This is a genomic window from Vreelandella glaciei, assembly GCF_013415125.1.
Taxonomy (GTDB): Bacteria; Pseudomonadota; Gammaproteobacteria; order Pseudomonadales; family Halomonadaceae; genus Vreelandella; species Vreelandella glaciei.
This window is the reverse complement of sequence record NZ_JACCDE010000016.1, coordinates 1-57,671: the sequence shown is the minus strand read 5'-3', so window position 1 is coordinate 57,671 and position 57,671 is coordinate 1. Positions and strand designations below refer to the sequence as shown.

At 49.0% G+C, this 57,671-nt stretch carries 42 protein-coding genes (1 of these 42 running past the window's edge); 36 read left to right on the top strand and 6 right to left on the bottom strand.

The window, feature by feature from the left end; genetic code table 11:
- The 32 genes from HZS80_RS12090 to HZS80_RS11935 all read left to right on the top strand — a co-directional run.
- Positions 1–1,095, top strand: the 3' portion of a protein-coding gene (locus HZS80_RS12090) for an MBL fold metallo-hydrolase (RefSeq protein ID WP_179916228.1). Its footprint begins 297 nt before the window's first position; 1,095 of the gene's 1,392 nt are visible here — the last part of the coding sequence; its start codon lies beyond the left edge, outside the window; its stop codon occupies positions 1,093–1,095.
- 67 nt (positions 1,096–1,162) lie between these two features.
- Positions 1,163–2,329: a nucleotide sugar dehydrogenase gene (locus HZS80_RS12085; protein ID WP_035566819.1), complete on the top strand. Its 1,167-nt coding sequence runs from the start codon at positions 1,163–1,165 to the stop codon at positions 2,327–2,329.
- 34 nt (positions 2,330–2,363) lie between these two features.
- Positions 2,364–3,497: an ABC transporter ATP-binding protein gene (locus HZS80_RS23535; protein ID WP_246361977.1), complete on the top strand. Its 1,134-nt coding sequence runs from the start codon at positions 2,364–2,366 to the stop codon at positions 3,495–3,497.
- On the top strand, positions 3,494–4,561 hold the full coding sequence (rfbB, locus tag HZS80_RS12075) for a dTDP-glucose 4,6-dehydratase (protein ID WP_179916227.1): 1,068 nt from the start codon (positions 3,494–3,496) through the stop codon (positions 4,559–4,561). The genes HZS80_RS23535 and rfbB overlap by 4 nt, the downstream gene beginning before the upstream one ends.
- Before the next feature lie 100 nt (positions 4,562–4,661).
- The gene (rfbD, locus tag HZS80_RS12070; RefSeq protein ID WP_179916226.1) at positions 4,662–5,552 is read left to right on the top strand and encodes a dTDP-4-dehydrorhamnose reductase; all 891 of its coding nucleotides are present in this window, start codon (positions 4,662–4,664) and stop codon (positions 5,550–5,552) included.
- 374 nt (positions 5,553–5,926) lie between these two features.
- On the top strand, positions 5,927–6,817 hold the full coding sequence (gene rfbA / locus HZS80_RS12065) for a glucose-1-phosphate thymidylyltransferase RfbA (RefSeq protein WP_179916225.1): 891 nt from the start codon (positions 5,927–5,929) through the stop codon (positions 6,815–6,817).
- A gap of 190 nt (positions 6,818–7,007) precedes the next feature.
- A complete protein-coding gene (rfbC, locus tag HZS80_RS12060) occupies positions 7,008–7,556 on the top strand; it encodes a dTDP-4-dehydrorhamnose 3,5-epimerase (RefSeq protein ID WP_035566812.1) in 549 nt (182 codons plus the stop codon).
- 34 nt (positions 7,557–7,590) lie between these two features.
- Positions 7,591–8,463 (top strand): NAD-dependent epimerase/dehydratase family protein, encoded by an 873-nt coding sequence (locus tag HZS80_RS12055; protein WP_179916224.1) that lies wholly within the window; start codon positions 7,591–7,593, stop codon positions 8,461–8,463.
- Positions 8,464–8,466: 3 nt separating this feature from the next.
- Complete coding sequence (locus HZS80_RS12050; RefSeq protein WP_179916223.1) at positions 8,467–11,445, top strand: rhamnan synthesis F family protein; 2,979 nt, start codon at positions 8,467–8,469, stop codon at positions 11,443–11,445.
- 5 nt (positions 11,446–11,450) lie between these two features.
- Positions 11,451–12,464 carry a hypothetical protein gene (locus tag HZS80_RS12045; RefSeq protein WP_179916222.1) on the top strand — a complete coding sequence of 338 codons (1,014 nt, stop codon included), beginning with the start codon at positions 11,451–11,453 and terminating at the stop codon, positions 12,462–12,464.
- 2 nt (positions 12,465–12,466) lie between these two features.
- Positions 12,467–13,702 (top strand): hypothetical protein, encoded by a 1,236-nt coding sequence (locus HZS80_RS12040; protein ID WP_179916221.1) that lies wholly within the window; start codon positions 12,467–12,469, stop codon positions 13,700–13,702.
- Positions 13,703–13,762: 60 nt separating this feature from the next.
- Entirely contained in the window at positions 13,763–15,028 is a 1,266-nt protein-coding gene (locus HZS80_RS12035) for a hypothetical protein (protein WP_179916220.1), read from the top strand.
- Positions 15,029–15,111: 83 nt separating this feature from the next.
- Positions 15,112–16,347, top strand: coding sequence for a hypothetical protein (locus HZS80_RS12030; RefSeq protein ID WP_179916219.1), 1,236 nt, complete (start codon positions 15,112–15,114; stop codon positions 16,345–16,347).
- 331 nt (positions 16,348–16,678) lie between these two features.
- A complete protein-coding gene (locus HZS80_RS12025; protein ID WP_179916218.1) occupies positions 16,679–18,280 on the top strand; it encodes a hypothetical protein in 1,602 nt (533 codons plus the stop codon).
- A gap of 25 nt (positions 18,281–18,305) precedes the next feature.
- Positions 18,306–19,925, top strand: a complete 1,620-nt coding sequence (locus HZS80_RS12020) for an aldolase catalytic domain-containing protein (RefSeq protein ID WP_179916217.1) — start codon at positions 18,306–18,308, stop codon at positions 19,923–19,925.
- Entirely contained in the window at positions 19,922–20,614 is a 693-nt protein-coding gene (locus HZS80_RS12015; RefSeq protein ID WP_179916216.1) for an acylneuraminate cytidylyltransferase family protein, read from the top strand. Before HZS80_RS12020 ends, HZS80_RS12015 begins: the two co-directional genes overlap by 4 nt.
- Positions 20,611–21,273, top strand: a complete 663-nt coding sequence (locus HZS80_RS12010) for an HAD family hydrolase (RefSeq protein WP_179916215.1) — start codon at positions 20,611–20,613, stop codon at positions 21,271–21,273. The genes HZS80_RS12015 and HZS80_RS12010 overlap by 4 nt, the downstream gene beginning before the upstream one ends.
- A gap of 260 nt (positions 21,274–21,533) precedes the next feature.
- A complete protein-coding gene (locus tag HZS80_RS12005) occupies positions 21,534–21,905 on the top strand; it encodes a hypothetical protein (RefSeq protein ID WP_179916214.1) in 372 nt (123 codons plus the stop codon).
- Positions 21,906–21,910: 5 nt separating this feature from the next.
- Positions 21,911–22,291 (top strand): hypothetical protein, encoded by a 381-nt coding sequence (locus tag HZS80_RS12000; protein ID WP_179916213.1) that lies wholly within the window; start codon positions 21,911–21,913, stop codon positions 22,289–22,291.
- 287 nt (positions 22,292–22,578) lie between these two features.
- Complete coding sequence (locus HZS80_RS11995) at positions 22,579–23,523, top strand: sulfotransferase family protein (RefSeq protein WP_179916212.1); 945 nt, start codon at positions 22,579–22,581, stop codon at positions 23,521–23,523.
- 252 nt (positions 23,524–23,775) lie between these two features.
- Positions 23,776–25,869, top strand: coding sequence for a glycosyltransferase family 2 protein (locus tag HZS80_RS11990; RefSeq protein ID WP_179916211.1), 2,094 nt, complete (start codon positions 23,776–23,778; stop codon positions 25,867–25,869).
- 108 nt (positions 25,870–25,977) lie between these two features.
- A complete protein-coding gene (locus HZS80_RS11985) occupies positions 25,978–27,081 on the top strand; it encodes a glycosyltransferase family protein (RefSeq protein ID WP_246361974.1) in 1,104 nt (367 codons plus the stop codon).
- Between the two features lie 213 nt (positions 27,082–27,294).
- Positions 27,295–28,254, top strand: a complete 960-nt coding sequence (locus HZS80_RS11980; protein ID WP_052703773.1) for a glycosyltransferase — start codon at positions 27,295–27,297, stop codon at positions 28,252–28,254.
- Positions 28,247–29,047, top strand: coding sequence for a beta-1,6-N-acetylglucosaminyltransferase (locus tag HZS80_RS11975; protein WP_179916210.1), 801 nt, complete (start codon positions 28,247–28,249; stop codon positions 29,045–29,047). The genes HZS80_RS11980 and HZS80_RS11975 overlap by 8 nt, the downstream gene beginning before the upstream one ends.
- A gap of 37 nt (positions 29,048–29,084) precedes the next feature.
- On the top strand, positions 29,085–30,089 hold the full coding sequence (locus HZS80_RS11970) for a hypothetical protein (RefSeq protein WP_179916209.1): 1,005 nt from the start codon (positions 29,085–29,087) through the stop codon (positions 30,087–30,089).
- A gap of 67 nt (positions 30,090–30,156) precedes the next feature.
- Complete coding sequence (locus HZS80_RS11965; protein ID WP_179916208.1) at positions 30,157–31,278, top strand: polysaccharide pyruvyl transferase family protein; 1,122 nt, start codon at positions 30,157–30,159, stop codon at positions 31,276–31,278.
- Between the two features lie 24 nt (positions 31,279–31,302).
- A complete protein-coding gene (locus HZS80_RS11960) occupies positions 31,303–32,310 on the top strand; it encodes a glycosyltransferase family 2 protein (RefSeq protein WP_179916207.1) in 1,008 nt (335 codons plus the stop codon).
- Positions 32,311–32,312: 2 nt separating this feature from the next.
- On the top strand, positions 32,313–34,454 hold the full coding sequence (locus HZS80_RS11955; RefSeq protein ID WP_179916206.1) for a beta-1,6-N-acetylglucosaminyltransferase: 2,142 nt from the start codon (positions 32,313–32,315) through the stop codon (positions 34,452–34,454).
- Between the two features lie 47 nt (positions 34,455–34,501).
- Positions 34,502–35,497, top strand: coding sequence for a UDP-glucose 4-epimerase GalE (gene galE, locus HZS80_RS11950; protein WP_179916205.1), 996 nt, complete (start codon positions 34,502–34,504; stop codon positions 35,495–35,497).
- A gap of 47 nt (positions 35,498–35,544) precedes the next feature.
- Positions 35,545–37,125 (top strand): phosphoglucomutase (alpha-D-glucose-1,6-bisphosphate-dependent), encoded by a 1,581-nt coding sequence (gene pgm / locus HZS80_RS11945; RefSeq protein WP_179916204.1) that lies wholly within the window; start codon positions 35,545–35,547, stop codon positions 37,123–37,125.
- Between the two features lie 172 nt (positions 37,126–37,297).
- The gene (gene pgi, locus HZS80_RS11940) at positions 37,298–38,974 is read left to right on the top strand and encodes a glucose-6-phosphate isomerase (RefSeq protein ID WP_179916203.1); all 1,677 of its coding nucleotides are present in this window, start codon (positions 37,298–37,300) and stop codon (positions 38,972–38,974) included.
- A 31-nt stretch (positions 38,975–39,005) separates the two neighbouring features.
- Positions 39,006–39,860 carry a sugar phosphate nucleotidyltransferase gene (locus HZS80_RS11935; protein WP_179916262.1) on the top strand — a complete coding sequence of 285 codons (855 nt, stop codon included), beginning with the start codon at positions 39,006–39,008 and terminating at the stop codon, positions 39,858–39,860.
- 12 nt (positions 39,861–39,872) lie between these two features.
- On the opposite strand, the gene HZS80_RS11930 is transcribed toward HZS80_RS11935, so the two are convergent.
- A complete protein-coding gene (locus HZS80_RS11930) occupies positions 39,873–41,600 on the bottom strand; it encodes an SLC13 family permease (protein ID WP_035566768.1) in 1,728 nt (575 codons plus the stop codon).
- A 140-nt stretch (positions 41,601–41,740) separates the two neighbouring features.
- Between HZS80_RS11930 and HZS80_RS11925 the strand changes: the two genes are divergently transcribed.
- From HZS80_RS11925 to cysQ, 4 genes are all read left to right on the top strand, one after another.
- A complete protein-coding gene (locus HZS80_RS11925; protein ID WP_179916202.1) occupies positions 41,741–42,511 on the top strand; it encodes a helix-turn-helix domain-containing protein in 771 nt (256 codons plus the stop codon).
- An 86-nt stretch (positions 42,512–42,597) separates the two neighbouring features.
- Positions 42,598–43,500 (top strand): sulfate adenylyltransferase subunit CysD, encoded by a 903-nt coding sequence (gene cysD / locus HZS80_RS11920; protein WP_179916201.1) that lies wholly within the window; start codon positions 42,598–42,600, stop codon positions 43,498–43,500.
- Positions 43,500–45,404 (top strand): sulfate adenylyltransferase subunit CysN, encoded by a 1,905-nt coding sequence (gene cysN / locus HZS80_RS11915; RefSeq protein WP_035566760.1) that lies wholly within the window; start codon positions 43,500–43,502, stop codon positions 45,402–45,404. Before cysD ends, cysN begins: the two co-directional genes overlap by 1 nt.
- Positions 45,405–45,495: 91 nt before the next feature.
- A complete protein-coding gene (cysQ, locus tag HZS80_RS11910) occupies positions 45,496–46,263 on the top strand; it encodes a 3'(2'),5'-bisphosphate nucleotidase CysQ (RefSeq protein ID WP_179916200.1) in 768 nt (255 codons plus the stop codon).
- A 36-nt stretch (positions 46,264–46,299) separates the two neighbouring features.
- Here the strand turns inward: cysQ and rfaH are convergent, their stop codons facing one another.
- From rfaH to HZS80_RS11885, 5 genes are all read right to left on the bottom strand, one after another.
- Entirely contained in the window at positions 46,300–46,818 is a 519-nt protein-coding gene (gene rfaH, locus HZS80_RS11905; protein ID WP_179916199.1) for a transcription/translation regulatory transformer protein RfaH, read from the bottom strand.
- 42 nt (positions 46,819–46,860) lie between these two features.
- Complete coding sequence (locus tag HZS80_RS11900; protein ID WP_035566752.1) at positions 46,861–48,186, bottom strand: aminotransferase class I/II-fold pyridoxal phosphate-dependent enzyme; 1,326 nt, start codon at positions 48,184–48,186, stop codon at positions 46,861–46,863.
- Positions 48,183–55,595 carry a type I polyketide synthase gene (locus HZS80_RS11895; RefSeq protein WP_179916198.1) on the bottom strand — a complete coding sequence of 2,471 codons (7,413 nt, stop codon included), beginning with the start codon at positions 55,593–55,595 and terminating at the stop codon, positions 48,183–48,185. The genes HZS80_RS11900 and HZS80_RS11895 overlap by 4 nt, the downstream gene beginning before the upstream one ends.
- The gene (locus HZS80_RS11890; protein ID WP_035566749.1) at positions 55,592–57,226 is read right to left on the bottom strand and encodes an LTA synthase family protein; all 1,635 of its coding nucleotides are present in this window, start codon (positions 57,224–57,226) and stop codon (positions 55,592–55,594) included. Before HZS80_RS11890 ends, HZS80_RS11895 begins: the two co-directional genes overlap by 4 nt.
- Positions 57,219–57,671, bottom strand: a 453-nt coding sequence (locus HZS80_RS11885) for an SDR family NAD(P)-dependent oxidoreductase (protein WP_179916197.1), incomplete at its 5' end; no start/stop codon positions are given. The genes HZS80_RS11890 and HZS80_RS11885, both read right to left, overlap by 8 nt.

Here is a 57,671-nt window from a genome sequence, read left to right as displayed (position 1 = left end):
GATGATGCGTTGAAGATTGGGTTTACCCGTAACGCAGAGCTAATTAACCGCTTCCAAGAGCAATTAAAGCATCAGCTCATCAGTGTTCCCTACGGAAAATGGCGAAGTGTCGTACCTAACTCAGAGGCGGGCACCACCCGTATAAAACTCCAGCGGGCAGGACACATTCTGGGTTCCAGTTACGTAGAAGTTGACCATCAATTTCCTACTGGCGAGAAAGAAAGAGTCGTATTCTCTGGCGATTTGGGCGCGCCTTATGCCCCGCTATTGCCAGCGCCAAAATCGCCCTATGGTTGCGACCAATTAGTACTTGAAAGCACTTACGGTGACCGCCATCACCCTAAACGCCGAAACCGCCGCGCCACCTTGAAAGCTGCCGTTGAGCAAGCACTCACAAACGGTGGAACCGTCATGGTACCCGCCTTTAGTATTGGGCGTACTCAAGAACTGCTTTACGAATTAGAAACCATCATTCATCAAGCACACTCATCAATGTGGGAGGAACTTGAAATTATAGTTGACTCCCCCCTGGCCGCACGCTTTACCAGTGTATATAGGGAACTAAAACCCTACTGGGATAAAGAAGCCCAGCGTCGCTTAGACAGTGGACGCCACCCGCTTAACTTTGCCAATCTCTACACTATTGAGCGTCATGAAGAGCACTTAAGGGCAGTGACCTATTTGGCTAAAACAGGCCGTCCGGCGGTGGTGATTGCCGCTAGCGGCATGTGTACAGGTGGCCGTATTATTAATTACCTCAAAGCCATGTTAGGGGACGAACGTCATCAAGTGCTATTTGTCGGCTACCAAGGTGCTGGTACGCCTGGTCGTGATATACAGCAATATGGCCCACGTGGCGGCTGGGTTGAGCTTGAGGGGAAGCGGATTGATATTAAAGCAGGCATTACCACGCTGAGTGGTTACTCCGCTCACGCGGATCAAAAGGATTTACTTAACTACGTAAGGCGGATGCATCGCTGGCCAGCTATCATACGCCTGGTGCATGGTGAGCACGACGCCAGAATGGCACTCAAGCAAAAGCTAGCAGAGTTGTATCAGCAGGCGGGAAAATCATTAACGGTAGTGAGTGCATAATGAACTGTGTAACGTATATAGCCGCGATACGCTATTCCCTTTGTATTATTTCAATAGCAGGTATGTCATGAAAATTGCGGTTGCGGGCACCGGTTATGTCGGGCTCTCCAATGCAGTACTTCTCGCTCAGCACAATGATGTCGTAGCGGTTGATATCGTCAAAGAAAAAATTGACCTACTTAATAGCCGTCACTCGCCGATAGAAGACAAAGGAATTTCAGAATACTTAAGCAATACAGCGCTTAATTTTGACGCCACTCTGGACGCTGAACACGCATATTCGCAGGCAGACATTGTCATTATCGCGACGCCTACCGACTATGACCCCATCACTAATACATTTAATACTCAAAGCGTTGAGGCAGTCATCGAGCTGGTAATGAAGGTTAACTCATCAGCCTTGATGGTGATTAAATCCACGGTGCCAGTAGGTTATACAAAACAGGCGAGCGAGCGCTTTGGTACGCAAAATTTAATATTCTCTCCTGAGTTCTTACGGGAGGGCAAAGCGCTACACGACAATCTTTACCCCTCACGGATTATTGTTGGCGAGCGCTCGGAACGCGGTGAAATGTTTGCTGCGCTCCTTGAGCAGGGCGCGATCAAAAAAGAAGTCCCTATTTTACTCACGAACAGCACAGAAGCAGAGGCGATTAAACTTTTCGCCAACACCTACCTGGCCATGCGTGTCGCTTATTTTAATGAGCTGGATATGTACGCCGAAAATCACGATTTGGATTCTCGGCAAATAATTGAAGGCGTTAGTCTAGACCCCCGTATTGGTAATCACTATAACAACCCCAGCTTCGGCTATGGCGGGTACTGCCTACCTAAAGACACAAAACAGCTGTTGGCAAACTATGATCAAGTGCCCAATAACATCATAAAAGCCATTGTCGATGCTAATCGCACGCGTAAGGATTTTATTGCTGAATCGGTTCTTAAGCGTAACCCACGTGTGGTAGGCGTGTACCGGCTGATCATGAAATCAGGCTCTGACAATTTCCGCGCCAGCGCTATGCAAGGGGTAATGAAGCGACTCAAAGGCAAGGGGGTAGAAGTCATTGTCTACGAACCTACTTTGCAGGAGGAGCACTTTTTTAACTCTCGTGTGATTAGCGACCTAGCAGCCTTTAAACAAGAGGCCGATGTAATATTGACTAATCGCATGGCCCCCGAGCTCACGGATGTCTCAGCAAAGGTATACACACGCGACCTGTTTGGGAGCGATTAAACAGATCTTTTAAAGGCTTACAGCGTGCTTATTCATGATTGAAATTCGTAATCTCTACAAGCGCTACCACAATCATCATGGTAGTGACTGGGTATTGAAAGATATCAACCTCACCATACCGCGGGGCGTCAGTGTGGGCCTAATCGGTGCTAACGGGGCTGGTAAGTCGACCCTGTTACGCTTGATTGCCGGTATGGATACGCCAGAGCGTGGCGAAGTCGTGCGCAGCAGCCGGGTTTCCTGGCCGGTGGGCGTGACGGGCGGCATGCAAAATAACATGACAGGACGGCAAAACGTCAAATTTGTCGCTCGCGTGCAAGGCTCAAAGTCGCAAGAAGTCCAGCGAGTGATTGAGTTTGTTGAAGACTTTGCCGAAATTGGTGAAGCCTTCGACGAGCCCGTCAAGACGTACTCCTCCGGTATGCGCTCACGCGTATCGTTTGGGCTTTCGCTAGCATTTGATTTTGATGTGTATATTTCAGATGAGGCCACTGCCGTTGGTGACCGGGCGTTTAAAGAAAAGGCCAAGGCCCTGTTTCGGTCCAAGGTAGGTAAATCGTCGCTTATCATGGTGTCGCACTCAGAAGGCATTTTAAAAGACCTATGCCAGGCTGGGGTATATATAAAAGAGGGCGAGGCCTTCTGGTTCGATGACATTAACGCTGCTATTAAAACCTACCACCGTGATAGCGATGCCAAAAAAGCAGCAAGAGCTAGCAAGCTCGCAAAAGCCCCCGCGACTGCTAACCGTGTAGCGAATGAAAGTATTGCTAATAACAGTAATGCTGATAGTAAAGTCGCTAATGACAAAGCCTCGGCAAGTACCTCTGCCGCTGGCGGCCAGGCTGCTAAAAAGGCTGCACCTACAAAGGCGGTACCAGGAAATACGGCAACGGCTGAAGCTGATGAGCCATTACCCAGCGATATCCCCAGCGCAAAACGGCATCTTCAGCAGTGTCGCCAGAAACTCAAAAAAGCCAAAGAGGCTCAGGCAACGGCCGAAGAACAGCAATTTCTGCCTTATATCCAACAGTTTATAAAAAAAGATGTAGCCAATCGGCACCGCAAAACAGTTAAAGCTCGCAAGCATTTAGAAGCACTGGAACAAGCTCAGCAGCATGTTTCTGATGAAGTCAATAACTCGCACATAGAGGAAGGGAACCGATGAATCAAAAAACATTTCTTGTTACCGGAGGAGCAGGCTTCATCGGCTCGGCGGTAGTCCGTGAATTAATTAACAATACCTCACACCATGTTATCAACGTTGATAAGCTGACTTACGCTGGCAATTTAGAATCGCTAACGAGTGTAGACAATAATGAACGCTACACCTTTATCCAGGCGGATATTTGTGACGCGCGTGCCATGCAGCAGCTATTTGAAGACGTTAAGCCTGATGTGGTCATGCATCTTGCAGCAGAAAGTCACGTTGACCGTTCTATAGATGGCCCCGCTGAGTTCATACACACCAATGTAGTAGGCACGGCAGTGCTGCTGGAAGCTGCTCGCGGGTACTGGAAACAATTGCAGCAGCAAAGCGCCAATAAAGCGCAACAATTTCGCTTCCACCACATCTCCACTGACGAGGTATATGGCGATTTAGAAGGTGTTGATGATCTTTTTACGGAACAAACGCCTTATGCCCCTAGCTCACCATATTCAGCCAGCAAGGCGAGCTCGGATCATCTAGTGAGGGCATGGCAGCGTACCTATGGCCTACCCACACTGGTGACCAACTGCTCAAATAATTACGGGCCGTATCACTTCCCTGAAAAGCTCATCCCGCTAATGATCCTCAACGCGTTATCGGGGAGAGCCTTACCCGTATACGGCGATGGCCAGCAGATTCGTGATTGGCTGTATGTCGAAGACCACGCACGGGCGCTAATTAAAGTAGCAAGCGAAGGGCAGGTGGGTGAAACCTACAACATTGGTGGGCATAACGAAAAAGCCAACCTCACCGTAGTAGAAACACTGTGCGACCTCCTCCAGGAGCTAGTACCCAAAGAAGCATCCTACCGCGAACTCATCACCTTCGTCACCGACCGTCCTGGTCATGACGTACGCTACGCCATTGATGCTAGCAAAATTGAACGCGAGCTGGGCTGGACTCCCCAAGAAACCTTCGAGACCGGCCTGCGCAAAACCGTCGAATGGTATCTTGCCAACGAAACATGGTGGAAACGCGTTCAAGACGGCAGCTATAAAGGCGAGCGGTTAGGCGTAAGTTAACGTTGATTTTAATTGGTCACGAAAAGCACTGACAAAAAAGTTGTGTACTTTTGATACTGTCTGTATTTTAGTGTGAGTTCGTGGCGGGAAAGGTTACTTTATGAAAATTCTGATTACCGGTAGTAACGGACAAGTTGGCTTTGAGCTTCAACGTCAATTTTCTCTCTTCGGTGATATCCTGACACCGACTCGGCAAGAGCTTGATCTTCGCGATGAGCAAGCGGTTGAGGCCTACCTCAGCCAGCATAACCCTGGGTTGATCCTCAATGCCGCAGCGTATACCGCAGTTGATAAAGCCGAAAGCGAACCAGACCTGGCTAAGCGGCTGAATGCGGGCTTACCTGCACAGCTAGCCCAATACGCTGCTCGCCAAAAAATTACCCTAGTGCATTATTCAAGTGATTATGTTTACCCAGGCGATGGCGAAATTCCGTGGCAGGAAGATAGCCTTACAGGGCCGTTAAGCGTTTATGGGCAAACGAAGCTCGAAGGTGACTTAGCAGTGGCCGAAAGTGGTGCAAGCTATCTGATTTTTCGCACCAGTTGGGTATATGCCGCGCGTGGTAGCAACTTTATGAAAACCATGCTGCGTCTTGGCCAAGAGAAAGAAGCGTTAAATATTGTTAACGACCAAATTGGTGCGCCTACTCCTGCTCGTTTGATCGCCCAGGTCACGGCGCTCGCCTTTACACCCTACGGCTCATCGCTTGAATCACGTGTTTCATCAGGCATTTACCACTTGGCACCTGCTGGAGCTACCAGCTGGTATGGTTTTGCAAGCGAAATTTTTCAGCAGGCAACCCAAGCGGGTGTGCCTCTTGTCATAAAACCTGAAAACACCCAGGGTATACTCACTTCGGCATACCCAACGCCTGCAAAACGGCCATTGAATTCACGCATGTCACTCGCTAAGATAGAGGCTGAATTAAATTTAACAATGCCTACTTGGCAAAGTCAGTTGGCACTAACTTTGCACGAATATTTGGACTGAAAAAAATTGGCTGACAGGGATTGCAATGGTTGTGTATTTATATTGACAAACCGTTTAATTCTTAATTATTAGCCTGCTAGTAAGGTGATTAAACGGTAGCAAAGTATATAGGAACTATATTAGGCTTTAAGCGTCAATTCAGTTCTGGTCTATGAGAAAATTAGCAGGCTAAAGGGCAATAAAAAGTACTGCGCAGATAGTACGGCAGAAAAGTACGACAGAAAAGCAAGAAGGAAAAAGCACAGGAGAGATAGTACGTAAAGCTTTTGAACGACGACTGTAATATCAAAATGGGAAAATCGATTTTTCTTATAATGGCGTAGTTCAGTAGTTTTCCTATCAAGCTTATTGAAAAACTTATTAAGGGGGTAAATGTGAGTAATATACCTAAACGGAAGGGCATTATTCTCGCGGGCGGTTCAGGTACACGTCTTCATCCCATCACCCGAGGAGTTTCTAAACAACTACTCCCCGTTTACGACAAGCCTATGATTTATTACCCGGTTTCAGTACTTATGCTGGCCGGTATTCGCGAAATACTGATCATTTCAACCCCGGAAGACCTTCCACAATACCAGCAATTGCTTGGCGACGGCGCATCCTTTGGTATTAGGTTTGAATACGCAGAGCAACCCAGCCCCGACGGCCTCGCACAAGCCTTTGTTATTGGCGAAGAATTTATTGGCGATAGCCCCGTTTGTCTTGTATTAGGCGATAATATTTTCCATGGTCAGCACTTTTCAGAACAGCTAAAGCGGGCGGATACCCAGCCAAGTGGCGCCACTGTGTTCGGCTACCTGGTGAAAGACCCAGAACGGTTTGGGGTCGTTGAATTCAGTGAAGATGGCAAAGCAATTTCCATTGAAGAAAAGCCCAAAGTGCCTAAATCAGCGCATGCCGTCACCGGCCTCTATTTCTACGATAATGATGTAGTGGAGATCGCTAAAAACGTTCAACCCTCAGAGCGGGGCGAGCTGGAAATTACCAGTGTTAATAACACTTACCTTGAGCGTGGCGACCTGCGCGTTGAGCGCTTAGGCCGTGGGTTTGCCTGGCTAGATACCGGCACCCACGACAGTCTTCTTGAAGCCAGCCAATACGTGCAAACGATTGAGCACCGTCAAGGCTTAAAGGTGGCCTGTCTTGAAGAAGTTGCATGGCAGCAAGGTTGGATCAGCGATGAGCAACTCTCTGAACTCGCCAAACCACTTGCAAAAACGCAGTATGGCCAATACCTACAACGCTTAATCAAACAAGCGACTTAATCAAACAAGTGTATTAAATAAGTAGGTGACTTAAATAAAAAGTGTTAGGCACAGGTTCTCAGTGAACGATGCTTTTAGACTTTTTTAAAGGCTGCTTCAGTGAGTGCCTAGTGTAGTAAGCATAACGCTAGCCACTGGCCCTATCACTGGCACTTTTCCATAGATGCCGATGGCAATAAAGGAACTATCCATGCATTACGAAAAGCTTGCTATTCCTGATGTAGTACTGCTTACCCCCAAGGTCTTTGGCGACGAGCGCGGTTTCTTCATGGAAACATTCCGCCAGAACGAATTTGAGCAGCACTGCGGTGATTATCAGTTTGTACAAGACAACCACAGTAGGTCTTCCCAAGGAACACTCCGCGGCTTGCATTATCAGTTGCAAACCCCGCAGGGCAAATTGGTGCGGGTTAGCCGTGGTGAGGTTTTTGATGTTGCGGTAGACCTTCGCCAATCAAGCCCCACCTTTGGTCAGTGGGTGGGTGCGATATTGACCGAAGACAATAAGCGCCTGCTCTGGGTGCCGCCAGGGTTTGCTCACGGTTTTTACGTTATGAGTGAAGACGCCGAATTTCAGTACAAATGCACCGACTACTATGCTCCAGGTGATGAACACTGCATTCGTTGGGATGACAGTTCGTTAGCGATTGACTGGGGAATTATTGACAGCGTTGAGCTGAAGGTTTCTGAAAAGGATGCTCAAGGCATACCCTTTGATGCCGCACCTAAGTTCAATTAATATTGTCGGGAGGATTGGGGGAGGTGATAAAATTATGGCCAGTGTGCTACTGCTTGGGTCAACAGGGTTTATAGGATCAAGTATTGGGAACGAGCTTGATAAGCAAGGTATTGAATGGGTTGGGGTTGCACGAAATATCCGCGGCGGCGACAAGCCAACCATTGCATTAACTGATGCACCATCAGTGACAAAGGTATTGCGTTCAAAGCCTATTATTATTAATGCGTTAGGGGGGCTGAAGCCCAGAAACTTCAATGAAAATTTCACGGCAGCCATGAACGAATTCTGGGCTAGCCTCGAACGTTTTATACGCTATCTTCAGAACCATCCGCCTGCAGGGCTGTTGCATATTTCTTCAGCGGGGACGGTGTACGGTGAAGCAGCCGAGCGGCCCAGCTGTGAGACTGACCCCGTTCGGCCCCGTTCGTGGTATGGCCGTATGAAGGTGATGGAAGAGTCGATGTATCGCAGCTATGCACAGGATTACAACGTGCCTTTCGCCTGCGCCAGGGTATCTAACCCTTATGGTAACCATACCGCTTCGAACCATGGGCTGATAGATGTACTACTAACACAGCTGAGTAAGAATGAGCCTTTTGTGGCTGCGTTTCCTCAAGAGGCGATGCGTGACTTTATCTATGCGCCCTGTATGGCCAAAATATTGGTGCGTATGGCGCTGGAAGGCCATACCGGTATTTACAATGTAGGTAATGGAACGCCAACGTCCCTGCAATGGATTATTGATTATGCTCAAGAACTAAAACCCTCCGCGGTGATTGTAGAGCGAACGGCGAGCCCCTCCGATATCGTCAATAGCTCTATTTCTACTGAAAAGCTTGAGGCCGCACTGGGCAAGCCCGAATGGGCCATGACCATAGAGCGCTATATGAAAAAGAGGCTTGGCTAATACATGAAATCGCTTTTTAGAAAGGCCTTGCGACCCCAACAACGTACGGAGCCAAAGTTCAAACCCCTATTGGAGAGATCCAAGGTAGATTGGCAGCGCTATGCCACTACATTGCCCCCCGGTATTGAAGACCCGATCGCCTTTTTTCTTGAACACTTTTACGACTACCCGGTAGTGGAGCCGGAATGGTTTGATTCCGCTTACTACCTGGAAACAAACCCCGATGTAGAGATGGATGGCGCCAACCCGTTGGTGCACTTCCTGCTATACGGCAAAAAAGAAGGACGGCCCGCTTGGCCAAGCCCCACGTTGGAACCGGTAGCGCCTGCCAAAGCTGAGCAATCCCCAAAACCAGAAGCAGCGGTGCCCCCCAAACCGGTGGCTAAACCAGCTCAGGTACAACCTGCCAAACCTGCCCAGGCCCAGCAAGAACAACCTCAGCAGGAACCACGCAAACCAGAGCCAGAACCACCCAAACCCGCTGAGCCACCAGCGGAGCCAGCACCAGCACCACCGCCTGTGGATGCCGCAAGCGGCTTTAACAGCGTGTTAAAAAACCGCCTACGGGAACTGCTGACCAGCGAAAAGGTACCCGCTGCAGCGGCCAAAGGAGAGAGGCTAGGGCCGTGGCTGGATGAGTTAATCCAGATATCCGAACACGGCAATGCGAAAATTGAAGGTTTTTTTGATCAAAAGTTCTACGAATCAATTTACCCCGACATTCGTAACGCGCCCATTAATGCGTTCCATCACTTTATAATGCACGGCTTTAAAGAGGGCCGAGCAGGCTGTTTGGATATCCAGGAACTGTTGACACAGGGTGGAGTAGCAAAACAGGAAGGATTAGAAACGCTTCTGGTCGTAAGCCATGAAGCATCCGCCACCGGGGCGCCTATCGTAGCGCTAGAAGTGGCCCGTAGGTTTGCAGGGCGTTTCAATGTTATTACGGCAGTGCTGCGGGGGGGGGAGTTAAGGGAGCGGTTTATAGAAGTGGGAACGCTCCATCTGGATGCCCCCGCGCACAATGGTATTGCCGCGTTAGAGCTTTCGCTCAAGTACTTGATGGATCACCATGACCTTAAAACGGTACTACTGAACTCAGTCGAGTCAATCAACATGGCCGATGCGGCGGCCAATTTAGGCTTACCTACGCTGAGTTTGCTGCATGAGTTTGCGGAGTATACCCGCCCCGTAGGTAAAATTGGCCGCATGCTGCTGACCTCTGATGTGATTATTTACCCGGCAGAAAGTCTAGCCCGCTCTGGAATACATGAGCTTAAAACCAAAGCCGGTATCAAGCATGAGCTGAACAATATCCGCATTCAGCCGCAAGGGTACCTTGGCTTTCAAGCCCACGTGGATAAAGATTGGTCATTAAGAAAATTACTTGGTTTGGATGAAAAGGCCATCGTTATTGCCGGAGCGGGGCATGTACAACCCCGCAAAGGCGTCGATTGGTTCCTGGAGACCTGCTACCACCTCTATTGCACGCTGCAAATGAAAGGAGACAGCCGGGCCGAGCATCTTCAATTTGTATGGCTGGGTAATGGCTATAGTGAAGATGATGTGTTGGTCAGCGTATGGTTGGATGCCTTTATACAAAGGGTAGGCATCAGTGAGCGTGTCCACTTTCCCGGCGCGGTACATGATGTGGCCGCAGCGTTAAGAGATGTCGATATTTACTTGCTCACGTCTCGGCTTGACCCATTCCCCAACGTAGCGATTGATGCGCTGAATGCGGATTGTGGGCTAGGCGTGTTTGAAGAAGGCAGTGGTGTTGCGGACTTTGTAAAGGAACACGCTGCCCGGGCGGTTATTGGTAAGTACGGCAACCCGCATCATCTTGCGCAACTGTTGTCTGAAAACCTAGGTACACTGATGACCCGCGATGGTAAAAACATTGAGCTCTGCCATCAGCAGCTCGATTTTGACCGCTATATTGACGCATTGCAGGATGCCTTAGTAGAAGCCAATCAGCGCAGCAGCGAAGTGCACAAGGTGGCCGAAACAGAACGCTTTAAACTGAAATTTGACCCCACCTTTTACGGTTTAAACTTCTCAACCGATGGGGACAAGGCGACGCATTTCCTGAGCCTGCTGCGCAAAGGGGTCGCACTGTCAAAGCCGTTCCCCGGCTGTGATATACAGCGTGCGTTAGATGCCTACCATCAGCAGCCTACTCGCTTTGAAGCGCTGGTAGAAAGCGTAATGGGTAGCGAAGACCCAGCGATGCCCGTTCACCGGGTAACAGGTGCCGGTACTGACGATGCCCCGGATACGATTGCCTTACAGTTTCATGTCTACTTCGCCGATCTAATACCAGATTATTGCGCGTATTTTAAAAACCTGGCAGACCAAAATGTAGATTTGTTTGTGAGCCATATACCCGATCTGACACCTGAGCAGCTTGAGCTATTACAGAGTTCTATTACAGGTACGGTGTATACCCAAAAAGTAGCTAACTGCGGTCGAGATGTTTATCCCTTCCACCGCCTGTTTGTGGAAAAAATTTACGGGCATTACGAGGTGGTTGGCCACTTTCATACCAAAAAATCGACTGACAATGCGGACGGTGTAGGGGATAGATGGCGGCGCTACCTGCTGACCAATTTAATGGGATCGCGTTCGGCCGCGAACGAGGTAATGGGGCAGTTTGCAGATAAGCGCGTGGGATTGGTATTTGCAGAAGATAGCCACATGGTCGATGAAGCCGATAACGGCAAGTGGATAGAAGAGCTGTTGGAGCCCTTGGGCTATTCGCGCTGGCCCGCTTACCGGTGCTTTCCTTTGGGCACTATGTTTTGGGCGCGGGCAGAAGCCCTAAGAGACCTAACACGCTGGGATCCAGAGACCTTTAAACTGCCAGAGCCCGTACCTTACGATGGCTCAGTACTCCACGCCTTTGAACGAGTGATACCGCAGTTGGTTCAGGAAACAGGGTATCGCGCTCAACGTGTTTACACATCTAATACGCATTGGTGATATTTATGAAACGTACATTAATTATACACGTAGGTATGGGCAAAACAGGCAGCTCATCTATTCAGAAAACGCTAAGAATGGCACGTCAATCCTTGGAAAAAAGTGGCATTAAATATCTGGGATTGATGTTGGAGCATGTAGAGCTGCCCAATAAATACAAATGGCAAAAAGCGGGTGGCTGGCGGGATTATACAGCGCTGGATAGCATGCAAGCCAATAACGAATTGGCTCACGTGCTTAAGTTTGCGGACGAGCAGCTACCTGCAAGTATCACAACATTGGTGTGGTCTAATGAGTCACTTTTTGACCGCCTGGAAGATGTAAAAGCAGCAATTGACACCTTGCATGACCGCTATGATATAAGAATAGTCGGCTACATTCGTAGGCCCGATAGCTGGATAACGTCAGCTTATTTACAGTGGGGTATCAAACATAAGACGTATAGTGGGCCACTTAAGCCATTTAGGGCCTGGGTGTCAGATAAACCCTACGTTGTGTCCGTAAAAGCAGAAAGTTGGTATGCAATATCTGAAAATGCCTGCTTCTACAATTTTGATAATATAGAAGATGTCAGTAAACAGTTTGTTGAGGAAGAGTTGCACCTAGCACCTGAAAGCATTCCGTATCTACGTGAAAATGATACGCCCGGGCCACCAGCCATGGCGCTATTTGCTTATCATAACTCTCTTGCAAAGGGTCAGGTGCTGCCAGATGAGCTTGAACCACTGCTTCGGCAAGCAGGAATTACGCAAAAGTTTCAGAGATCACCTGCCTACAATAACTTATTACCCAATGAAGTAGATGTTTCACGTTATTTGGAAAAGCAGAGTGATGAAATTAACCGTGTGAATCAGTTGTTAGAGAAAGGTGGGCAGCCGATTTTTGATCTTTCCGAGCTAAAGGTTAAAGATTATTCTACTACTATTTTAGATACTAATAGAGCGCTACTTCAGCTAATTTTACACCTTTCTCATGAAGTAAATCAGCTTAAAGCAAGGCTTGATGAGGGAGAGAGATAATAATGATTGAGGAAGCCATTGTGCATGTTGGAATGCATAAAACTGGTTCGTCTTCTATTCAAGATACGTTTAGCAAAATTGAAATGGAAGAGGTTGAATATCTTTCGCTAGGTTCAGCTAATCACTCTGGATTTTTAGCAACTGTGCTTTCTGAAAATCCGCAAAATTATCATAATCACATTCGTAATGGTCGTAGTTTAGCCCAGGTACAAGCGCTTAAAGAAGCTTATACAAAAAGGCTGCATGAGGAGCTTGAAAGCGTAGATAAACCACGAATACTAATCTCTGCGGAGTACCTGTCCCGCCCTGATGGAGGCAGCGGCGAGCTTGAATATTTGCACAGCATACTCTCACAGTACTGTCGGCGGATAAGGGTTATCGGCTATGTACGACCGCCTATTGGCTATATGCAGTCAGCTTTCCAGCAGACATTGAAGGGAGGTGCAAACCTCAGCTTTAATCTTAATTCAGTATATCCTAATTATTATAAACGCTTTGCAAAAATGGATGTGGTATTTGGGAAAGAGAATGTGGAGCTTGTGGCGTTTGGAAAAGATGCACTGCATAAGGGGGATGCTGTGCAAGACTTTGCCTTACGTATTGGGGCCGCTGTACAACCCAAGCAAATAATTCGTGCTAATGAATCCCTTTCATTAGAAGCCACTGCTCTACTCTATACTTTTAGGCGTTTTGGTAGTAAACCTATCGGCTATGAAGGTTTTAGTCGGGATAATAATTTGTTAATCGAAATATTAGCTGGTATAGGCAATCAAAAACTTGTATTTGGTGAAGCTGTAGTAATGCCAGTGCTTGAAAATTACCGAAAAGATCTTGATTGGATGTCTGAAAGACTTGGCAGATCTATTATTGATCAGCTTGGCGAATCTCCTCATACGATTAGTAGCGAGGAGAACCTAATTAATGTTGCATATAATAACCGTATGTCTATATGGCACCTGCTGGACAAAAATGAGTCGCCTACTCATAATGCTATAGGCATCGCCCGATTAGTAAATTGGCTGCATATTTTAAATACTCATGACATTGCTAACTACAAAGAACCCCATAATACTCTTTTTAGTAAGACGCAATTAGAAGAAATTGTTAGTGTAAAAGGTGACGGTCAAGTACTACTATCATTATTGGCTGATGCGCTTAAGAAAAAGGCTCAGAACCAGGCTGCAAAATCAGTACGCAAGGCAGCGAAAAAAGCATCTTTTCTACTTAGAGAGAGCTAAACTATATTTTATAAAACGGCGTAATATCGCAGGAAACAAAGCCCAGAGGGAAGAGTGAAAATGTCAAAGCTAGTTTTACATGTTGGTATGCCTCAAACGGATGCGTCATCAATACAGGCAACCCTCTTTACGTGTGGTGTAGTTGGCGAATTTCGTTATGCTGACTTAGGAGTGCCTAATCATGGAGGTATAATTACCTCTTTATTTATAGAAGACCCCAGTAATTGGAGTGGACATCGATTAGCAGGACGTAGTCCCAAGGAAGTGGAGAGCTATAAGCAGCAGGCGCTTCAGGGACTTGAGGCGGTGCGCAATACTCAAGAGTATCAAGTTATCTCCGGTGAAGGTATCTGTCATTTGCCAGAGAACTCACTTATTAAATTACGCGATTTTTTTGCTAGTCATTTCGAATGTATTGAGGTGATTGGCTATGTCAGGCCACCAGCCTCTTTTATGGCTTCAGTCTTTCAGCAATTGGTAAAAAATCATGGTCTTGCTCGGCTAAGGGGGGAAGCTTACTATCCGCATTACCGGGAGAAGTTTGAGAAGTTTGACCGAGTATTTGGGCGTGAAAATGTAACGCTGCGTCTATTTAAACCTGAGCATCTTGTGGGAGGGGATGCGGTAGTTGATTTTTGTCATTTGCTGGGCGAGTCTATATTACAAGAGCAGATTCAGCGTGCTAATAAATCTCTCTCTTTAGAAGCTATTTCTGTACTATTTGCCTATCGTCGCGAGGGGCCTCAATATGCCAACTACAAAGGGAAGGCGAGAGATAATAATGCCTTGGTTGCCAGCTTAGAAGGTTTTGGGTCTCGCAAATTACACTTTGCCAGCATTTTAATAGACCCGATACTAGAAAACCATCGTGAAGATATTGAGTGGATGGAGCAGCGTCTTGATCAATCCATTATAGACACAGGGGCTGTGGATGACGAAGCGATTATTAGCGAAAATCAATTGTTGAACATAGCTATTGAACAGTTTGATGCTCTTGAATCTCATGTGAATAAACAGATAGCTCAGGTCGAGCCAACTCCAGAGCAGTTGGCGCACTGGATAGAGAAGCTTCGTACTGCTATCACAGGGCGCAATTCCAATGGGTTGACACCAGCCTATGGAAGTCAGAGTTTTTTTACAGATGAACAATTGGCTTTGCTAGAGAATGATAAGCTTTCTCCTGTGATTGCTCTACGCGAAATGGCGTTGGCGTTTGAACGCCATGGATGCTTAGATGAGGCCCGAAGCGTAATTGAAGCGGCGCTAACCTTGCGACCTGATGCAAAGGGTTTGCATAAATTACAAAAGCGGATGACGGCACGCTGATAAACAAAGGCCCGTAATTAAATCTTTGTGTTGCGAAGCCAGTGCTAGGTATTTTAATTCTGTTTTGTTTGGAACCTATACAAATGATTAACGAAATTATCGTACATGTGGGAATGCACAAAACAGGATCATCCTCAATTCAGGAAACCTTAAGTAAAACTCCGATGGAAGATGTGGAGTATTTATCGTTAGGGTCTTCAAATCATTCGGGTTTTTTTTCTACTCTGCTCTCTAAGCACCCAGAGAATTACCATGCCCACCGTAAGAATGGACTAAACAAATCTCAGGCACGAGAGTTACAAAAGTCTTACGTGGAAAAGTTGCATGCAGTGCTCCAAGGTGTGACAAAAAACAAGGTGTTAATTTCAGCGGAAGACTTGTCTAGTTCCGGTAATGAATACTGTGAACTTGAGTATTTAAAGGAAATGCTTTTACCTCACTGTAGTCGAATTCGACTAATTGGATATGTGCGTCCACCTGCTGGCTATATGCAGTCAGCTTTCCAACAGCGAATGAAGGGTGGAGGTCAAAACTTTTTTGATTTAGAAAAAGTTTATCCTTATTATAAACAATCTTTCGCGAAAATGGATGCTATTTTTGGTAAAGAAAATGTAGAGTTAATAGCATTTAAGCGTGATTCTTTACATAATGGAGATGTAGTGCAAGATTTTGCACGCCGCATAGGTGTTGCTGTAGAGCCAAGCCAAATTGTGCGTACTAATGAATCTCTATCGCTAGAAGCAACCGCGTTACTTTTTGCTTTTAGACGTTTTGGCAGAAAATTGACTGGGTATAAAGGTTACAATCGTGATAATAATCGTTTGATTGCAGCACTTAGCGGGCTAGGCAATCAAAAATTGGTGTTTTCTGAATCGGTACTTTCATCCGTTTTTGAGACTAACCGAAGTGATATTGAGTGGATGTCTCAGCGGTTAGGTACTTCCATAGTTGAAGAGCCAAGCACCTCATCACAGACGATTGGCAGCGAGGAAGACCTTCTTGACGTTGCCTGTGCAAACCGTCTAGCTATATGGTCTCTTCTGGAGCAGGAAGAAACATTGAGTCGAGGTGGTAAAGATCTAGCCAAGCTAGTTGATCGACTATATATGTTGCATGCTAGAGAGATTTCACCATTACTGCATTCTGAAAATTCGCTATTTAGTTCTGTGCAGCTAGAATTAATTGCAAATTCTAACATTCAGCCTGAATTATTATTAAAGACTTTGGCTGATGCACTGACAAGAAATGGTCAACAGCTAGCGGCGAAGAAGGTGCAAAGAGCAAGCCAGCGTGCTGCTCATTTGCTCAATAAGGTCTAAATATTAGTGCTTTATAGTAGTGCGGTTTAGTTTTTATTTATGGTTTTTCTATATTTTATTGTGCTTAGTAGAAGCTGCTTTATTGACATAAAACATGAGATAAATAAAAATATTAGCGCGGTGGTTGGATATTTTTTACAATGAATAAAGTATGTTGTTTTGTATACAATTATCATGTTGCGAATAAAGCACTACATTAATAAAAGTTGTCGGTTATGATTGCAGAGGATCGATAGCTAAAAAATACTTAATTTTTTGCTTAATATGTAGCATTCATACGCGGCCTGAAACCCATGATTCAATATCCGACGTTTTTTTAAGGGAGCATATAATGGCTAATGCTATAACGTTAAATCCTGTAAGTGAGTTTCTAGAATCCTTGAGGTATTGGAAGGAAAATATTGTTGAATTGGAAAAATATAAAGATTTTGAGAGTATTGAGTTAAAAAAAATCTGTGATTTTCAATTTCGGCGTGATGTGGATGGGATTTTGGATATTTGGAAAGAAAAACTGAATAACGAGCATTTTGAACTATGCCACCCGGAATATCCAGAGGTTATTACTAGAGCTGTTTATAATATTCGGCATCGAATGGCAAATTTTGTCTTTATGATTGATGTTGATAATAAACACCCATGGATTTTTGCTCAATGTGAGGGCTTTATAGACTACGTAATAACTCAGCGTGTTAGATGTGTTGCTTCTCCGTGTACCATTAAGCCGATAACCGATCATATAGATAAGTTATGGGAGTTGGTTAAAGGTAGTATTGCATATAAGGATATTGCTTATGGTTTTGACTTAACACAAACGCGTCCTTACCATTATTTTTATGACCACCTTAAATATTTTCTATCGTTTATAGAGATGCAGGGAGCTAATGAATTTAAGAGGGTTGCCCTTGATGATGGCTCATTCTATAAAATTAAGTGCTCAAAAATAACTGATTCAAGTAGCGTTCTATTGTTTTCATCTGCTATTTCAGCCAATTCTACGAAGGAGAGATATGCCAATAATACATCTAGAAATTTGAGTGAAAAGATGGAGAAATTCATTTATCAAGATGCGATGGAAAACTTTCGTCATTCATCGGTTGAGAGCGATGTGTTCAAAATTTGGTATGGGATTACTGGCCAGAAAAGGAGTTGGTTGCAACAGGTAGAAGCTGCTGGTCAGATTACAAAAAATCTTTCCCAACATTTTCCTAAAATTGAGCTTCTTGTCGATGGTATGACAGCACGGGACGGAGAAGTCATAAGTAACGAAGGGGACGAAGCTGTATTTCGCAGAATACAGGAGGCTGTTGGAGCAGTTTGTGAGGTGAAGTCGCTTATAGGAATGGATTATAGAAGCAAGATTCAAGCTTGTAGCTCTGTGGATGTATTTGTTGCTAACGCCGGTTCAGGCTCCCTTGTACCTTTACGATTTTGTGACAAACCTGGAGTGCTGCATTCAAATTCAAAGCTTTTCAACTTTCGAGAAAGATGCCCGCATTCAGTTAAAATTTTTGATAAGACATACGAAATTGATGAACCGGACGATTTGAGCTCTAGAAGTGATTTCTGCAGCTATCATATACCTTGGCAGCATATTTATAATCTGTTGGGTGATGTTATCTTTGAAGCAAAAGGGATCTTCATAGATCCTCTCTCCATTCCTCCTGTTGAAGAAGTAAGGAACGAGTATTGGGGTGCGGGAAATACTCCATCGGATCTAAAGGAGTTCCAAAGGTTAAATAAGTTTGTTGTAGATGAGAAAAAAATACCTCTCGCCCTCCGAGCGCTAGCTATTGCGTTTGACAAAACAGGTGATTTAGTTACCGCCGAAAAGATAATGGAAAAAGCCCATCTTTTGCGACCAAACGGTGCAGTTATTAAAAAGGATCTCGACGATTATCGTAAGCGTATGATTAGCCAAGAAAACGACGTTTAATATTTAACTTCGCGTGGAGGTTTCTATGTGTGAATCGATCATAACCACTCTTGATTGTACGCTTAGAGATGGTGGTTACTATAATTCCTGGGACTTCTCCGAGGATCTTATTCACAAATACCTGGAAGCCATGCAGGCCGCGGGGGTCGATATTGTTGAGCTTGGCCTCCGCTCGTTAAAAAACACAGGTTTTCAAGGGCCCTGCGCGTTTACCACCGACGAGTTTATTCGTGGCTTGACCATTCCCAAGGGGCTTACCGTGGGTGTTATGGTCAATGGCAGCGAGCTGGTGGGCGAGGTGCCCCAGCTTGAAGCGCTGGAACGCCTGTTCCCCAATGATTCGGTTAACTCTCCGGTTGAACTGGTGCGTATAGCCTGCCATGTGCACGAGTTTACCGCAGCGCTTCCGGCCGTCACCTGGTTAAAAGAGCGGGGCTTTAAAGTTGGCTTTAACCTAATGCAGGTGGCTGACCGTACTGAAGAGGAAATAAAGGCGCTTGCCCGCGAAGCAAAAGCTTATCCGCTAGATGCCCTCTACTTTGCGGATAGCATGGGCAGTATGAACCCCGATCAGGCCGCGCAAATCATTCAGTGGATGCGTACCGAGTGGGATGGGCCAATGGGGATTCATACCCATGATAATTTGGGGCTGGCACTCTCCAATACACTGCGCGCTATTGATGAAGGCGTGACGTGGGTAGATTCCACTGTGACAGGAATGGGGCGTGGCCCCGGCAATGCCCGTACCGAAGAACTTGCGATCGAAATGGCCGAGCGGCGTGACAAGCCGGTAAGTATGGTGCCGTTAATGGCTTTGCTGCGTCAGCATTTTAAACCGATGCAAAAGCACTATGGCTGGGGCACTAACCCGTATTATTACTTGGCAGGTAAATACGGCATTCACCCCACGTATATTCAAGAAATGCTTAGCGATTCCCGTTATGACGAGGAAGATCTGCTGGCAGTCATTGAGCACTTGCGAGTTGAAGGTGGGAAAAAATTCAGCGTTGACACTCTGGATGCTGCCCGTCTCTTTTTTGGCACTGACGCTGTTGGCAGCTGGTCTCCTCGAGAGTATTTTGAAGGACGTAAAGTGCTTCTTTTAGGGACTGGTCCAGGTGTAGCTAACCATAGAAAGGCCCTGGAACGTTTTATTCGTGAGCACCAGCCTTTAGTATTGGCCCTTAACACTCAGAGCGCTATTGATGCAGAATTGATTGACTTAAGAGTTGCCTGTCATCCCGTACGCCTTTTGGCTGATTGCGAAATGCACACACGTTTGCCGCAGCCGCTCATTACACCCTATTCAATGCTACCAAACGATGTACGCAATTCCTTAGCTGGTAAGCAAGTGTTCGATTTTGGTCTTAACGTTTCCCGTGATGAGTTTGTGTTTGGTGCCGTACACTGCACGCTACCGACTTCCCTTGTAATGGCGTATGCCTTCGCTATTGCGACTAGTGGACAAGCTACAGAATTGCTACTTGCAGGATTCGATGGTTATCCTGGGGAAGATCCACGTAATGAAGAAATGAACTTGATTGTGAAGCAGTTCAAAGCTTCTAACGCTCAGTTGCCGCTTATTGCGGTTACTCCATCACGCTATGATATTACAAAGAAAAGTATCTATGGGATGTTGCAATGACAAACAAAGTGACGTGTTTTCTGCCCTGTAGAGCAGGTAGCCAAAGGGTTTTAAGAAAGAATATTAAGCCCTTTTCTGGTTTTGAATTTGGATTGATACAGATCAAAATAAAGCAGCTACTTACTTCAAAACTGATTGATGAAATCGTCCTGACGACTAATGATGACGATATTCTTGCTTATGCTAAATCTGTGAACGAGCCTCGGCTTCGTTTGCATAAAAGAGACGAAAATTTAGCGTCAAGCGCCACAAGCACTGATCAGCTTGTAGCCCATGCGCTTGAGTTAATTCCTAAAGGACACATTCTTTGGACCCATGTGACATCACCATTTATAACGCAAAAGCACTATGATCAAATTATCCGAGTGTATCATGATCAATTAAAAAACGGGTATGATTCACTTATGACAACTACTGCCATTCATGGCTTTCTTTGGCAACATGAGCGGCCCATGAATTACGATAGAAAAGTAGAAAAGTGGCCACGAACACAGACGTTAGAGGCTGTACAGGAAGTAAATAGCGGCGCTTTCTTAGCATCGACTGAGATTTACCTTGAGCTCGATGACCGTATTGGCGAACGGCCTTATCTTTATGAGCTTGATAAGTTTACTAGCTATGATATCGACTGGCCTGAAGACTTTATGATAGCTGAATGTATGGCTGAAAAGGGGTTAGCTGAGATATGAAACGCCAGCAGTTTTCATCATACGCAACTCATATTTTTGATTGTGATGGTGTAGTTCTTAACTCCAATAAATTAAAAACTGATGCATTTTTTCAAGCAGCTTTGCCATATGGTGAGGCTGCTGCGCAAGCTATGGTAAATTATCATGTCGCCAATGGCGGGATATCACGTTACAAGAAGTTTGCCTACTTTCTTGAAGACATTATCGCACCTACTCAAGCTGGCCCAGACTTAGAAGCTTTGCTGAATACCTACGCTAGCCATGTACGTGAAGGCTTGCTCAATTGTCCTATTGCTCCTGGCCTTGAAGCCCTGCGTCAGAAAGTGCCTGACGCTCGCTGGTTAATTGTCTCTGGTGGTGATCAAGCCGAGCTGAGAGAGGTGTTTGCCCAGAGAAACCTAGCAGAATTCTTCAATGCCAGTATTTTCGGTAGCCCGGATACCAAGGATGAAATTCTTGAACGGGAGCTGGCCAACGGCAACATCACGCAACCGGCACTGTTTCTTGGGGACAGCAAGTATGACTATCAAGCTGCCAGTTCTGCTGGGCTCGATTTTTTGTTTGTTAGCGGTTGGAGTGAGGTCGAAGATTGGCATGCGTGGACCACTGCAGAAAACATAAATGGTTGTCGCAATATCCACGATTTGTTGCAACAGTAGATTCTAAGTTTATTAGCCGTACTCCGTCATGTATGTCCTTGTGATGATGCACTTATTGCTGATTTTCGTTGCTGATTCTGCACAGGGCGTTAAGCGAATGCGGTCGCTTAGTGAGGTGAGTCAATATAGTTAATGAGCAACGTAAGCGTCGCTCTGATCAGTTCAATTCTGAGATCATTGGGTAATTGTCAGGTATCAATTGACATCCTCAAATTTGGGCAATATATTGTCCAAGAGGCTTCATTAGATAGGCTGTTTAAATGCATTTTCGAATCCGTCGACATGTTGTGCAATTAGTACGTATGACCTATGACTCTGCCATCAAGCGCGGTAGGGCTGAAGTGGTGGGTAGCGTCAAGCTAGCTAATCCAGTTTTACCTGATACGCTACGTGCAAAATTGACCAATGTCGAGCTAGTTGAGTTTGAATCTTGGCTAACGACACACCATCGTACTGACCAGCTTAAACAGGAGCTGGCGGCATTAACGCTTGCTGAGCAAATGGCGCAAGCGCAGCGTTGGTTTGAGAGGCAGGAAGAAAACCAGGAGGAGGCACAGCTTGTGGCGGATGAGTTGCTGGTTAACTGGCAACTTTTACGTAAAGTGCTTAAACGGCACGGACTACTGGAGTAACTCGGATGTTTAATTTCTTAAAAGGGGATAAAAGCATGGTAACTGCAACTAAAATTGGTGCTAGCGATACTGCAACTAAAATTGGTACTAGCGATACTGCAACGGCCAATGATATTGTAAAGGTGAGTCCTGAGGAGCTTGTTAAACGCATGGTGGCTTCTAATCCGAATGTGATGGGTAAGATGCCGGAAAGGCGCTTGAAGTCCATTGTGCGCGGTACTTTGGTGGCATTGGCGCAGGAAGTGAATGAGTGCCAAGAGGGGCGATTGCAAGTTCCGGGTTTAGGGCGGATTACTATTCGTCAGACTGAGGTAGAGAAGGATGGCTCTCCCGCTACTGTGAAGCGAGTTATGCTGAATCCTGCTAAGCCTAAACCTAAAGTGTAATAATGCTGACCTTTGTTAAATTAGTAGTTAGATAAAGCGATTTTTTCGCGGTAAATAAGCGGAGTTTCTCAAAAAAATGTGGTGATGTTTAACTCCGCTTTTTTGTTTTATTTTTTGCTTAATTTTTTTATTAAACAGTCTGGTAAATAATATTACTACAATATAAGCTTAAGCCTTCAGGAAGGGAAGGTGTATTTCATATTGCAAGAAATTATTGCTTAGCTAATTACGCAATAATTTCTGAGAGTGATAATTAATAGGCTGGTGATAACCAGGACGTTTCATTTATGCCCCCGATTTTTTTTGTTCATATCCCCAAAACAGCTGGCACCAGTTTTCGAAAGGCGGCTGAAGAGTTCTATAGTGCATCAAAAGTCATTTATGATTATTCCCCTGGCTCTGAAGAAACGTCGCCGTTAATTCTTGAGTGGGTCTACGAAAAGGGTGATTGGCTGGGCTGCTACCATGCGTTAGAACAGTCGGATATCGCCTTTTTAAGCGGCCATGTGCACGGCAGAAAATACATTCACCTGTTTGGAATTGACCAAACGGTGACCTTTCTGCGTGAGCCGGTGCAGCGCCTTGTGTCTGAATACAATCACTTTGTACGCCACCATGGCTACCAGGGCGATTTAGCTTCGTTTTACCGTAAGCCGCAATTTATTAACCGCCAAACCAAAATGCTTCAAAAGGTGCCTTTGGAGGGCATCGGTTTTTTGGGGTTGACGGAAGAGTACGAGGCCAGTTTGGCTATTCTTAATCAGGTTTACGAGGTGGACATACCCTCGGTTGCTATGAATATGGGCCGTGAAGACACACAGAAGGGCTATGAATTGCCTGACGCTCAGCTTGAAGAGATACGCGCACTCAATCAAGATGATATCAACCTTTACAGTAAGGCAGTGAAGCTCTTTATTCAGCGGCAAAAGCTATTTGAAGCTGGCAAGCCTTACGTACATGGTAAAATGCAGCCGCTTTCCGGTAAGGTGTTGAACGGTTGGGCTTGGTATGCTGGCAATGACGACGCTGTGAAGGTGAATATTCTTGTGGATGGCCAGCGAGTCGATACGGTCGAGGCAAAAGATCTACGCCCAGCGCAGTTGAGCCTAGCGCCGCCACGGCATGGCTACGTGGGTTTCCAATACAGTTTTGCTAAGCCTCCGGCTAAGGGGGCTAAAATTCAAGCCGTCGCGGCGGAAACAGGGCAGGTGCTTGGGCAAAAACGCGTATAATTGTTTATGAAATTTCGTTCCGAATGTAAGTAAATTTAATGCTTTTTGTAAGTCAATGGTACGCAATGTATGGAAGCTTATGCGCCAGTTTAATATGACGAGTACTCTGTGAATTTTTTTGTCTGTACACCCCGTTACAAGCCCAGCAGCCAATTACGGCGGCTAAGCAAGGATGTTAAATATGAGTGGCTATCGACCGGGGTTGATCCGCAATTCAAATTATTAAATAAACCGCTGTTACCGGGTTGGCACATGCTTGAAATAGCCATGGTGCACGACCAACCCAGTGCTGCCGTAAAACTGTATGTGGACCGTGGTGACGGCTTTCATGAAGAGAACTGTGTTTACCTGCCGCTAAAAACCGGAGTGGTCACCAAGCGCCTGTTTTGGATGTCTAGCAAAGTGCGCGGCCTGCGACTAGACCCCCTTGAAAGTGAAGGCCGCTTTGCTATTAAGCACCTGCGTTTTTCTTGGCTAACACCGTGGTTTGCCCACGACCGTTTAGCCCAGCGGTTAGTCAATATGCACTTTAAGTGGCGCGATATGCCGCCCAAAAAGGTGATTGGGGAGCTTAAGCGCAAAGCCGCTGCTTCCCATCGTCACTGGCGTCATGTTGCCCTTGAGACCTACGAAGCGACTTTTGAGCGTTTTTCTGCGCAACGCAGTTATGCCGATTGGCTAGATCAGCAACCCGCGCTAACCTCGGATGCAGTAAGTGAACGGTTGGCGCAACTGTCGTTCACGCCCTTAGTGTCCATCCTGGTACCGGTTTATAACCCTTCACTTGAGCACTTAAAAAGCTGCTTGGATTCGGTGCTAGCGCAGCACTACCCGCATTGGCAGCTGTGTATTGCGGATGATGCATCGACAAACCCTGGTGTGGCCGCTTTATTAGCGGAGTATGTTGAGAAAGATCGACGCGTTAACGTCGTTAGCCGTAAAACCAACGGGCACATTTGTGCGGCCAGCAACAGCGCCCTGGCGCTGGCAAACGGGGAGTATGTGGCGTTATTGGATCATGACGACTGCCTGACCCAAGACGCGTTACTGGCCATGGTGACGGCCATCAATGAGCATCCCCGCGCGCGCTTTTTATATAGTGATGAGGATAAAATCGATGAGGATGGCTATCGTTTTGATCCTCATTTCAAACCAGGCTGGAACCCTGATTTATTATTGGCTCAAAACTATATCTCTCACTTGGGGGTATATGAAACGGCGCTTGTGCGCGAGGTGGGTGGTTTCCGGGAAGGGTTTGAGGGCAGTCAGGACCACGACCTTGTGTTACGCATTAGCGCCGGCTTGCAAGCTGATCAGATCCTCCATGTTCCCCAGGTGCTTTATCACTGGCGTTCGGTGGTGGGCTCTACCGCCAAAGAGAGTTCAGCTAAAAGCTATACCACTGAGGCGGGGCTTAAGGCGGTATCGGACTATGTGGCGGCGCATCATAGCGGCGCCGAGGTAATCCCAGGCAATTATGCCAATACCTATCGGGTTCGCTGGCCGCTTCCTTCGCCACTGCCATTGGTTAGTTTGATGATCCCTACGCGTGACCGGGTTGAGATCCTCAAGCCGTGCGTTGAGGCTATTCTGTCGCGAAGTGATTACCACCATTTTGAGCTGCTGATTCTGGATAACCGCAGCACCTGCCCCAATACTCTTGCTTACATGCAAGAAGTGCAGGCACGAGACCCCCGTGTGCGCGTACTGCGTTGGGAGCACGCGTTTAACTATTCGGCGATTAATAACTTTGGCGCGCAGCACGCCAATGGTGAGATTATCGGCTTGGTCAATAATGATATTGAGCCGATTAATGAGAGCTGGCTTACCGAAATGGTGCGCCAAGTGTCCCGGCCTGAGATCGGTTGTGTGGGGGCCAAACTCTATTACCCGAACGACACTATTCAGCATGCCGGGGTCATCCTGGGGATTGGAGGTGTCGCTGGGCACGCCCATAAGTATTTTACGCGCAGTGCTCACGGTTATTTCACCCGGTTGCATGTTGCTCATAATCTTTCGGCGGTGACGGGGGCCTGTTTGCTGGTTCGCCGCGCTGTGTTTGATGAGGTTGGTGGGTTTAATGCTACGCATCTTAGCGTGGCGTTTAATGATGTGGATTTTTGTCTTAAGGTTAGAGAAGCTGGTTACCGTAATTTATGGACACCTTATGCGGAGCTTTATCATCATGAATCGATATCACGCGGGGCTGATGACAATGCTAAAAAACGTGCTCGCGCGGCCGCCGAGGTGGCCTTTATGCGCAAAACCTGGGGAGAAAAGTTAGATAACGACCCTGCATATAACCCTAATTTAACGCTTATACATGAAGATTTTTCACTGCGTTAAACGTTTTTTGTGTCACGGTAGTGATATCGACATTATTGAGCGTTTTTATAGGGAATAGGGATGCTCATACTGCTTGAGTGTAAAAAGGATAAATAAAGGGCCAATGTATTGATTGAATATGATCAAGAACAGCAGGGAACGCAGCAGGGCCGATGGATTATGCTGGTGGACCGTGTTCGTCCAACAGAGGATATTTATTTTTTAGTCTCGGTAGCGCCGGTACTGAGAAATCAGGGGATGTATGTCAAAGAAATTGATACGCGGCGAAACTGGTGCCCTTGGTGGCGCTCAGCTGAGTTGCCCAGCTTGTTTGAAGGCGCCAACGTGCTTATATGCCGTTCTCTGCCCCGCGCTTGGTTACACTGGTTGTTTCAGCATAAGGCTATCATCGGGCGGATTATTTATTTAATCGACGATAATATAGAAGCGGCTAGTAATGATACCACCTTGCCGATCGCTTATCGTCGGCGCATGAGGCGTGTGGCCAAGCTACAGCCTTCGATGATCGCACTCGCCGATGAGGTTGTGACGCCCAGTCAGCAGTTAGCGGAAACGTTAAGACTCAAGCATGCTCATGTCTCTGTTTTGCCCCCGCCGTTGCTTGCCCCTCTGCCACCTTTGCTCCATTTTAAGGAGCCGCCTAACGAAACCAGACCCTGGCAAGTGGGCTTTCATGGTACTCGCTCACACGTGGCTGATTTAGCGCAAATTGCTCCCGCTATTATCCAACTGCATGACCAGCGAGAGGATGTCATGTTCGAGGTGATGTTGGGTGAGCACACGCCCGAAGCGCTCAAACTATTGCACCGCTGTGTTACGCCAGCCCCACTGCCGTGGAAAGCCTTTCATGAATATCAGCGTCAGCGGCGAATACATATAGGCTTGGCACCGCTGCTACCCACTGCGTTTAACCGCGGGAAATCTTATATTAAGTTTTTGGATATTGCGGCGATGGGAGGGGTGGGCATTTTTAGCAATCGTTACCCTTACGATGAAATCATAGAGCACGGCGTAGATGGCCTATTAGCGGATGACGATCCCGCCGACTGGCTACACTGTATGCAGGTGTTGCTTGATGACCCAGAGGCGACCTTAGCCATGGCAAGGGCGGCGGCTAAAAAAGCCGCTGCCATCGGTCACCATCAGCATGCACTCTCCTTCTGGCTAGCACGTAGTACCGCCATTTCTCACTCACCGAGTACGGGTTCCTAAGTATAACCACGTTTCTCTAGAGCTTATCCTCGAAGTTGCCTACAATGATGTGCGCGATCTGCGCACAATTTCGAGGCATTCTTAGTCTTTGTTGCGTTTATTAGGGTGCTGGCTGAACAATCTGGGTAACATGTGTTCTCAGTGGTGGTAACGATGCTGTGAATACTGGTTTACAGGTGTGCAATTTGAATACAGTTAGGCCCAGAGGGTTTTATGGTTGAGTTGCAACGTAACAGCTGTTTCGATGCAGCAATTATTATACCGCTGCGCGCTAAAGCGGTTCGGCAGCCTGAAATGGTGCGTTTAATTCAGCTAGTGGAAACGCTGCCTGAGGGCTATGAGGTGATCATCGTCGATGATGGCAGCCCTCAGGCTGTTAAGCAGTGGCTCACCCATTTGGTCGAGGAGTGGCAGCACCATTCGGGTGGCCATACTCGCCGCTTTAAGCTTGTTTCCCTTGCTACCCGCTTTCGCCGCTTTTCGCTAGCCCGCGCACGCAATGCGGGGGCACGGGCAGCGGCAGCGCCCGTCGTGTTGTTTCATGATGTGGATTTTCTGGCGGCACCTTCTGTCTATCAACGTCTTCTGCGGCATATTAAAACGCAGCAGTTGGCCGCTAAGCCTGAAAACTTTTTTTGTGTACCCGTGGCCTTTCTTACGGAAGCTGCAACGGTACATTTTATGCAGGCATTTAAACGCCATCAGGAAGCGTGGTGTTTCCGTGATCGGCGTCAGTTACCTTTGGAAAGTTTGCAGTTCCTGGTTCAGGGCAGTTCATGCATTGTCATGAACCGCAAAGACTTGCTGAGTATCGGTGGCCACGATGAGGGGTTCAAAGGCCACGGCGCAGAAGATTTCGAGCTACTTCACCGGCTAGCATGCCGCTTTCCCATCGCCGAAAAGCCACCAGAATATGAGCGCAATATGGGCAGCGGCACTGTCACAGAGTACCGTGGTTTTCGTGCCTACTTCGCGTTATATGGCGAGCAGTGCCGCCAAGCAGGATGTACGCTAGTACACCTATGGCACCCCAAGCGTAAAGGGTTTGGTTACTATCGTCATAAGCAAAACTTTAAACGCTTACAGCAGGTGATGACCAATCAATTACCTGTTGAACGCCGGCCTCCTACTATTTCGCCCGCCGTTCTGTTGGATGAAGCGACTCATGGTTGATGTTTCGCTTACCTATTTAGTCCTAGCACACAACAGCACCGAACGGGTGGCGCGCTTGGTTGATCAGCTGTTGGCGCAGGATCTTAGTGGGCGGGTGATTATTCACTTTGATAAAAAATCGGGTGAGGCGCCCTATCGGTGGCTATGTGAACGGTACCATTCTCAAGCGCGCTGCTATATTTTACCGCAGCGGGCGTACTGTGGTTGGGGGCAATGGAGCCTGGTAGATGCCACGTTGCGAATGCTCCGCCATGCCCAGTCAACCTGTAAAACCGATTATTATTACCTGATGAGTGAGTACTGTTACCCCACGCAGTCGCTCAGCGCCCTGAAAAGCTATTTGGTAGCAAATAAGGGTACGAATTTTATTGAATGCGAAGATAGCCGCTGGATAAAAGGGGGGATCCGAGAAGACCGCTACTTGTATCGTCACTTTCTCAATAAGCGGAATTACCCACGCCTACATCGTTGGACATATAAAGTGCAAAAATGGCTGGGGCTGAAGCGAAAAGTGCCTCAAGACCTAACTATCCGTTTTGGCAGCCAGTGGTGGTGCCTAACACAGGAAGCTGTAGCGTATGTACTGGAGCAAGAGCCCATCTATCGCTCTTTCTTTAAATGGGTATGGATACCTGATGAATGTTTTTTACAAACATTTATTTATAAAAAAGAATTTAAGAATTTAAGTAAGCCATTAACGTATTATACTTTTTCAAGTACAGGTGAGGCTGCTACCTTCTCGACGGTTTCAGGTTCCTATCCTGGTTTCTTCTTTTTAAGAAAATTAAAGTAAGAGTCAAATGATTTTATTTAGCAAACGAAAAATTGAAATGGCTAACTTTGATAGATGTGAGGACAAGGTTTTCTTGTTTGGAGACATTTATGTAAAAATTTATATTTATGATATCAGTAAGGCATTAGTTTTTGCTTTTGCAGGTGCTGGGCATAGTGTGACAAGAGAAGACGTGATGAATGAAGTATCTCCGTGGGGGTATGATTATTTAAAAAAGAAAGGCTTGAATGTGATTGGGTTTACCAATATTAAAGGAAGTTATAATTATTATAGGGATGCTGTTTTTTTTAAATGTCTTAAAGAACTTGCGAAAAAACTGCCTGATTTTAAAGAAAGGCTAGCGTATGGCGGCAGTATGGGAGGATATGCTGCTTCAGCATTTTCCAATGTACTTGGTGTCGATCGGTTGCTGTTGCTAAATCCAATCTCGACGCGAAACAAAGAAATAGCATCATGGGATTATGAAGCGAAAAGGGCACTCAGCTCTTTTCACTTTGATTGGAAGGGAGAGTTCGCTGATGGAGCAGACACGAATGCTTGTGGGTATGTAGTTTATGACCCGCTCTACGAGCTCGATAAAAAACATGCTATAAGATATTCGACCCTTGAAAAACTAAAGGTACCTGGCCTTGGCCACTCGATAGCAACGTATCTTCATGAGATGAAGATGCTTAATTGGCTTGTTGATTCATTTATTGAAAATTCAATTGATATAGAGAAGTTTCATGAGCTTGCGCGTAGCAAAAGAAAAATTAAGCGTTACTATGATTGGATGCTGAGTGACGAGAATAAGTATTTAACGGATAGAAGAGCCAAGGTTTTTTTGCGCCATTGCAACTCTCTCTTTTCAAAAGGAAAAACGTCTGAAAGATTGTCTGATGCGGATGTGGAAATGGCAATGTCTATTGCAGATATTTTGTCCAAGACTGACTTGGTTGACTCTATCAAATTCTTAAAGATAATACACGGCAATCGACCCGACATAAAGGCTGTTAGATTAAAAATACTAGAGTATAGAAGTCTGATTAAAGTGCTAGAATGAAGTAAAGCAGTCTCTTTTGGGATGCGGCTTTTAAAAGTATTTTGGATTTCATGTTGGGAGTTAAGTTTTGAATATTGTTCTTATCGGTGGTGCCGGTGCGCCCAATTACGGTGATGAGTTGATTGTTAAAGGTTGGATAGACTTTTTCAAAGAGCATCTACCTGGGTCAACGGTTACGTTATATGAAAATATAGCGGATAAAGAAAAGAAACTACACGGTGAAACAAGAAATATTAAATTTAAAGATGACTTGGTTAAAGTGGCCAAAAGCTTCTCTGAAATAGGTTTTTGGGAACAGGTGCTTCGGGGCTACCATTTTATCGATAATGGTGGCGTCGAGAAGTATCACCAATATGATCTTAAACCGTTTTTTGAAGCTGACATAGTTCACCTTCACGGTGGGGGGTATTTGAATAATTATGATCCTGAGAAGGGCTTTTACATCGGCTTTCTTGCTTCTTTAAAAGAAAAATACGGAAAAAAAATAGTCGCTACAGGGATCGGTTTTGGCCCTGCACCAGAGCCAAAGAAAGAACAGCTAGAGCTGCTAAATAACATCTTTGCACATTATCATGCTTTCGAACTACGCGATGTTGACAATTTTAGATGGCTTAAGAGTAAATTTACTAACGGTCATTTTGTTAATGGTTTGGATGATTGCTATTTGTATGCCATTACCGATATTGTCAAAAAGGATAATTCAAAAAAGAGGCTCTATCTTTCTTTTCTTGCGTATAATTTGAATAAAGTTACTTCAGAGTATTGGGATAATTTGCAGGCATTTTCTGCTACGTTTGATGAGGTTTTGTTTTTCGAAAGCTACCCTTGGCAGGATAATGAGGTTTTTGACATTGTTAAAAAGAAAATTCCAGCCGCCCAAAAGCTAGTAATTAAAGATTCGCTCTATAAAAAAATTAACGTCGGTCCTAATGATTTCGCTATATGTGCTCGCTTCCATGTGCACTTTATACTGGCTAGAGCGGGTGTAAATGGTATCTACTCAAAAGATAGCAAGTATTATAACGTGAAGCATCAGTCGATTGTTGACCGTGGATCTGACATGAAGTTTACTGATTTCACTCAGTTTTCGCCCCCTGTTGTGACTGAAAAAGAAGCATATATTGCTCAGCAAGACGTATGCTTGCATGAGCAGAAATTAGGTTTCTGCCAATCACTTTATTTGCCATAAATTTTAGTAACTGCCGGGGCGATCATGTTTAAGATTTTTAAAAAGCAATGGAGTTGGTTAAGTGAAATTTACCCCTATGCTCGTGCAGCCTATTCCAGCGGAAAAAGTCTGACACGAGTTAAAAAAGGGAGTGCGAGTTATTCGACAAATAGTATTCTTCTATTCTCAACAATGAAAAATGAAGGGCACCGGCTTGCCTTCTTTTTAGATTATTACCGTCGTCTTGGCGTTGATCATTTTTTTATTGCCGATAATGGTTCTACTGATAATACCACTGCGCTATTGGCTGAACAGCCGGATGTTACCCACTATTATACGAAGGGTAGCTATAAAGACTCTAATTTTGGAATGCACTGGCTTAATAATTTGCTTTTCCGTTATGGCCGTGGGCACTGGTGTTTTACTTGTGATCCTGATGAATTTTTTGTTTATCCGCATATGGAAACGCGCGATCTGCGAGATCTTACTCAGTATTTGGAAGCTATAAAACAGGACTCATTTTTTACTATCATGCTTGATATGTACAGCGATAAAGCTGTTGCTGATACTTTCTATGAAGAAGGGACAGACCCACTAAACGCCTGCCCTTATTTCGATGGTTATGGTTATTCAAAACAGTACAATGGAAATTATCGAAATTTGTATGTGCAGGGTGGCGTTAGGCGTCGAGTGTTTTCTAAACAACAACCAGCTAGTTCACCAGCATTGAATAAAGTACCTCTTGTTAAATGGAAATGGAACTATGTCTATATTTCCTCTATGCACATGATGTTGCCACGTCGCTTAAATCGCTGCATAGATGAACGTATGGTAACGGGGGCGCTGCTGCATTTTAAATTCATTAGTCAGTTAAATGATAAAGTAAAGCAGGAAATGATTGCTAAGCAGCATTATAACGATTCTGCTGAATATAAGCAGTATGGCGCTGTGATTGATCAGAAAGATATACTCTATGATCAGCATGTATCGGTACCTTTTAAAGGATGGAAAGATCTGGCTAAACGCGGGCTAATAAATTTAGGAGGTTGGTAATAGTGAAAGTGTCATTCGTTTTGCTCGCACACGAGAAGCCAGAACAGCTTAAAGATTTATTAGGGTCGCTACTGAGCGCTGGTAGTAACGTGTTTGTGCACCATGATGCCTCTAGTGGGGGCGATTTATCTGCTGCTGTGGCAGATTGGGGCTACGATCAACTGCCCGGCAATATTTATTTTGCTGAGCGTGTAAAAGTGGTGTGGGGTGAGTGGTCTATTGTGCAGGCTACCCTTAATTGTATGGCTGCCATTCAACAGCACGATGTGGACAGCGATTATTTTATGCTGATTTCTGGCTCGTGTATGCCGGTTAAACCGATACAGTTGCTTGAACACTTTTTAGCGGAAAGTGGCCAGGATCACATTGAAGCTGTCAATGCGGAAAAAAATAAATGGGTGACCGCAGGGCTTCAGAAACAGCGTTGGTCGAAGTACCATTTTTTTAACTGGCGTTACCAAACATTTTGGTTTGATTGGTCGCTTAAGTTGCAGCGCAAGCTGAAAATAAAGCGTGCGATACCGCTGAATCATACGGCTCATATGGGATCGCAGTGGTGGTGCTTACGGCGAAGTACTGTATTTAGCGTTCTTGATCTTTACCGCAGTCATCCGGCATTGAAGACATTTTATCGGCGCACTTGGGTGCCCGATGAGCTTTTTTTTCAAACCATGGTGGCTAATCTCATACCCAATGAGCAAATTAGTGATGAATTAATCACTCGCTATAAGTTTAATAACTGGGGGATTCCAAGGGTTTATTATGATGATGACTATCCCGAGTTATTAGGCGAAAATCGCTTTTTCGTTCGGAAGGTCAGTTATCGCGCTCACCAGCTTCGTGATCGCTTAGCTAGGATTGCGCCACTTGACATTAGTGAGTTCGCTAATTTGCTTGAAGGTGCTGAAGCCGAACGTCTCTACTTGGAAGAGCGCTCTGCAATGTTGAGGGGGATAGAGCAGCATCGTTGGCATAGTCTTGATTCTAGCTATGAAAACCCCTATGACTATGTAAAATCTATTCCTAACCCGATGTTGATATTAATCGGATCTGAGCCCGAAACCAAATACCAAGCTTTGCTAGAATTAAATAAACTCCAGCACACCGTGGTATATGGAGACTTATTTGATAATACGGAGGTCGGTGCTGGTTATAGTCATCGGCATGGTTTGATAGCTGAGCCCGATGCGGTAACGTTAATGCAGCATCAGTGGCACCAGCAGTTAGGGGATATTGCTTTTCAGAATCCTGGTAAAACAATTATTTTTTCCCTTGGCGATAATGCTTTAAGGTATTTGGAAATACTGCGCTGGAACAGTGACTGTCATGTAATAATGATAGACCGAAGTCGTGTTGCACCAATTAATAAAGCGCTTATGGAAGATCTTTATTTAAAAAGTAAAGTTCTTCATCTTTTGCAAAATAGAAACTGTGAATTGAGTCGTTTGTCACTACCATTAGTGGGAGAGCTGGTTGCTTCCCTTGATGGTAAATACACGACTTCTCGTTCCTTCAATAGCTTTCTGCGCTTTTATCAAGCCAAAGTCCGTTGGCCAGCGTTGCTTTCAGCTGAGCATAATCATTGGGATTTTTTAAAGTCTATTTACTCAAAAATAGTGGTGTTTGTCTATGATGAAGAACATGCCTTAGAGGGCGTTCAAGCATTTTTAAAGGATAAGCTTGGTTCAGAGCTTTACCATGACCCATTCTCAGTTGCCTCCCAAGACGATAACTCTTTAGATTGGCACTATTACCTTGCTGATTTATCCCACTTGAATGCTAAAGTGAATCAAGGAGTGTTGGCATTCGCTTTAAATGTTTCTTCCATTGGCTACCTTGATACCTTGCGTTGGAAGCGGAATCTAATGGTGGTGGCTTTAGAAGATGAAAAAGTACAGGATAAAAGTGCCAGTCAGCTTACGTTTACCCTCCGTGGTGCCCAGCAGGTTTATCAGCGGGCCGCTAGTGGCCATGCGTTCCGGCGCTTGGATGTGTTAATGCGCGATAGGCGCTGCAGTTATGCGGCAGTCCCTCCCTTTGAACAGCGTTGGATTGAGGAGGAGCTGTATAGCTTCTTACAATTTACACCCTTAAAAGTTAATGCTCCGTTAGCTGGTGAGTCGATTAAGTTCTCTGCTTCTTAAGATTTATAAGATGTTTTATTTTTTATACTGAAATTAATAGGTGAATCGTGAATTTATTAATTGTTGGAGGCGCTGGCTATATTGGTTCACATATGGTGAAGCAACTTAGCTTAGAGGGGCACAATGTTGTTGTACTGGATAACTTAACCAGTGGTTTCCGTGAATTGGCGTGTTACGGCGAGTTGGTGGTCGGTGATTTAGCCGATATTGTCTTGCTGGAAAATTTATTTAATCAATATGAGTTTGATGGTGTCATGCATTTTGCTGCCTGCAGTTTGGTGGGAGAGTCTGTGCAGCACCCAAGTAAATATTATCGCAATAATGTGGCTAATACGCTAAATTTGCTTGATGTCATGGTGCGACACGATGTGAAGCAGTTCATTTTTTCGTCGACAGCGGCTACTTTTGGTGAGCCTCATTATCTGCCTATTGATGAAGCTCATCCACAGCAGCCGATCAACCCATATGGTATGTCTAAGCTGATGGTTGAACGTATCTTAAGCGACTATGCCGCTGCCTATGGACTTAATTCCGTGTCGTTACGCTATTTTAATGCTTGTGGTGGGGACCCGGGTGGTGAGATTGGTGAATGTCATGATCCTGAAACACATTTAATTCCTATTATTCTACAAGCGGCTTCAGGTCGGCGTGAGGCTGTTACCGTTTTTGGCCGTGATTATGCGACAGAGGATGGTACCTGTGTCCGCGATTATATCCATATTGAAGATTTATGCTCTGCTCATGCTCTTGCCTTAAAGGCACTGTTGAATAAACAGATTATAGGGGCGAATGCCTATAATTTGGGCAATGGAGCGGGATTTTCTGTGCAGCAGGTGATCGATGCGGTTAGGCGTGTGGTGGCAGACGATGGCCGGGATATCGTGGTGCTTGAGGGGGAGCGGCGCTCAGGAGACCCGGCAACACTGGTCGCAGATTCAGCCCTTGTGCGAAAGGTACTTGGTTGGTATCCCAACTTCTCGGCGTTGGACACTATTATCCGACATGCATGGGCATGGGAGAAAAAATTGGCTAAATTAGACTAGGAAAGCGATAGTTTTGACAATATCTTTAAGCGAAAAGGGCGGGTGTGATGAGCGATATAGTTGAGGCATTTTTTAGTGAGCAGCCGGATGTAAGCGTTATAAAGGAACGCGTCGCGTTCGGTACGTCTGGTCATCGAGGGCGTGCGACAGAGCGAACGTTTAATGCGGGACATATTATCGCCATTACTCAAGCTGTGGTCGACTATCGCCGAGAAGTGGATTATCAGGGGCCCCTTTTTTTAGCATTTGATACGCATGCGCTTTCCAGACCCGCGTGGCAGTGCGTATTACAGGTGTTAGCTGCGAATAAAGTGCCTGTAATGATTGAAAAAAATCATGGCTATACCGCCACACCGTTAGTGAGCCGAGCGATTTTGCAGCATAACGCTATGCTAGGCGCCTCCTTGTCAGACGGTTTGATCATCACGCCTTCCCATAACCCGCCAGAAGATGGCGGGATTAAATATAATCCTCACCATGGCGGCCCTGCTGATACAGGCGCGACGGAATGGATTGAACATCGTGCGAATGCCTATCTATTGCGCCGGTTAAGCGATATCTCCCCTGTGCCCGTTGAAAATATGCTCGACTACGCACAGGAGTATGACTTTACCTCACATTATGTCGCTCAATTAGGTTCTGTCGTCGATATAACTGCGATTAAAAAAGCTAACCTGACTCTGGGTGTGGATCCTATGGGGGGGACTGCTTTGCCTGTTTGGCAGGCGATAGCCGAACATTATGGCCTGAACTTAGAAGTGGTTAATACCACTTTGGACGTCAATTTTGCATTTATGCCGCCAGATCATGACGGCAAAATTCGAATGGATTGCTCTAGCGCGGCGGCAATGGCCAACCTGCTTGAAATTAAAGACCGTTTCGATATCGCCTTTGGTAATGACCCTGATGCTGATCGGCATGGCATTGTTGATGCTAATGGTTTGATGAACCCTAACCATTTTTTGGCGGTGTGTGTGGATTACCTTATGGGGCATCGACCTGAATGGGCGGAGTCGCTAAAAGTAGGTAAAACATTAGTCTCTTCTTCAATGATTGACCGAGTGGTAGCCTCTCATGGGCGGGAGCTTTATGAAGTACCTGTGGGCTTTAAGTGGTTTGTTGATGGGCTGCACGAAGGGTGGTTAGCGTTTGGTGGGGAGGAGAGCGCAGGGGCTAGCTTGCTTACTCGTGATGGTAAACCTTGGTCGACAGACAAAGATGGTATCGCGTTGTGCTTGTTAGCGGCAGAGATCACTGCGGTAACGGGGAAAACGCCTAGTGAGTATTACCGCTCGCTGACTGAGCGTTTCGGCGAGCCTTTCTATAAGCGAGTAGATACTGCTTGTACGCCTGAGGAAAAAGCAGCGTTCAAGCAGTTAAGTGCTGAAAGTGTCACAGAGACGATGCTAGCGGGTGATCCTATTACAGCGGTGTTGGTAAAAGCGCCTGGCAATGATGCCTCCATTGGTGGTCTTAAGGTAACGACCGATAATGGTTGGTTTGCAGCCCGACCTAGCGGTACCGAATCGCTTTATAAAATATATGCGGAAAGCTTCAAAGGCCCTCAGCATTTAGATGAGCTAATTGAAAGTGCTGCCCGGCTACTTTCCGGTGTTTTGAGAGGATAAAAGTCTTATTAGTCTTCGATTATGGCAGGAGCTTAAAATTTATTTGGGCTTCTGCCTTTTTTGTCATCACGTTGTAAAACATAAGATTAAATGTTGAGAGGGTGGAAATGGCTCATCGCTTGCTTCATAAAATGAGTAGTTATCTGTTTATTTAGCCTATAAGGAAGACACCATGGATGCCCCACTATCAGCGGTAAACCAACGTCTTTACACGCCTGCCAATGAACTAGCGGTTCATGCTATGAGGCTGCAGGCTCAGTCTCTACGCGACCTCATTGGCAATGGCCCAACGGCGAAGCAACGTGCTAAAGCACTGGCGTTTACCTTTGGCTCGCTTCATGTTGATTTCAGCAAGCAACGGCTTACCCAAAAAACAATAGCACTATTGATTGAATGGGCGCGCAGTTGCGGTATTGAAGCCAGGCGTCAAGCATTCTTCGCTGGGGAGATGGTTAACCCTTCCGAGCAGCGTGCCGCTTTGCACATGGCCGCAAGGTGGCCTGAAACGGCGACCCCTCCAGCAGGAATGGAGTACGCTGCTGCTTTTTGCCAGCAGCAGCGGGCCCGTATGGCCAAAATGGTTAAGCGTGTTCATGCAGGCGAATGGTTTGGGGCCACCGGTCAAACAATCACCAATATAGTGCATATTGGTGTTGGAGGTTCTGATTTGGGGCCAAAACTGATCAGTGAGTCATTAGCCGATCTTCCTAGTAGTACGAAGGTGGGCGTGCATTATGTTTCAACGATGGATGGGTCGCAGATTCTGCCTTTAATGGAGCGTTTGAATCCAGCGACTACCCTTATCGTGCTTGCTTCAAAGTCGTTCACTACGGCCGATACACACTTTAATGCGCGTACCGTGTTGGCTTGGCTTAGCAGTGCACTTGAGGTAGACGAGGCTACTATCTGTCGCTACCAGTTGATCGGTGTTTCTTCCAAGCCTGAAAAGATGACCACCTTTGGTATTCCTGAGTCTCATCAGTTGGTATTTAAGGAGTGGATAGGAGGGCGCTTTTCACTTTGGTCGCCTATTGGTATTAGTGTCGCTATGCAGCTGGGTACGGAATGTTTTGATGCATTATTAGATGGCGCTCATGCAATGGATCGCCACTTTATAGACACGCCATTGGCCACTAATTTACCTGCTTTGTTGGCATTAGTCGGCGCTTGGAATTGTCAGTTCCTTAATATTCCTACGCATGTGGTCTTACCCTACGATGGTCGTCTAAAAAGCCTGTCTGCTTATTTACAGCAACTAGAAATGGAGTCTAACGGGAAAAAGATTGGCTTAGATGGTCGTTCCGTTAATCATGCTACATGCCCCATTATGTGGGGGGACGTTGGGCCCAATGCGCAGCATGCTTTTTATCAACTGTTGCATCAGGGGGGGCATACGGTGAGCGCAGACTTTGTCGCTGTGGCTACGCGTGAAGTGAATGCGCCTGATAAAGTACAAGAGTCGTTAGCCTCTCAAGAGCAGCTAACACTAGCAAATTGCTTGGCACAAGCACAGCTTTTTGCGTTAGGGGATGAGGCTATTCCCGTAGCGCTCAAGGGACAAATTGCGCAAGGTTATCGTGGTAATCACCCTAATTCCTTCCTACTATTGAAGCAGCTAGATCCTTGGTCAATTGGTGCACTATTAGCGCTCTATGAGCATAAGGTGTTTGTTCAATCAGTTTTATGGAACTTGAATCCTTTTGACCAACCTGGTGTAGAGCTCGGTAAACAGTTAGCGACCAGTCTTTATCAAACGCTTGCTGATAAATCTGTTGAGCAGGAGAATGTAGAAGATCCCAGCACTACTCAACTTTTGGCTAAATTGAATGATTGGAAAAAAGCAGGGTAGCTTAAAATGTATTTTGAAAAGGAAGCCATTCGTGATGCAGGTACGCAAAGCAATTATACCCGTAGCCGGGTTTGGTACTCGTTTGTTGCCGATTAGTAAGGCCATTCCGAAAGAGATGGTACCCGTTGTTGATCGGCCATTGATACAACACGTAGTAGAGGAGGCGTTGGCAGCGGGTATCAATGAAATTATTTTGGTGACTCGAGCAGGAAAATCGGCCATTGAAGATCATTTTGATGCGCATTTTGAGCTTGAGCACTCGCTGGCCAGCAAGGGCAAGGATGCCCAGTTGCAAATCCTTTCGTCTATTTCCCCTAAAAAATTAAAGGTAACCAGTGTTCGCCAGCCGAGCGCAAAAGGCTTAGGTCATGCGATTTTTTGTGCCGCTTACCTGCTGGATAAGGATGAGCCGTTTGCGGTTATTTTGCCGGACGTACTGGTGAAGCCTCAAATTTCCTGTAGTACATGCGATTTAGGCAGCATGGTTGAACGTTGGAATGCTAAGCAGGTGGCGCAAATTATGGTGGAAGCTGTTCCCCATGAGGAGGTGTATCGTTACGGTATTGTAGACTGTGATGAGCCAGCCCCTGGTGAGAGTGCTGCTATGCGTGGTGTGGTAGAAAAGCCAAAGCCTGAAGATGCTCCCTCGCGTCTTTCGGTGATAGGCCGTTACGTATTGCCTTATCGCATTATGCAGCTGTTGGATGGCTTACCTCCAGGTGCTGGAGGCGAAGTCCAACTTACTGATGCTATCGATAGCTTAATGCAAGAAGGTGGATCCGTGGAGGCCTTTCGGATGTTGGGTCGTACTTTTGACTGCGGGCACATTGATGGGTGGCTAAAAGCCAATACCATGCTGGCGCGAGAAGCTGGCTATAAGGTTTAAGCGTTTTACTTACTAAAATGGGAACACGAGTGGCGTGATGATCAACACGGCAGCAGAGTAGGTGATACTGACAGGCAGCCCAATTTTGAGGAAGTCAGCCACTTGATAGCGTCCTGGTGAGTACACCATCAGGTGAGTTTGATAGCCAAAGGGAATCAAAAAGCACGCGCTGGCGCCATAGGCTACCGCCATTACAAAGGGGAGTGGGTCCGCTCCAAACGCTTGGGCAGTGCTCCAGGCGATGGGGAAGGCCAGGGCGGCAGCGGCGTTGTTTGTGACTGTTTCTGTCAACAGCAGCGTTAATAAATAGCACCCTATAAAAGCGGCGTAGATACCATAGCCACTGAATAAAGCCTGCATGCCGGTCACTAGCAGGCCTGCGGCGCCGGAATTTTCAAGTGCTTGGGCAATCGCTAATGCTGAGCCAATGATTAGCCATAACTCAAACGGGAAACGGCGGCGTAGTTCCGCGAAACTGATGACTTTCATGACGAGTAGCCCGCCTAAAAGCATCAACAGCCCATGAAATAAGGGCAGTAAATTGGCGGTGGCAAAGATGATAACCGCAGCGAATCCGCCTACCGTGAATAAGCTCTCTTTGTTGCTCAGCCGCGGCCGTGTGAAGCTGCCACTGAGCAAGTGGAAGTTGCGGTCTAGATTGCGGTGCTGCCGAAAATCAGCACTTACGGCCAGTAGTAAGCAGTCACCAACGCGGAGCGGGATTTTCCCTAGTTGCCCTTCCAGGCGTTTTTCCCCTCGTCGTATGCCCACCACGCCTGCACTGAACATGCTGCGGAAATCCACATCCTGCAGTGTTTTTCCGGGAAGCTCTGATTCATGAGAAATAACGACTTCCACGAGGTTTGTCGCGAGTAGGTTGTCAGCTTGATGTCCGAATAGCTGTAACCCTGGAAAGCGCTGTAAGGCCTGTACCTTGCCTGTTTCACCGGTGAAGACCAGCATGTCATTAGCCTGCAGCAGCTCGTCTGGAGCGACGGGGCTTATAAGCCTTCCTTGGCGTTCAATTTCTAGTAAATAGAGTCCCTCTAAACTGCGTAGACCGTTATCTTCAATGCTTTTACCGATCATCGGTGAGCTGGGATCAAGGTCAGCGGCTAAGAAGTAGGCAAGCTTCTCATTGGTATCTTCCAACCGGTGGTGTGGTAATGAATTGGCGCGCCACATCAGCACACATAGAGAAATTAAAGCAACGGGTATGCCGACTAGGCTAAATTGAAACATGCTCAACTCAGTACCGCTGGCACTAACATTGAAAGAGTTAACCACTAAGTTAGTGGAGGTGCCTACTAACGTTGTGATGCCGCCTAATATCGAAGCATAGGAGAGTGGAATTAACAGCCGCGAAGGTGCGATGCGTTGTTGGCGTGAAACCGCGCCTAAAAAAGCAGCCACCACGGCGGTGTTATTCAAAAACGCAGAGAGGATGGCGGTACTTCCCATCAGTCGCGCGGTGGCGAGACGAGGGTGGCCGCTCAATAAGTGCCGAGAAAGCCAGTCCAGTAAAGGTGAGCGCTCTAGTGCAAGCGAAACGAGCAGCAGCAGCAGTAATGTTGCAAGCGCTGGATTGGAAAACTGCATGAGTAGCGTGTTGGTATCTACAAAGCCTAGCACTAGAAAAATACCTGCTAGCGTAACAAAGGCAATGGCCGGTTTTACCTTGCCACTAATGAGTAACGCAAGTAAGGCAATAATCGATACGAGTACAGTCCAGGGGGTCATGGTGGGTCCTTATGAACCAGTAAAGACGTTGTGTACTTGATGGATTTTACGCAGGCTTATATGATGGTGTCTAATGATTGATAAAAATAGTATTTTATTTTGCCTTTAATTTGTTTTAAAACAAAAGGTTATGATAAATTTTGAATGCAAAACATTTATCGCCTGGATCGTTGAATGAGCGCCGAAAACAAGCGGTTCGGTTGCGTTTAGATGGGCATACTGTCTTGAAAGTTACTCAACAAACAGGGCTTTCTGCGCCCACTGTGTCGGCTGCGTGGAAAGCTTTTCGTGAGGGCGGGTGGGCGGCAGTGCCAGTCAAAACACGCGGGAGGTTGAAGGGGCAGGCGAATGTACTCGATGCTTCTTTTCAGGAGGTGCTTTGGCAGGTACTTAACCAAGCACCTCCTGATGACGCGCCTGCCTGGAGCAGTGCCGGGTTGGCTGATTGGTTAAAAGAAAATCACAATCTTGAGCTGACACAGCGTGCGATAGAGCACTGGTGGGAAAGCGAAGGACTAAAACATGAGCCTTGGCCGTTGGTGCGTTTTGCAAAGCAACGTTCACAGCAGGGGCGGTGGTATCGTCAGTCCGTAGAGCCGCTATTTTCTAAGACCAAAGAGGCTACCCAGCGTTGGCAAGTTGGTGTACGGCGAATCGCACATCCCTCTCGGTCGGTATATCAATTTTATTTGCATGGAGTTCGTGGTCGGTTACTGATGCGTTGTTTTGAACGACCGCCGGTAGCAGCCGACTATGTGTCTTTATTTAAAGCGTTGAGCCGGCAGGGTCCCGGGGTGGTGGTGTTTCATGGGGCGTTGCTTGAGGTAAGTCCTGAAGTTAAACAATGGCTAGCAGAGCAGCCTGCGTTTTGGCTAGTACCAGTGCCGAGAAACTTGGCAATAACAGCTTAAACACTCAGCACTTTTACCATGGGTTTTTAAGACAGTGCCGCTATGGCTTCTTGAGAACAAATTTTTAAACAACATTGGGACAGATGATGACATCACTTACCCATCTACAGCGTCTGGAAGCAGAAAGCATTCAGATTATGCGCGAAGTGGTTGCCGAGACTGAAAACCCGGTAATGCTTTATTCCGTTGGGAAAGATTCAGCGGTTATGCTGCACTTAGCGCGTAAAGCGTTCGCTCCTGCTCCGCCACCGTTTCCGCTCCTGCATGTAGATACGCGCTGGAAGTTCCGTGCTATGTACGAATTCCGTGACCACATGGCGGAAGATATTGGCATGGATCTGCTGGTGCATATCAACCCGGAAGGTATCGAAAAAGATATTAATCCGTTTACCCACGGCTCGGCTATTCACACTGATGTGATGAAAACTGAAGGCTTGAAGCAGGCGTTGGATAAATACGGATTCGACGCGGCCTTTGGTGGTGCTCGTCGCGATGAAGAGAAGTCGCGTGCCAAAGAGCGCATTTTTTCATTTCGCACAGCTCAGCACCGTTGGGATCCGAAGAATCAACGCCCAGAGTTGTGGAAGCTTTACAACACACGTAAACATGCCAAAGAATCGATTCGCGTTTTTCCGATCTCCAACTGGACCGAGCTGGATATTTGGCAGTACATTTACCTCCAGAACATTCCTATTGTGCCGCTTTACTATTCAGCCGAGCGTCCAGTAGTAGAGCGTGATGGTGCGCTCATTATGGTGGATGACGAGCGTATGCCGTTAGAGCCTGGTGAAGTGCCTATGATGCGTAAAGTACGTTTCCGTACCTTGGGTTGCTATCCGCTGACGGGGGCTATCGAATCCGAAGCTGATACCTTGCCGGCAATTATTCAAGAAATGCTGTTGACCAAGACGTCGGAACGTCAGGGCCGGGTAATTGATAACGATAGCGCGGCATCCATGGAGAAGAAAAAGCAAGAGGGGTATTTTTAATGTCTCACTCATCTGACCTAATTGCCGACGATATTGAAGGTTACCTGAAAGCTCATGAGCATAAAGGGCTGCTACGCTTTATTACCTGTGGAAGCGTAGATGATGGTAAAAGCACGCTTATTGGTCGCTTATTGTTTGAGTCAAAGCTGCTATTCGAAGACCAGTTAGCGGCGATTGAAGCAGATTCCAAGAAATACGGCACTCAGGGCGGCGATATGGATTTCGCGCTGCTCGTAGATGGCTTGGCTGCTGAGCGTGAACAGGGTATCACCATTGATGTGGCGTACCGTTTTTTCTCTACTGAGAAGCGGAAGTTCATCGTAGCGGATACCCCAGGGCACGAGCAATACACCCGTAATATGGTGACGGGAGCTTCGACGGCGGACGCGGCTATTTTGATGGTCGATGCGCGCTACGGTATTTTGACGCAAACTCGTCGACATAGCTTTTTGATGTCAGTAATGGGCATGCGTCACGTGGTTGTTGCCATCAATAAGATGGACTTAGTGGACTACTCAAAAGCCCGCTTTGATGAGATCAAAGAGGAGTACATTGCGTTTGCTAAGCAGCTTGGTCTAGAAAATATCACTTTCATACCAATGTCGGCTTTAAAGGGTGATAACGTTATTGAGCAGAGCGCGAAGATGCCTTGGTATCACGGCACCACGCTCATGGGCTATCTGGAAACGGTTGAGCTAGATGCTGAACACCTTCAGCGTTCCCCTTTCCGTATGCCTGTACAGTGGGTTAACCGTCCTAACCTCGACTTCCGCGGGTTTAGTGGCATGGTTGCTAGCGGAGTGATTCGCCCTGGCGATGAGATTCGTGTTCAGCCATCGGGTAAAAGCAGTACCGTTGCAAGTATATACACGATAGATGGTGATTTAGACGAGGCGGTCGCAGGGCAGTCAGTGACACTGTTATTGGAAGATGAGATTGATATCTCCCGTGGCGATGTTATTTCAGGCGTGGATCACCCCGCTCATACTGCTGACCAGTTTGAAGCGACTCTAGTGTGGATGCATGAGTCACCGCTTTTAGCAGGTCGTCCTTATTTAATGAAGCTGGGGACTCAGACGGTGTCGGCTACCGTTACTGATATTAAGTATCAGATTAACGTCAATACCCTTGAACACATGGCCAGTAAGCAGCTTGATTTAAATGGTATCGGCATATGTACACTGAGCCTGAATCGTGCGGTAGCTTTTGATGCCTATAAAGATAATCAGGATACCGGTGGTTTTATCCTGATTGACCGGATGACCCACAACACTGTGGGTGCTGGTATGCTGCATTTTGCTTTGCGCCGCAGCCAAAATATTCATATGCAGCATGTGGATATTGATAAAGAAGCGCGCGCGTTAGCGAAGGGCCAAAAACCGGCCGTACTATGGTTTACCGGGCTATCAGGGGCAGGTAAATCTACCATTGCTAACCTTGTAGAGAAGAAGCTGTTTGCAAACGGACAGCATACTTATCTGCTGGATGGGGATAACGTACGTCATGGTTTAAACCGTGACTTGGGCTTCACCGATGCTGATCGTGTTGAGAACGTGCGCCGCGTTGCTGAAACCACTAAGTTGTTGGTTGATGCTGGGCTAATCGTGATGTCCGCGTTTATTTCACCTTTCCGCAGTGAGCGCCAAATGGCGCGTGACTTGCTGGACGAAGGTGAGTTTATCGAAATTTATGTTGATGCTCCTCTTGGTGTTGTTGAAGCGCGCGATCCTAAAGGCCTTTATAAAAAGGCGCGACGTGGTGAGCTTAAGAACTTCACGGGTATCGACTCTGTATATGAAACGCCTGAAGCCCCCGATGTTCACCTTAAAACATCAGAAATGAGTGCTGAAGAAGCAGCCGACACGGTGATTGATGCGCTGCGTCAACGGGGCTTGATTAGTTAAATAAACGCACGCGATTTGTTGTCATATATTGGCTGCCAAGTGTCGGAGAACCATCCTTCACTTGGTGGCCTTTTTATAAGGGATTGAGGACATGATTGATCAAACTTTGCTAAACGATGTTGAGCAGATTGCCCGTAATGCGGGTAGTGCGATTATGAAGGTCTACGCTCGTGAGTTTAGCGTGGAAGAGAAGGAGGATAAAAGCCCGTTAACTGAAGCCGATAAAGCTGCTCATGAGATTATTATGCGCGGACTTGGATCTCTATCGCTTCAACTTCCTATCCTTTCAGAAGAGGACGCAGAAGCTTTTACTGGCGTGGATAGCGATGGCCGTTATTGGTTGGTTGATCCACTGGATGGCACTAAAGAGTTCATTAAGCGTAACGGTGAATTTACCGTTAATATTGCGCTGATTGAGAACGGGAAGCCAGTGTTAGGTGTTGTTACAGCGCCTGCGCTAGATGTAGCGTATGTAGCGGCAGAAGGAATAGGAGCATTCAAAATCGATGCTGATGGCCAGCGAGAAGCCATTCAAGTAGCAGGTCAGCCTGACCCACAAACTATCTGGCGTGTAGTGGGAAGTCGCTCACATCCAAGCCCAGACTTAGCCGAGTGGTTGGAGCAGCTAGGAGAGCATGAGATGTTGCCGATGGGTAGTTCTCTCAAGCTGTGTTTGATCGCTGAAGGCAAAGCCGACGTCTATCCACGTTTAGGACCTACTTGTCTTTGGGATACAGGTGCTGCACACGCTGTGGTGATTCAGGCGGGTGGGCGTGTAGAAACGTTGGAGAGCGTGCCACTAAGTTATGCGACTCCAAGTGAAAAGCTCAACCCCTATTTTATTGTATGGGGGCACTAAACTAACTTGGCAGCGGGCGCTTGCTCTGAAGGGCCTTTACTTTTTACTTATACTTTTAATTGGTAGAACAAGGTGTTGAGTGCGGTTAAGTAGGTTGAGCAAGACAATGGCTCGCTCTTCACCTTTGCAGCGTGTGAATACCGCCTCTATATCTTTGAAGGGACCTTCATTGATGGTGATTTCCTCACCGGCCCTAAAATAGGTGTGAATGCCTTCTAGATGGTGTGGCTGAGAACGCAGTGTTTCGACGAGCTGTGAAGGAATCGTAGCAGGTCTGTCGCCAAAGGTGAGTAGGCGCAGGACTCCTCGGGTGGAACGAATAGGCCGCCAATTGCTGACCACTTGATCTAAACAGATAAATAGGTAGTAGGGAAATAGGGGCTGGGTCACCTCTTTGAGCCTGCCCTGGTGTTTGCGTTGAATAGTTAGAACCGGGTGGAAAACCTCATAACCTTGATTGGTGAGATGTTCGGCGGCGCGAAATGATTCGCCTCCTTTGCATTGTATAACATACCAGCAAGCTATAGCGCCTTGCTGGTTGCTGACAGCGTCCATACATCTCCTTAGGGCTAGCCAAATTTAATATAGTTAAAGAGATTACGGTAACACTGCGGTTAATGCATCTAGCGTTTGGTCAATGTGTGCTTGGGTGTGGCCACATGAAAGGAAGAAGCGCAGCCGCGCGCTTTTTTCAGGCACTGCCGGATGCAGGATCGGTTGCACGTTGATCTGCTGTTCCAATAGCCCGTGGGAGACCCTTGCTGCTGCCGCAGAGCTGCCAATAATCACCGGCACGACGGCAGCCCCGATGCTTTGGCCAGTATCCAAGCCGCGGGCGGTGGCCTGCTCGAGGAAGTAGCGCGAAATAGCGTGCAGATGCTGAACACGCTCGGGCTCTTGCTGCATGAGTTGCAGCGCCGCCAGCGAAGGGGCTGCCACTTGCGCGGGCATGCCTACGCTGTAGAGAAAACCGGGCGCCAGATAGCGCAAGGTCTCCACCAGTGGCTTGCTGCCGGCGATATAGCCGCCGCAACCTGCCAAGGCCTTGCTCATGGTACCCATCCAGATGTCCACATCGCGCGGGTCGATATTGAAATACTCGCGCAGCCCTAGGCCGGTGTCGCCCATGACCCCAAAGGAGTGGGCTTCGTCGACCATTAGCCAGGCTTGATAGCGTTGCTTCAATTCGATAAAGCGCGGCAGCTCCGGGATGTCGCCATCCATGCTGTAAAGCCCTTCGATTACCACCAGCACGCGTTCAAACTGATGCCGATGACGGGCCAGCAGGGCTTCCAGGGCGGCCGGGTCGTTATGGCTAAACGACATGCGCTTGGCGCCAGAAAGCTGTGCGCCGACGAGGGAGCTGTTATGGATATACTCGTCGTGGAGCACTAAATCTTTAGGCCCCAGCAGGTAACCTAGCGTGGAGACGTTAGTGGCGTGACCGCTCACAAACACCACCGCATCTTCAACGCCGTAGGCCGTAGCGAGGGCCTGTTCCAGCTCTTGGTGGATAGGCCGTTCGCCGGATACCACGCGACTGGCGGAGACTGAGGTGCCGTAGCGGGCCACGGCATCGCAGGCGGCCTGATTGATACGCGGGTCGCCTGAGAAGCCGAGGTAGTTATAGCTGGCAAAGTTGATGCAGGTCTGCCCATTAATCACGCTGGTCGCCCCAGCGGTGCCTTCGTGTACCTTGAAGAACGGGTCGACCAAGCCGAGCTGATCGGCGGCCTGACGCATCATGGCAATTTGCTGATAGCCGGGTTGTGCATCAAAGCGCGTAAAGCGCTCAGGCACTGAGCGCTGCTCAGCCCCTTGCCCATTGGATGACACCGTGGTGCTGCTGGCAGCACGCGGCGCGGTGCGTTTGCGTGCTTGTTCCAGAAGCTGCTGTTTCAGTTCAGAGCGCTTGGCGGTCATAGTGTCTCAGTTGCAGATAATGAAGAAGCAGACGCAGTGTTTAATCCTTCGGTGCCGTGCTGGGCTGCCAGTGCGGCTATCGCATTTTGCGGAGGTTCTTCAACATCGTCGTGCTGATGCATTTTCTGAATAAGCACGCCCGCGAGTTTGTCGAGCGTCGATGCTTCGCTGAGCACCATGACTGACACCTGAACGCCCAAGCGGTTCTCGATGGCGGTCATTAGCTCGACGCCCATTAGGGAGTCAAATCCCATGTCGTAGACCGAACGGTGGATATCGAGCTTCTCTTCATCAATTAGTAAAATGCTGGCCAGTTCGGCGCGTAGTAAGTCGGTGATCGTACTGTGTAGCTCCTCTGGCGAGAGGTTGGCCAGCAGGGCGCTGATGTCGTCGTCGGCATCGACGCTGCTAACATCGTCGCTGGCACGGGCAATTTCATTAAAGCGGGGCGCTTCAGCGGTGGGTAGGAAGCGAGCAAGCGCCCCCCACTCCAGCTCCAGAACGCCCAGGCTTGGCCCTGGGGTCAGCAGCATTTGCTCGAGCACATTCAGCGCGTCATCCGAACGTAGTGCCGAGCCGCCCAGACGCTCTTGCAGCGCATCCCGGGTGCGGGTGTTGCGAGCCAGGAAACCGACATCTTCAATGGCGCCCCAGCGTACGCAGGTCGCCGGTAAGCCAGCGGCGCGGCGGTTAGCGGCAAAGGCTTCTAGCCAGTGATTGGCGGCGACGTAGTTAGCCTGACCGGGGTTACCGAACAGCGTGGTGGCCGACGAGTAGAGCACGAAAAAGTCCAGCGCCGTTTCACGGGTTAGCGCATCAAGGTGGCGGGCACCGTCGATTTTGGGCGCCAACACTTTCTGAATACGTGCGGCATCCAGGTTGCGGATTAGACCATCGTCGATCACCGTGGCGGCGTGCACTATGCCGCGTAGCGGTGCGAGTTCAGTCTTGGCACGCTTCAGTACCGCGGTTAGAGCCGCGCGGTCGGTAATATCGCAGGCCGCAGCCACTACCTTGACGCCCTGCTGCTCGAAGGCCGCCATGGCTGCTTGGGCTTCTTCGCTGGCAGGGCCGCTGCGGCTAAGCAGAATCAGCTGCCGCGCACCTTTCTCTACTAACCATTGAGCGGTTCTTAACCCGAAGCCACCCAGGCCGCCGGTCACCAAGTAGCTGGCATCCGCTGAAAGCTGTATCGCTGCCGTGCCCAATACGTCGTTCTGGGGTGGCGCGATGGGCTGTTCATAGGTCACCACGACCTTGCCGATTTGACGCGCTTGCTGCATATAGCGGAAGGCGTCGATCACTTGCGTGTGGCTGAACGAGGTAAACGGCAGCGGGCTCAAGGTGCCGTCGTTAAACAGCGCCATCATTTCGCCAAACAGGCGTTGGGTGAGCGCGGGCTGCACCTTCATTAGCTGATCGGAGTCGATACCGAAGTAGCTGAGGTTATTGCGGAACGGGCGCAGGCCAATATGGGTGTTTTCGTAGAAATCGCGTTTGCCCAGCTCCAGGAAGCGGCCGAACGGGCGCAAGGCGCGCAGGTTCTGGTTGATCGCTTCTCCGGCGAGCGAGTTAAGCACCACATCCACGCCTTCGCCCTGGGTGTCTTCCAGGATCTCTTCGGCAAAGGTGAGCGAGCGCGAGTCATAGAGCCGATCGATGCCCATCAGACGCAGGAAGTCGCGCTTCTCTTCGGAGCCCACCGTGGCGTAAATTTCCGCGCCTAGCCACTGGGCGATTTGCAGCGCGGCGATACCTACGCCACCCGCGGCGCCGTGAATCAAGACTTTTTCGCCGGGTTCTAAGCGCGCCAAGTGCTTAAGCGCGTAGTAGACCGTGAAGAAGGTGGTTGGGATCGTGGCGGCCGCGGCAAAGCTGATGCCTTCCGGCAGCGGGGCAACGGCGTGCTGGCTGGCGATCACCTTATCGCTAAAGCTGGCAGGGCCGAAGCCGACTACCGCCTGGCCAGGCGTCACGTGGGTGACGTTGCTACCCACGGATTCGACCACGCCCGCAAATTCGAGGCCCAGGGTCGGCCCCGCGAAGCCGTTCTCAATCGCTTCATCGGAGAGCAGGCCCAGGGTGTACATCACATCGCGGAAGTTAAGCCCGGTGGCTTTAACGCTGATGGCCACTTCGTCAGCATTGGCTGGCGGTAGCGGGCGAGGGCGCCACGTTAACTGGCGCAGCTGCCCAGGCATGGTAAAGCCTAGCGTCATCGCTTGCTGTGGCTGTTGGGTCTGCTCGTTAGTCGGTGCTACCGCCGCCGGGCGCGGCGCGGGCAGGGTGCGCAGCCGAGTGGCAAAGCGGTGGCCCTGATGATCGATCAGCGCTTCGTTTTCGCTATCCGGCTGAGCCAGCAGCGTGGCCCAGGCGTTTAGCGCTGGCTCGCTGATCGTTGTCGGTACATCCAGCAGATAGACGTTATGGCCGACGGCTTCGTTGGCCAGCGAGCGGCCAAAGCCCCAGAGCGCGGCATCGCCGGGCGCCTCGTTAGCGCTAGTGGCGGGCGTTGCCTGCCAGAGCGCACTAAGGCCGTGGGTTACTAGCCATAGGGAGGCGGCCAGCGACTGCTGCTCTAACGCCAGCGTCCACTTAAGGGCGTGATCACAGCGGGCGGTTTGCGCTTCAGTGCTGTTAGCCCCCAGGCCACGCAGGTCAATGACATTGAGCGTTTGCTCTGAGTGATTCGCCAGTGCCGGTTGCGTTAATGCATGAGCCAGCAGCTCAGCGGGTTCGCTCTGGCTAATGCTGAGCAGCGCGGAAGCGTCGTGCGATTGCAGTGCCTCGACGAGAGTGGCCGCCAGCGCTTCATTGTTTTGATCGGCGACCACCAAGTGACGCCGTTGAGTCACGGTGGACTCATCTTCGTCCGCGGCTAACGGATAGTGGGCGTGGAGCAGATAAGCACCGCTCTCGCTCTCTTCCAGCGCCATGGGCATGGAAACCACAAAGCCTTGATCGTTTAGCCAGCCGATCAGCGTCGCTTGCTCCAGCGCGGTTTGATCGATGCCGGGTGTGGCCAGCAGGTCATCCAGCCAGCGGCTCGGGGCGATACCAATCAGCATGACCTGGGCGCCTGGCGCTAGCTGCGCGGGCAGTGCTTCTATCAATTGGCGCGTGGCGGCGGGATGGGTGATATCCACGCTGACAAACGCTACTTGGGCTTTTTCAACGCCCGTGGGGGCGGTTAACGCTGCAGTATCGTTTTGGTCAAGGTGCTGCATATCCATCAGCGGGAAGCGTTCTTGCAACTGCTCCACCTGATGACGCGTGCTATCGAGGGTGGTGATCACGCGGTAATGGGTAAGGTCGTGGTAAAGCGCTTGGGTGCTGCGTTCCAGTAAGCGTTCGCCCAACGCAGGCGCACTGGGGCCCGCTTCAAGGAATTGCAAGCGCTGCCCACCGGGGAGCTCTGTTATCAGCGCATCTATTAACTCGCCTAGCTCGCCTGCCAACGCCTGCCAGCCACTTTCGCCCACCAGGACGCGGTTCAAGCGCGCAAGGTGTTCCTGGCTAATGCCCAGCGTTTCAAGATCGCTGCTGCCGCTGCGCAGCGCTTGTTGGTGAAGCCCTAAACGGCCCACCAGATGGATAGGCGCAAAGTAATCGGGGTAGTCCTGCACCAGCAGTTGCCAGATAACGTCAGGCGAGTGCTGTGCGCCTTCTGAATCAGTATCGGTTTCTGCGTCCGGGCGCTGCTGAGCAAAGGCTTCACTGAGGCTGTCCAGCAGCGGGGCGACTTCGTTGCCATAGCGATGGCCGGTGCCCTTACCGTAAATAGTGGCAATATCGGCTAGGCGGGCCAGCGCCTCGGCGGGCAGTGCCAGTGGTTCTGAACGCAGTGGCGCCGGGGTCAGTTCCACATCCAAGTAGCTGAAATGCTGATGATGCGCGCGGTTAAGACGAATCGCTTTGAAGCGGGTTTTACTCAATACCGCAACCGCATTGCCGGCGGCGTCATACAGCTCGAAATCGGCGGTAAAGGAGTGCGGTGCGCGCTTGCCCATCACCGCACGGGCGATCACCGGCGCGCCCGCCTGGGTATTGACTTGAATGCGTCCCACACGCACCGGTACAAAGGCCAACTGGGCGGCGAACTCGCTATGTTGGGCCAACAGCGGGATAAACATCTGGAAGACGCTATCCAGAATGCCGGGATGTACGTGCAGCGTGCTGAGTTGCGCCTGTACATCATCCGACAAGGCGATTTCACCTATGACCGCATCGCCCTCAATCCAGCCTTTGGAAATGGCCTGGAAGGCGGGGCCGTAGTGCAGGCCGATACGCTCGGCCATCTGCAGGTGCTCTTCGAGCGTGTAGTCCGGCGCGCGGGAAGGTAGCGGTGGGGCCTTACGGTTAAGCAGGAACCCCCGGCTTTCGCGCATGGTGCGGGCCACGGCGTTCAACTGCCACTCACTGCCGCTGGCGGGCTCGCGGGAGTGGATCTCCAGGCGGCCATCTTCCGGCAGGTAGGTTAACCGCATGGCACGGCCATGGGGACCGTCCAGCAGCAGCGGGGCGCGAATTTCCAGCTCTTCGATATCCAGCAGTGGGCTGTCTTTTAGCTGTAGTGCTGCGGCCAGGGTCAGTTCCACAAAACCGGCACCGGGGAAGACGGCGCCTTCACCCACCACGTGATCCGCCAGCCAGGGCTGTCGCTGGGTATCGAGCTGACTTTCCCAGGTGTGTTCGTGCTGCGCCAGCGGGTAGCCCAGCAGCGGGTGCTGGTAGTAGCGCGTAAGCAGCCCTTGACCGTCGTTAGTGCCTTGTACCCAGTGATGACTACGCTGCCAGGCATAGCGTGGTAGCGGCACGCGTTGTCCTACTACTGGCAGGTGGCGGCTAGCCAAATCAAGACCGCTAAGCAGCAGTTGGCCTAAGCAGCGTTGCAAGCCTTCAAAGCCCGGTTTATGGCGTTCAATGGTGCCGAATACCAGACCGGGGCGCTCCAGCTGGCGCAGTGACTCATTGAGGTAGCGGCGCAGAATGGGGTGAGCGCCAATCTCTACAAAGACATTATGACCTTGCTCCATCAAGGCGCTAGCGGCAGCGTCAAACAGCACCGGCTCACGAATGTTTTTCCACCAGTAGGTGGCATCCAACTCAAGCCCGTCGCTTAGTTCGCCGGTCACGGTGGAGTAGTAGGGGATCTGTGTCGTGCGTGGCGTGATATCTGCCAGCGCGTTGATCACGCCTGCTTTAATACTGTTCATTGCTGGACTGTGGAAGGCGTAATCCAGCGGTAGGCGCTTGGCAAAAATGTCTTGCCCACTTAGCGCGGCTTCCAAGGCACTCAGTTGCCGGCTATCGCCCGCCAGGGTAATGCCTTTAGGGCTGTTGATGCCGGCCAGGCAAACCTTGCTGTATTCGGGGTTTTCGAGCCACTCGGCGATGTCGTCGGCGCTCATGGCCACGGCGGTCATTTCGCCTTGGCCGCGGGTTTTGCCCTGATAGTCGCTGCGGTAGAAAATCACTTTCACCGCATCTTCCAGGCTCAGCGCACCGCTGGCCCAGGCGGCGGCCACTTCACCTACGCTATGGCCGAACACCGCAATGGGGGTAATGCCTTGCTCACGCAACCACTCGGTCAGCGCTACTTGCAGGGCAAACAGCGCGGGCTGGGCAATCTCGGTCAGCGCGAAGCGATTATCGTCGTCTTGCCCATTACGGCCTTCCAGCTCGGCGCGCAGCGAGAAATCACCGTGCTGCTGAAAGAGGGTGTCGACGTGGTCAATCGCGGCGGCGAAAGTCGGGGACTCGCTGAGCAGGTCGCGGCCCATGGTTTCCCACTGGCAGCCGTTGCCATCGTATACAAATACCGGCCCGACCGCGTTAGGCAGGCGCTCGAGGGTGGTGATGTCGTTATTTTCACCGCCAGCAAATTCGCTGAGCAGCGTGGCCGCTTCGTCCGCGGTTTGGGCAAACAGCAGCGCGCCATGGCGATGGCGTTCGCGGTGGTGGAACAGCGTATAGGCGATGTCGTATAGGCTGATCTCGCTACTTTTGTGTGAGGCGTTCTCACGCAAATAGTGGGCGAGCGTTTCGGCACTTTGGGTAAGCGCTTCAGCGCTGCGGGCACTAAGACGAATCGGCAGCGTCGAACCAGGTGCCTGCAGCTCGGGTTTGCTCCGCTCGGGCGGACTTTCCAGAATCACGTGGGCGTTGGCCCCGCCGAAACCAAAAGAGTTAATGCCGATAACGAGGCGGCCCTCTTTTTTCAGCGGCTGGCCTTTGGTGACGACTGATAAATTCAACTCATCAAACTTGATGCGCGGATTAAGCTTACGAATGCCAATGGTGGCAGGCACTTCGCGGTGCTGAATGCTGTAGAGCGCCTTGGCGAGACCCGCTACGCCGGAAGCCGTTTCCAGGTGGCCCAGGTTACTTTTCACCGAGCCGATCAGCAGCGGTGTTTTACGGTGCTGGCCGAGCGCTTCGCCAATCGCACGGGTCTCTATGGGATCGCCCACGGCGGTGCCGGTACCGTGAGCTTCCAGGTAGTCGATCTCGTCCGGCGAGATGCCCGCCTGCTGGTAGGCGCGTTTCATCAGGTCAATCTGAGCGCTGGGGTTAGGTACCGTCAGGCCGGATTTATGGCCATCCGTATTGACCGCCGAGCCTGCCACGACGGCAATAATGTTGTCGCCGTCGGCGACCGCCTGGTCGTAATCCTTGAGCAGGAAAATGCCAGCCCCTTCCGATCGCACATAGCCGTCACCCGCTTCGTCAAATACCTGGCAGCGGCCGGTGGGCGAGAGCATGCTGGCTTTGGAGAAGATGATAAAACCGTAGGGGTGCAGGTGAAGGCTGATGCCGCCCGCCAGCGCCATGTTGGTTTCCCCACTGCGAATCGATTGGCAGGCTTGGTGAAAGGCCACCATGGAAGACGAGCAGGCGGTATCCAGCGACATGCTGGGGCCATGCAGGTCAAACACGTAAGACAAGCGATTCGAGGCGATGCTGGAGGTATTGCCGGTGGCCGTGGAAGCGTCAATGGCCGACATGTCGTCCGCTAAGCGGTACGAGTAGTCGAGACTGGCGACACCTAAAAATACCCCACACTGGCTGCCGCGCAGGGAGCTGGGCAGAATGCTGGCGTCTTCCATGGCTTCCCAGGCGAGCTCTAATAGCATGCGCTGCTGGGGGTCCATGTTGGCCGCTTCACGGGGTGAAATACCAAAAAACTCAGCGTCGAACCCGCTGATATCGCCCAGGCTACCGGCGGCAAAGGTCACGCTGGTGCCGGGATGGCGTTTATCCGGGTGCAAATAGGCCTCGTGGCTCCAGCGATCGGCGGCCACTTCGGTCACTAAATATTTTTCGGCTTGCAGGTCCTGCCAGAACGTTTCAGGGGTGGTGCCGGGGAAACGATGGGCGGCGCCGATGATGGCAACGCGTTTAGTCATTCTTGCTCCTGAGGTTCTGGTTCTGCCTTGATCACATCGCTATTCATAGCATGTCCAAACACCTGTTTGAACAGTTGGACACCAAGCTCGTTTGCGGCTAGCTCAAATGGCTCTCTCGCTGCTGCCAGACTGGCCGTTGCCATCTGTTCAGTTGACCATATCATGTAGGGGGTGCGGCTATCAGGGGGCGTAAAGTGTGTGTACGCCTCCGGTAGAATCGGCACATGATCCCCATACCATCCTAGCAGCCCCGGTCGCTTTGCCGTATTTAGCGAATTTTTAACGCTGGCCAACATCTTGTCGGATTCACTTAAATGGTGCAAATAGACCGCGAGGTCACGCAGATGACCGGGCAGTGGCCAGGGCGCATTGGGCAGCGTGTTAGCTAACGTCGTCTGGTTGGGTGCTTCCAAATGTAGCGGACCGTGATTTTCCATGGTGATGACAAAGATAAATAGCGGCCTATTATCGTCATCTTCAAGCAGGCGTCCAATCTTTCGTGCAACTGCTAAGTCGCTAATGTAATGGCCGCTTTTATCGCAGCTCTCGAAAGCATTGATATCTATAAAGTGATCAAAGCCTAATAGGGGGATTACCTTGTGACGAAAATAGAAGCTCGCCAGGTATGGGTGCACACACACGGTGCGGTAACCCGCCGCTTTCAGCGCACTCGCCAAGCTGGGACGTGGATGGCGTGAAAGGGTGCGATAGGGATTGAATTGGCGTGCGCCCCACTGGTCGGGGGGGATGCCGGTTAATACCGCGCACTCGGTACGCACGGTATTGGCGCCCCACGCGGGCACATTCAGTGCGCCGTGTTGTAGGGCTTTGGTGCGGGTATTGTCATAATGGCGAAGCAGATTGGCATCGACCTCCTCACACCAAGGGCGCGGGTCGAAAAACGATTCACTCTGTACCAGTACTATGTTTGGCAATGTCTGGTTTGGCAGTGTTTGGTTAGGCAGAATTTGCTCATCTTTAGATGCTTTAGCCACCTCGGTTAAGTGATAAAAAGGCGACTGTTCTGGTGTTGGAATAGGTGAGCGCATCAGCGCCATACCGTATGCCCATAGGCTGGCAAACAGTCCTAGACGCTGCAGGTCTTGAGTGGGTTGCAGGGTAATGGCGGGCAGCTTGGGTGTGCTGAAAGAGAGCACCAGTACGCCGATGGCGATGACCTCAAACGCGCTGATTAAAAAGCGGCTAGCGCCCTCGCTAGTGACTAGCGACGTTTCCCAGTAGAAAAATGCTCCAATGGCAACGGCCGCCGCGCTGCTGGCAGCAATCGCCAAGCCAACTCCGAAAAAAGGCACGTATAAGCGCGGATGCAGAAGGGCGTCCCAGAAGTATTCAAAGTCGTGGCAAATAAACGGTTCGTTGAGGGTGTTCGACTTGGTGTTGCTCGACTGTACGACGACGAGCTGTAGCGAGAGGAATACCATGACCGCGAACCAGGGACGCTGCAGCAGCAACACTAATAGACCGAACAGCAGCACCCATGAGCCCGCATGCACGCCATTAGCCGCCACGCCGCGCTGCCAGAAGGGGCGCGGCCGCGGTTTGAGCAGGGCTTCGAATCCACCGCTTAGTAACAGGCCGATTAGCAGTGGCCACATCAGCGCGCTAATCATGGGGCGTGCCTGCTGAGTGATTAAAGCCCAGGCGTTTAATTAGCCACTGCGAAACGGCGGCGGGCAGCACCGCTAACCACCAGGTGCCGAAATTAAGCGGGAAGGGGAAGCTTACCCGTGCGCGGTTAGCGGTAATGCCGCGCTTGATGACGTTGGCGGCGCGCTCGGGCGGCCACTCCCACGGTTTGGGGCCGGGCATGGCGTCGCACATGGGCGAGGTCACATAGCCGGGCATCACGACAGTCACTCCAATGCCATGGGGGGCGAGCAGCCCGCGCAGCCCTTCGCCGTAGGCTTTAATGCCTGCCTTGCTGGCGCTGTAGCTGGGCGTGGTGGGCAGGCCGTGCCACGCGGCAAGCGAGCTGATCAACACCAGTTGGCCGCTGCCGCGAGCCTGCATGGCGGGCACTAGGTGTTGCACCATGGCGATGGGCGTTTTCAGGTT

What these genes read in the sequence shown, in the direction of transcription:
- HZS80_RS12085 (WP_035566819.1), top strand. Translation starts at nt 1,163, where the DNA reads ATGAAAATTGCGGTTGCGGGCACCGGTTATGTCGGGCTCTCCAATGCA.
- HZS80_RS23535 (WP_246361977.1), top strand. Translation starts at nt 2,364, where the DNA reads ATGATTGAAATTCGTAATCTCTACAAGCGCTACCACAATCATCATGGT.
- rfbB (WP_179916227.1), top strand. Translation starts at nt 3,494, where the DNA reads ATGAATCAAAAAACATTTCTTGTTACCGGAGGAGCAGGCTTCATCGGC.
- rfbD (WP_179916226.1), top strand. Translation starts at nt 4,662, where the DNA reads ATGAAAATTCTGATTACCGGTAGTAACGGACAAGTTGGCTTTGAGCTT.
- rfbC (WP_035566812.1), top strand. Translation starts at nt 7,008, where the DNA reads ATGCATTACGAAAAGCTTGCTATTCCTGATGTAGTACTGCTTACCCCC.
- HZS80_RS12055 (WP_179916224.1), top strand. Translation starts at nt 7,591, where the DNA reads ATGGCCAGTGTGCTACTGCTTGGGTCAACAGGGTTTATAGGATCAAGT.
- HZS80_RS12050 (WP_179916223.1), top strand. Translation starts at nt 8,467, where the DNA reads ATGAAATCGCTTTTTAGAAAGGCCTTGCGACCCCAACAACGTACGGAG.
- HZS80_RS12045 (WP_179916222.1), top strand. Translation starts at nt 11,451, where the DNA reads ATGAAACGTACATTAATTATACACGTAGGTATGGGCAAAACAGGCAGC.
- HZS80_RS12040 (WP_179916221.1), top strand. Translation starts at nt 12,467, where the DNA reads ATGATTGAGGAAGCCATTGTGCATGTTGGAATGCATAAAACTGGTTCG.
- HZS80_RS12035 (WP_179916220.1), top strand. Translation starts at nt 13,763, where the DNA reads ATGTCAAAGCTAGTTTTACATGTTGGTATGCCTCAAACGGATGCGTCA.
- HZS80_RS12030 (WP_179916219.1), top strand. Translation starts at nt 15,112, where the DNA reads ATGATTAACGAAATTATCGTACATGTGGGAATGCACAAAACAGGATCA.
- HZS80_RS12025 (WP_179916218.1), top strand. Translation starts at nt 16,679, where the DNA reads ATGGCTAATGCTATAACGTTAAATCCTGTAAGTGAGTTTCTAGAATCC.
- HZS80_RS12020 (WP_179916217.1), top strand. Translation starts at nt 18,306, where the DNA reads ATGTGTGAATCGATCATAACCACTCTTGATTGTACGCTTAGAGATGGT.
- HZS80_RS12015 (WP_179916216.1), top strand. Translation starts at nt 19,922, where the DNA reads ATGACAAACAAAGTGACGTGTTTTCTGCCCTGTAGAGCAGGTAGCCAA.
- HZS80_RS12010 (WP_179916215.1), top strand. Translation starts at nt 20,611, where the DNA reads ATGAAACGCCAGCAGTTTTCATCATACGCAACTCATATTTTTGATTGT.
- HZS80_RS12005 (WP_179916214.1), top strand. Translation starts at nt 21,534, where the DNA reads ATGCATTTTCGAATCCGTCGACATGTTGTGCAATTAGTACGTATGACC.
- HZS80_RS12000 (WP_179916213.1), top strand. Translation starts at nt 21,911, where the DNA reads ATGTTTAATTTCTTAAAAGGGGATAAAAGCATGGTAACTGCAACTAAA.
- HZS80_RS11995 (WP_179916212.1), top strand. Translation starts at nt 22,579, where the DNA reads ATGCCCCCGATTTTTTTTGTTCATATCCCCAAAACAGCTGGCACCAGT.
- HZS80_RS11990 (WP_179916211.1), top strand. Translation starts at nt 23,776, where the DNA reads ATGCTTGAAATAGCCATGGTGCACGACCAACCCAGTGCTGCCGTAAAA.
- HZS80_RS11980 (WP_052703773.1), top strand. Translation starts at nt 27,295, where the DNA reads ATGGTTGAGTTGCAACGTAACAGCTGTTTCGATGCAGCAATTATTATA.
- HZS80_RS11975 (WP_179916210.1), top strand. Translation starts at nt 28,247, where the DNA reads ATGGTTGATGTTTCGCTTACCTATTTAGTCCTAGCACACAACAGCACC.
- HZS80_RS11970 (WP_179916209.1), top strand. Translation starts at nt 29,085, where the DNA reads ATGGCTAACTTTGATAGATGTGAGGACAAGGTTTTCTTGTTTGGAGAC.
- HZS80_RS11960 (WP_179916207.1), top strand. Translation starts at nt 31,303, where the DNA reads ATGTTTAAGATTTTTAAAAAGCAATGGAGTTGGTTAAGTGAAATTTAC.
- pgm (WP_179916204.1), top strand. Translation starts at nt 35,545, where the DNA reads ATGAGCGATATAGTTGAGGCATTTTTTAGTGAGCAGCCGGATGTAAGC.
- pgi (WP_179916203.1), top strand. Translation starts at nt 37,298, where the DNA reads ATGGATGCCCCACTATCAGCGGTAAACCAACGTCTTTACACGCCTGCC.
- HZS80_RS11930 (WP_035566768.1), bottom strand. Translation starts at nt 41,600, where the DNA reads ATGACCCCCTGGACTGTACTCGTATCGATTATTGCCTTACTTGCGTTA.
- cysD (WP_179916201.1), top strand. Translation starts at nt 42,598, where the DNA reads ATGACATCACTTACCCATCTACAGCGTCTGGAAGCAGAAAGCATTCAG.
- cysN (WP_035566760.1), top strand. Translation starts at nt 43,500, where the DNA reads ATGTCTCACTCATCTGACCTAATTGCCGACGATATTGAAGGTTACCTG.
- cysQ (WP_179916200.1), top strand. Translation starts at nt 45,496, where the DNA reads ATGATTGATCAAACTTTGCTAAACGATGTTGAGCAGATTGCCCGTAAT.
- rfaH (WP_179916199.1), bottom strand. Translation starts at nt 46,818, where the DNA reads ATGGACGCTGTCAGCAACCAGCAAGGCGCTATAGCTTGCTGGTATGTT.
- HZS80_RS11900 (WP_035566752.1), bottom strand. Translation starts at nt 48,186, where the DNA reads ATGACCGCCAAGCGCTCTGAACTGAAACAGCAGCTTCTGGAACAAGCA.
- HZS80_RS11895 (WP_179916198.1), bottom strand. Translation starts at nt 55,595, where the DNA reads ATGACTAAACGCGTTGCCATCATCGGCGCCGCCCATCGTTTCCCCGGC.
- HZS80_RS11890 (WP_035566749.1), bottom strand. Translation starts at nt 57,226, where the DNA reads ATGATTAGCGCGCTGATGTGGCCACTGCTAATCGGCCTGTTACTAAGC.